This window comes from Limnovirga soli, from assembly GCF_013106755.1.
GTDB classification, from domain to species: Bacteria; Bacteroidota; Bacteroidia; order Chitinophagales; family Chitinophagaceae; genus Limnovirga; species Limnovirga soli.
Window position 1 is genome coordinate 57672 of sequence record NZ_WHPF01000006.1, and the last position, 57671, is coordinate 115342.

Sequence of the window (57671 nt, forward strand, 5' to 3'; positions counted from 1 at the left end):
ATTGCTGAACTATGTTATAGCCGTACAAGAGTGCGACGCAACGGCTGCTTCATAGGTATTCATTTGCCGGGCTAATAAAATCATTGACCTGCATATACCAACAAAGCCAAACCGGCAATAAATAATAAAAACATAGCTGCCAACAATCCATTAGTTGAACGGGGTGCATCTTTAAACTCTTTCCAGATAAAAACACCCCACAATGCGGCTATTAAAGTAGCACCTTGTCCCAGTGCATAGGAAATGGCCGGCCCGGCTTTACCAGCCGCAATTAAATTAAACTGATTGCCAATACCCCATATTAAACCGCCCAAAATACCCACCATATGGGTGCTCCACTTACCTTTAAAATAATCTGCATAAGTAACTGGCGGGCCCTGAAAAGGCTTTTTCATTAACAGGGTATTGAAAATTAAATTGCTACACACAATGCCGGTGGCAAAAATAAATACAGCAGTATAGGGTGTCATTTTCCCAATAGCAGGCTGTTCAAAATTGTCCAAATCCATAGAAGCAGCAATAAAACGGTAAAAGAACGACATGAGTAAACCCGCCAGCAATGCCACCACAATACCTTTTGACGATACTTTTTGTTGGGTGGCAGCGGCTTTTTTATAGGCAATAGCATTTAATACAATGGCAATAGTTACGAGTATTACACCGGCAAAAATAAAGGTTGCATCGCCTTTTTGGGTAGCCATATAGTTTACCAACACTCCCAAAACCAGGGCCAGCCCAATGGCTACTGGAAAAGCAACGGCCATACCTGCCATAGCAATTGCGGCAGAAAATAAAATATTGGCTGCATTAAAAATTATACCTCCAATAAATGCACTAATAATATTGGCTGTACTGGCCTGTGCCAGATCGTTGGTAAAATGGCGGCCCTGATCGCCATAACTGCCTAAGGTAAATGCTGCAAGTGTAGCACAGAGAAAAATACCCAGCACATAATCCCAGTAAAACAATTCGAAACGCCAGGTTTTGCTGGCCAGCTTTTGGGTATTTGCCCAGGAGCCCCAGCATAACATGGTGATGATACAACAAAAAACAGCTACCGGATAAGATTGAACTATAAACATAGTAAAGTCATTTTTGGATAGTTTACATTATTGTTTGGCGGCACGCATATTTTGTTGCATACCATCTATAGGCGCATTGGCATAAATAATTACGTCGTCGGTTTTAAAATAATCGGCACCTGTACGGTTCAGTATTTTAAATACCACCGTATGTTTGGCATTGGGCAAATCGTAATTCCAGCAAAGCTCGTGGCGGCGGGTAGTAAAGCTGGAGGGTAATGCCGGTTGTTCTACCAGTTTATCATCAATATACAAGGCAGTATTAAATGCAAAACTATTGGTACTGGCCCACTGGGCAGTTTCGCCCCTTAATACAAAACCGGTGCCTTCAAAAGAAAAGCTGATTTCGTTATTTGCCTGGTTAACCTGCGGTGTAATTTTTGCCACCGGGTATAATGAAGGAAAGCTTTTCTCAAACGCAACTGCTACAGGCTTTTGCAGCTTTATTAACACACTGGTTTCGGTTTGTTTACCACCATTGTTTTCTATATTTTGAATGGCATGTTTATAGCCGGTAGCATATACATTATTCAGGCTCATAGTGGTATATTTAAAATCAATATCCTCCGCCTCGTGCAAACCCATTTTCCAATAGTCCGGAATTTTATTATAACCCACTATGGCTCCCAAAATACCACCAGCGCTGGATGGATTACAATCTGCATCCTGACCGCAACGCGTAGCAATTTCAAGGGTTTTGGTAAAATTCCCATTACCATATAATAACCCGATAATTACATAGGCCGCATTTACTTTGGCATCAATATTAAAGGGTGCAAAAACACCATCGGGGCAGCCAATATCGTTGGCCCATTTTCTTTGTACTTCCAGCCAGGTAGCTTTCCAATCAGCAGGATATTTTTTATGCAGGGCAATTACATCCTGCATACATTTATAAAACTCGCTTTGTGCAGGTATGGTTTTTAATGCCTCAGTAACTATATAATTTATATCACTTGAAACAAATGCCAGTGAGTACATGGCTCCAACATATACACCGCCATACCAGCCATCACCATAATTCATAATATGGCCAATCTTGTCGCTGATGGCAGAAGCGGTATTAGGCATAGCCGGACTCATCAATCCGGCAAAATCGCTTTCAATCTGATAATCTATACAATCTGCATGGGGGTTATTTTTCCAAAAGCCGCTTTGTGGTGCTTTAATACCATTTAGCAAATTATACCGGGCGGCCTGGTTGGCATGCCATAATGCATAACCTGCATGTGCAAAGGCATTGGCAAATGAATCTACCGGTGCCAGTAACCCATATTTTTCAAAAACGTCAACAAAAGTCAGGTCCATATACAAATCATCATACAGGCCGGGATTATTAATCATGGCATCTTTTAAATAACCATTATACCATTTCAGCGGTTGATAATCCCCAATAAAAGTACCCTGAAACCTAAACTCATAAGGTCCGCCAAACGTAACCCCAATGGTTTGTCCAGCCCAGCCGCCCATAATTTTGTTTTTCAATTCCTCTTTAGACAAGCTAACAAAACCAGATTGTGCTTGTACGGCAGATGCAAACAATACAAACACTAAAAGCTTAATAACAGATTTCATATTGGTTTATTTAATGTACTAAGCTGCAGTAGTACTATGGTGCATTACTTGCGTCGCACTCTTGTACGCCAGGTAATACTATGCAGCTTTATGTTGGTTTATAAATTCTCTACTTCATTTAAATACGGTGCCGATGCCTGCGCACCTAAGCGGGTTACCGCAATAGCAGCAGCTTTAACGGCAAATCGCACAGCAGCAGTTATATCACTACCATTAGCCAGTGCAACTACCAGGGCGCCATTAAATACATCGCCGGCAGCAGTAGTATCTATGGCAGTTACGGGTATGGCATCAATAAAAACAAATTGACCATTGGTAAATAGTAAAGCCCCTTTTGCACCCATTGTAATAATTATATTGGCAACCCCTTTTGCGTGTAAAATATGTGCGGCAGTCTCAGCATCTGCAACGGTATTAACTAGTATGCCTGTTAATAAAGCAGCTTCATGTTCATTTGGGGTTATAATGCTGATGTTTTGCAGTAATACATCGCTTAAAGGCATGGCTGGTGCAGGGTTAAGCACTACAATTTTGTTGGCAGCACTGGCAATAGCAGCTACATATTCTACAGTGGCCATGGGAATTTCAAGCTGCAATAACACCATGTTGGCCCCGGTTACCAACGCTTGCTGCGCTTTAATATCATCCACCGTTAAAGCAGCATTGGCCCCTGAAGCTACTACAATGCTGTTTTCGCCTTTATCATCTACAGTAATCATGGCAACACCAGAAGGATGTGCAGCATCGGTAAGCACGCCTTGTGTATGTATGCCTTCTGCATTAAACAATGCAAGTGCCTGTTTACCAAAAATATCGTTGCCTGTTTTTGCAATAAAATCAACATCACCACCCAATCTGGCAGCGGCCACAGCCTGGTTGGCACCCTTACCACCGGCATTCATAAAAAAAGTGCCGCCAATAATGGTTTCACCTGGTTTGGGTATATGCGCCGATTTTATTACCATATCGGTATTGGAGCTGCCCACTACCAGTATTTTTTTACTGCTCATATGCTTTATTTAGTCAATCGTTATACTTTCTAAAAATATACTATTTTTTATATCCATGCACTTTTAAAGGGTAATGTAACTACACATATTTTTTTTGTATTTGTGTGGGCGTAAATTTTAGAAAGTTGGGTATTTATTTTATGCACTATGATAAAAAACGCATCTTTTCCCTTGTATATAAGCTGCATAGCATTACCTGTAGTACAAGAGTGCGACGCAACGGATGTTAAATGCTTAATAAAAAGCAGAGCCAATAATACCCTACCTGTTACAATAGCAGGTTATAGAAGTATTGCTTAATTTTAAAATATGGGGGTACAATTTTTTAGACTTTTAACTTGTCTGGTTTTTGGATGCATAGGATCAATCTGTGTTACTGCGCAGACAAATAAAAATCCCCTGCCTAAACTGGCCGCCGAAATAACTGCAGGTGATAGTACCGATAAACAAAAAGTTCGGTCTATTTTTAACTGGGTAACCAGCCATATTGATTATAATGTTGCCATTTTTAACCGTAGCAGCCGCAACCCGCAACGCGATTATAGTATGGAGGAAGACGATGATTCCACTGCCCCATTACAACCCTTAAATATTCGGGTGGCATTAACAGTACTGGAACGCGGAACAGCCGTTTGTGATGGTTATGCCAGGCTGTTTAAAGTGCTATGCGATTATACCAAAATACCCTGCGAAATTATTACTGGATATGGCAAAACTAATATAAACCGTACAGGAACACAATTTAGAAGTAATCATAAATGGAATGCTGTTTTTTTGGATAGTGCCTGGCACTTATTGGATGCCACCTGGGCCAGCGGTTATATTAATTACCGCAACGAATTTGAAAGAGCCATAAACTATAATTATTTTCTTACACAACCAGCTCAATTTGCCGAAGACCATTACCCCGAAGAACAAAAATGGATGTTGCTGGATTCTTTTGCGATAATGAAAGAGTTTAATGCTACCCCTTTTAAAACAGGCGCTTTTAATAGAAATTATATTGCCGGTTTTACCCCCGTGAACGGCATTATAGAAACCCATGTGGGAGATAGTATTGTAGTTAGCCTGCAAAATAACCGCACCAAAAAACTATTATGGGCTACAGATATTGCCAATATTGATTCATCTACCATTTTTATTTTGCAATGTTGCGGGGCTGGCAAACCGGTGAATACCATTCAGGGTAATACCGTGAGTTATACTTATCATGTTACAAACGCCCATATGCAATGGCTGAATATTATTTATAATGATGAATTGTTAATGCGCTATCGCATTAAAATAAATGAGGGCGCTGGTACAATACAAAAGCCAAATCAATCCCCATAAAAGACATTGTGCATTTTGATATAGAAAAAAAATTAATTTACGGGTATGAAAGAATATCCCAACCCCTGGAAAATAATTGACCAGCATATTGCCTATAACAATAACTGGATTACCGTAACCCATTTTAATGTATTAAATCCATCTGGCGGCAAAGGCATTTATGGAAAAGTGCATTTTAAAAATATTGCCATTGGTATTGTACCTATTGATGAAGATGGCAATACTTACCTGGTAGGGCAATACCGTTTTCCAATTGACCAGTATAGCTGGGAAATACCCGAAGGCGGCGGCCCATTGGAAGATGATCCACTCTACTCAGCACAAAGGGAATTACATGAAGAAACCGGCTTACAAGCCAGCAACTGGTATAAAATTCTTGACCTGCATGTGTCAAATTCAGTAAGTGATGAAGCCTGTATTGTTTATGTAGCTACCGGGCTTACACAATTGGCTGCCATGCCCGAAGAAACCGAGGATATTACCGTAAAAAAAATACCATTTGATGAGGTATATCAAATGGTACAAAGAGGTGACATAACTGATGCCATTACTGTATCAGCTATACTGCAAACCAAGATTTTATTGTGCGAGAAAAAAATAACACTAAAATCTTTTAGCCAAAGCCTTGTTGCCGAAATCCAATAACTGTGCATCATCAATATAACCAACAGAAATGGCTACGGGGTTACCATCACCATCTGCAACAATAAGTGTTGGATAACCTTCTATTGCAAATTTTCTGGCTAAATCGGGGCCAACAGATTTTTCGCCGTCAACTGTAATATTAATAAAGTTCTTATTAAAAAATGCCGCTACTTTGGGGTCGGAGAAAGTATTCTTTTTTAACATTTTGCAGGGTCCGCACCAGGTAGCATAAATATCCAGAAATATTAATTTTTTTTGTGCTTTGGCTTGTTGTAAAGCCTTGTTCCAATCCTGTTCAATAAATAGAATGCCCTTTTCAGCAACAGGTTTTATTTTGGGGTGTATATCCTTTTTGGCTGCAAATGCTGCCAATGTTATAACGGCCACAATGCTTACGGCCAGCATGGTTACAAACAGTTTATTCAATTTCATAGTAATCAATTTTTACTCAGGTACGAAATAACAATCTTTCCCTTACAATAATAACTGATTTATTAATGCTTTAACGTTTAGCATGTTAAATTTTACTGGCATGTACATTGGCGCAGGTTCAATATATTTGAGGATTAAGTTTTAATATTTATATATGAGCCATCCCATTAAAACCGCCATTGTAGGTTTTGGCGCTGCAGGTAAGTTTATGCATGCTCCTTTTATTGTTACCCAACCTCAGCATTATGAAGTAATTGCTGTGCTTGAACGCAATCTAAGCGAATCTGCCACGCTTTTCCCCAACGCCCTTATTGTGCGCTCCATAGAAGAATTACTGCAAATACAGGAGCTGGAACTGGTAATAATTACTACGCCTAACAATACCCATGTGCCTTATACCAAAGCGGCATTGATGGCAGGCAAACATGTGGTATTGGAAAAACCATTTACTATACATAGCAGCGAGGCATTGGAATTAATTGAACTCTCCAAACAAACCAATAAAACATTAAGCGTATTTCATAACAGGCGCTATGTAACTGATTTCCTTACCATCAAAGAAATGTTGGGTAAACAATTGCTAGGGCCGGTACATAGTTTCGAAGCCCATTATCACCGTTACAGGGCCGAAGCCAAGCCCAATGCCTGGCGGGAAGAAAACACCCCAGGCAGTGGTATTTTATACGATTTAGGTTCGCATCTTATCGATCAGGCATTATACCTTTTTGGTATGCCAAAACATATTATGGCAGATATTCGCCTGCAACGGCCACATGCCAAAACCGTTGACAATTTTGAGGTACAGCTGTACTATGATTTTTTAAAAGTAACCCTTAAAAGCGGCATGCTGGTACGCGAACCCGGCCCGCGTTATATGATCCATGGCACTATTGGTTCCTTTATAAAAAGCGGTGAGGATCCACAGGAAGCCTATCAGCGGGCAGGCAAACTGCCTACACAAGTAGAAAACTGGGGCTACGAAAACGAAGCCAATTACGGGCTGCTGCATACTGTGATCAACAATCAGCTGGTAAAAGAAATATACCCTACCCTGCGGGGCGATTATGGGTATTATTACAGCAATCTGTACAAGACACTTCGCGAAGGCATGCCTCTACGCGAAAGACCAGAACATGGCTATAATACCATCAGAATAATAGAACTGGCTATGCAAAGCAACGAGCAAAAAGCTACCATTCCCTGCACGGATTTACTGGATATTGCGTACCCGGATTAGTTTGTTTTTATTGTTGTGATCATCAGCAAATCATCAGGCAGCTGCACTTGCCACGCTCGGTTCAGGGTTCCTCTTTCATGGCAGCAAATTTTGGCTGAGGGATAAAAGGCTTATAGGTTGAATTGGCTTACAGAATATAATCAGCATAGACCATTTTCCATTGCTGCCCCATTGCCCTGAACGCACAAGTGTTCTACGCATTTAAAACACCTGATTTTTATGCAGGGCAAATCTTTTAGCCTAACAAAAAAGTTACGAAATAAAAAGGCAATAACCACAGTATAAAATGTAGCGAATAGAATAGCCGGGCAATATGTAAAACTAAAAAGCCCTGATAGCCCGAACATAATACCAACCTTGCTTACTGGAATAAGGATCCTGAGTACCCCTAATAAAATCCTGGCTCCAGGCAGTGCCATAACCCTGTCCATAGGTTTCACTTGAACTCCAATAGGCACTCCTTACAAAACCTCCAACAATTTTGCGGTGCAGAAACAAGCCATTTAATTCATCTTTTGAGGGTAAAAACCAATCAGTAAAACCACCCCTGGTTGATTCAAGGCATAAAAGCGCTGCATATTGATCGGTGTTTCCCTGTACGGCTTTAATGGTTCTTGTATTGGCAAAGCCGGTTCCAATGGCAGTAGCACTGGCACCCGTAATTATGTTACTTACATCATTGTACCCGGTAAGGCCTAAATCAATTGTATCGCTAATAAGCCCATGGATTTTTGACTTGTTGAGCATAAATATTACACCGCCACCAAAACGTTCGCCTATAAAATGGCTGGCTAAGAATGAATTTGTATTTTGAACAGATAAATCGTTTGAAGTTTTTAGTGGTTGGCTATCTTGTTTTGTACATGCAATACATAATAACATTACAATGGCGAGAGCTGAAGTAATCTTTTTCATGAGGTTTGTTTAAAGATGTTAATGTGCCATCTAAAATAGGTTATTCGCACACGGTATCACACATGATACTCATCATATAAATTATGGCCATTTGTAATTTTCAAAACCTTGCTGCTCATTGCCCCGAATGCACAAGAGTGCGACGCAAGTAAAGCTGCATTGCCTGCTAATGCCGGGCTAAAAAACACACTAAAACATATCGAGGATTTCCTGCAATTCGGTATCAGATTTTACCAGCACATCTCTTGCTTTACTGCCCAGGTTTTTGCCCACAATGCCTGCTGCTTCCAGCTGATCCATTAAACGACCTGCGCGGTTATAACCCAGTTTCATTTTACGTTGTATTAATGAGGTGCTGCCAATTTGATTGGCTACAATTAGCTTAGCGGCTTCTTCAAACAATGGGTCGCGGTCTTCGCCATCAAAATTTTTATGATCGGGTTCTTTATCGTCTTCAAATAATGGCAGATAATATTGTTCAGGCAGGCTGGCCTGATAACCGATAAACTCTACAATACGGTCTACTTCGGGGGTATCTACAAAAGCACATTGCAAACGGGTAATTTCACCATTATAACTTACCAGCATATCGCCCTTACCAATTAACTGTTCTGCGCCACCGGCATCAAGAATGGTACGGCTATCTATTTTAGACGACACTTTAAATGCTATTCGTGCCGGAAAATTGGCCTTAATAGTACCCGTAATAATATTTACAGATGGCCTTTGGGTGGCAATAATTAAGTGTATGCCTACCGCACGGGCCAACTGTGCAAGACGGGCAATGGGTAACTCAATTTCTTTGCCGGCGGTCATAATCAAATCGGCAAACTCATCAATTACCAATACAATAAAGGGTAAAAACTGGTGGCCCTTTTGTGGGTTTAAACGGCGTTTTACAAATTTTTCGTTGTATTCTTTAATATTACGGCAACCGGCTTCTTTTAACAGATCGTACCGGTTATCCATTTCTATACACAATGCGTTTAGGGAGTTAATTACCTTTTTGGTATCGGTAATAATCGGCTCATCCTCGCCCGGTAACTTGGCCAGAAAATGTTTTTCAATAACCCGGTATAAACTAAGTTCCACCTTTTTAGGGTCTACAAGTACCAGCTTTAATTGTGATGGGTGTTTCTTGTATAATAGCGATACCAGCAAAGCATTAATACCAACCGATTTACCTTGCCCCGTAGCACCTGCCATTAACAGGTGAGGCATGCTGGCCAGGTCTACAATAAAATTCTCATTATCAATTTTTTTACCAATGGCAATGGGCAACGAAAATGTATTGTTTTGAAACTTATCTGATGCCAGCAGTGTTTTCATGCTTACCACGGTTTTGCGCACATTGGGTACTTCTATACCAATGGTACCTTTACCCGGTATAGGTGCAATAATACGTATGCCCAATGCAGCAAGGCTTAGCGCAATATCGTCTTCCAAATTTTTAATCCGGCTAATACGTACCCCGGGAGCAGGCACAATTTCGTATAAGGTAACCGTTGGGCCAACAGTTGCGGCTATACGTTGTATGGCAATATCATAGTTTTTTAATGTTTCTATGATCTGGTTTTTATGCGTTTCCAATTCGGCAGGGTCATGTACTATTTTCTCGCTGCCATGGGTTTCCAGTAAATCAATGGAGGGGTATTTATAATCCCGCAAATCAAGAGTAGGTTCATAATCGCCCTGCGCTTTATAATCCTTAGCTGCTACAGGTGTTTCTGCCGGCGGAATAAATATCTCAGAGGGCACATCTTCATCCGGTTTACCGGCATTTATCTCCAACTCCATATTTACAGGCGCCACAGGTTTTCTGGTACGTGGTTGTTGTATAAATAAAGCTGCTTTTTCGGTTAATGGCTCATCAGGCATTGAAGGTGGAGGAACTGGTGCTTCATCGGCAGGAATATCCTTTTCAGTAAGCGAAAAATCATTCATGGGGTTTACCTGCAATGGCACAGTTTTAGGCATAATCACCATTACATTTTTTCCATCATTTTTTAGCTTATTCCCCGGGCTGTTAATATCATCATCTTCCTCTTCTTCGGGTTCTTCTCTATTATATAAAGCCATTGATGGCTCATCTTCCTCTTCCATATCTTCCATACCCAGCCCATCCCCCGTTGCCGGTACCTGCTTTGAAGATGATGGAGATTTAAAAACAGGTAGCACTGGCATTTTAAATACCGGGTTAAAACGCCAGATAACATAGGCCAAAACTGCCAATAATAATAATGCGGCAGTGCCCACGCTTCCAATCCATTTTACCAGCCAGGCTTCCATCAATTCACCAGCCGCACCGCCAAAAGAAAAAGCGGTATGTTGAAAGAAAAAAGAAAAACTTACACTCAGCACCAGCAAACCCGTAATTAAATACCGCAGGTTACGTACAATGCTAAATATTTTTTTATCAAACAATAGGTTTGCTCCAAGCACAAAAAAGAAAGTACAAAACAAATAGCTGGCCAGGCCAAAACCATTGCGTATAAATACATGCGCAATATAGGCACCCAATACACCCAGCAAATTGCTAACGGCATTGTTATTATCAATCTTAAAAATATCGGTAAACCTAAAAACTTTATCCTGGTCTTGTTGCCAGGTAAAACAATACGAAGTAAAGGCAATAAATAAAAATGCAGCTACCAGCAGGCTTATAGCGCCGGCAATTTTTGTTGTACGTTCGTCTTTAACAACCTCTTTTACGGTAACTTCCACCTCCTTGTCTGCTTTTAGCTCATCCGGACTGGGAGCTGGCGGTGCCTTTGTTTTTAATTTATTGGCCATAGAATAATGCACAAATATAACGGACTTGCTGCTCACAATGGTATAAAGCCCCGGCGCAAAAGCTTACTAAAGTTTTCCACTTTATACTGATAAAGTAAAAACTTTACTGATAAAACGCCTATTATCAGGGCGTGCCCCTTACGGGTCGGGCTATACGCTGCAAGTCCTCGCTGCGCTGCGGGCTTTCCGCTGCTATCCCTCACGCAGAAAACCCCCAGTTTAACTTGCTGTCAATATTGTACAAATAAAACAGCCCCTTTATCTTTGACAAATGATACCAATTGCCAATATTACTGTCGCAACAAATTCTGATATACCCCAAATTGTTTCTTTGGTAAATAGCGCATTCAGGGGTGATACCTCCAAAAAAGGTTGGACAACTGAGGCCGATTTATTGATAGGCCCACAACGTACAGACGAGGCCAGCGTTTTGGAAATGTTTTTAAAACCTGATGCTGTAATATTAAAACATACCGAGCCTGATGGCAGCATTAGTGGATGCGTATACCTGGAAAAACAAGAAAACCGAATTTACCTGGGTATGTTAACCGTTTCACCCGAAATACAGGCTAAAGGCATTGGTAAATTATTAATGGAAGCGGCAGAAACACATGCGCAGGCAATGGGTTGCAATGCAATTATAATGACGGTTATCTCGGTAAGAACAGAACTAATTGCCTGGTATGAGCGAAAGGGCTATTATGATACCGGCATAAAAAAGCCATTTCCGGTAAATGAATTATTTGGCAAACCAACACAAAAATTGGAGTTTATCCAGTTACAAAAAGACATTTAAGAATGAACCTGAAATACACCATTTATAACCAACCCAGCACCATTGATGGTACAGGTGCTTTTGCCGGAGAACGCATTACAGGTAAAAAAAAGATTGGCAACCTTGGTGGCGAAATCATTTCTTTACGTGAAGCACGACGCAGAGCCAGCTTATCAAAACGCGTAGCCATGGTAGAATTTGGAGATGGGAGGGCATTGGATGCCAGTATAAATGCCAATGAATTACGATATGTAAATCACTCATGCCGGCCTAATACATTTATGCGGGTTTGTTATAGCAGGGTAGAATTCTATGCCTTAAGAAATATAAAAAAGGGCGAAGAACTTACCTGCAACTATGGCCCTACGCACCACGATGGAAAATTAAAATGCAACTGTGGCATGCCAGGATGCATTGGCTATCTTTAACCCAAATTATTATGATAATTGACCAACTTTTTAATGCACACTCTTATTATAACCTGCACAAAGGCATAGCAGCAGCCTTACACTATTTACAAAATATCAATTTACCTAAAATTGCACCGGGCAAATATGCTATTGATGGTGAAAAACTATTTGCCATTGTGCAGGAGTACGACACATTGGATATGGCAAATGAAAAAATGGAATCGCATAAAAAATACATTGATGTTCAGTATATGATTGCCGGTGAAGAACTTGTAGGCCATGCCCTTCTCATCAATCAAATACCTGTTCAAGCTTATGATGAAGCTGCAGATTATATGCTATTTGGTGAAGCACCTGCATTTTTTAGTAAGTTGCAGGCAGGCATGTTTATGATCTTTTTCCCAACGGATTTACATATGCCCTGTATCAAAAATGAAATAGCTTTACCTGTAAAAAAAATTGTAATAAAAGTAGCTGTTGAATAAAATTCTAGCTCAAAAACAGATTACATATTTATTCAATTACTTAGTTCTAATCTTCCATTTAATTAATCCTTTCGGCAACAGGTGCCAAGGCTGGCAAATTATTTTGTGGTTTATCCAAATAAAAATATGCAGTAGCTGAATAATCATCACTGCGATAAAAATTTACCCAACCACTTGGAAAACCAGCATCCATTATTTCAGGATACTTTCCCTCAAAAAGCCTTACAAAACCAGTAGCATCATTTGCTACCGTAATTGGTTGTAGGCGGGCACCTTTTTTTAAAAATCCACGCACCATTTCAAGATCGGCACCGCCAATTTGTTGAATGGAGGCTTTAAAGTTCTTATAAAAAAACACCTGATCAGGAATATGAAAGCGATAAAAACAATATTGTTGTTTGGCTTCATCAGCTATAGTACACCCTTGATAACGGTTAATAAAAACCCCCTGCCCCCAACCGGTACCAATATAATCCTCTGTACCCGTACCGTTAATGGTGGGGTATTTTGTATCCTCATCAATAAACATTTTTACCTCTCCCTCTCCAAACCAGGATCCTCGGTAGCTGGTATCCGCATTTACACCAATATTGGCACCTAAATAACGTCCTTTACCTGTAATACCGGGTAAAACATCAAAACCGGCACCAATAGCTGATGATTTTTGCCGATGCCAATAAGCATGAAAATACAGCATATCTGCAGGCTGGGCGTTAGCACGTATAAAATCAATATCGTAGAACAATAACATTTCATCTACCGCACCTTCATTGGTAAGAACAACCCTGGCCTCATTTTTAAATGGCATGGGAATATAGCAATTAAAAGACCGGCCTTCGGGACTGCTGAATAAAGCCGATTCGAATATGGTGGTACGGCCCAGGCCAACACCAAAGAAATCACCAAAAGGCACGTCTACAGCGGGTTTGGTAGCATTATCCCAAAATATTTGCAGGTGTAGCGACCGTAATTGTTGTGGCTCACGGTTACGTACTGTAAACCACATTCTTTGAATAGTACCAGCACCTTTAATATTTAGCAATGTTTTGCTTTTGCCAGCCGGCAAGCTTTCGAAAGCATTGCCTTTGGCAGATTGGTTACTAATACCCCCCTGCCCTTTTAAACCATTAAGGTTTTCGAAACTACTCATGTGAGAGGTGGGGTTACCCTTTGGCATAATATATAATTCCTGCGCCTTGGCTGTGCAAATAAAAAACAGGAATATGGCTAACAACATTATTCTCATAAAGCAGGCATTAATGTAAAAAAATAACCAGCTATAAAACTGGTTATTGAATATAGTAATTAATTGCTATTGTATTTATCCTTCATCTGCAGTTGGGCCATACATGCCAGGAATAGGAATATCAAGTAAACGGAGATAAACTGATAATTGTGCCCTGTGGTGCACAATATGATTTAAAACAAAGGTGCGAAGAACAATTTTTTTAGGCAAGGTAAAATAGATGGTTTCGCCAGCTCGCATAGTCCAATTCTGATCAAGTACCTCATCTGTAGTACTGCCAAGAATAGTAACTGCATTGGCAAGGCTTTCTTCAAAAAAAGCAAGCAGCTGTTCACTGGTTTCTATATCGGGGGTTTTATATGAATTATTGGCAAAATCTAATTCGTCCTGATTAATGGTTACGTGTACCCAATTGATCATATCGGCTACATGAATGGCCAGTTTACCCAGCGAAAAAGATTTTTCGTGTGGTTTCCAGTTAAATTTATCTGTTGGAACCTTTTCCAGCATTCTTTTGGTGCCGGCAGCTTCCTGCTTTAGTTCTGCAAGTAAAGATTGGTGTAATGACATAAATATTTTTTATAAATATAATAGTTATAACCAATCCATGGTAACAAATTTGATGAGCGTTTTTATAAAAAATGCCCGCATTTAATTAAACAAGAGAATTGTTTTGCTGAATAATGTACCTGCAGTACAAGTGAGTGACACAAGGAACGATGCCACCTGCTTTACAGCTAAGTACCACCCATTTGAAAAGCAATAAATTGTTATTATCCTTGCCATAGGAAATAAAAAACCGACAGTATTTGAAGCCATTAAAAAGGCCCGGAAATTGTTCCGGGCCTTTTTTTAAATTCTGCCAGAGGCATTTATGTTTTGCAATAAGTCATCGTTAAAATCGGTTTGCTGCAAAAGATTTTCTAAAGTAAGATGCATGCGGTAACGCCAGTAATGTTTAGGGTTTGCAGGCACGTTTATTCTTTCATCATGCGGATTAGCCCTGCGGATTTTGGCATTGATACCCAATATATCCTGCAACTGGAATACACTCCACATGGCGGGAGAAAAGAGATGCTGCAATACGATTGCTTTGTTTACCCAGGCATCGCAGAAATAAGGTTCGTTGCCCCATTGCCCCATGATGTTGTTATAGAAACGCTGGGTAATGCCACGGTCTTCTTCCCACCAGCCTCTAACAGTACTCATATCGTGTGTGGAAGGAGTTACCACACTTAGATAAGGTGCATCTGCCGGATGGAAAAACTCCGTTTTGGGATCTTTGGGCATACGCTGAATTTCGAGGCTAAGTATACCCAGCTGTTGCATAACATCGGGCACACATGCGGGCACCATTCCAAGATCTTCGCCACAGATAAGCATATTGGTTGAACGCTTAAGTGCTGGTAATTTTTGTAAAGCCTCCTGTTTCCAAAAATCATCCTGACGCGAAAAGAAATAATTTAAATACAGTTCTTTTAACTGGTATTGAGTACCGGCATCCAGTTGTTTAAATGAAGTGGTGCTATCCATAGCAATTCTAAAATGGAATTGCTGACCGGCTGAACCATCCGCCTCGAACATTATTACGTTTGCGAGCAAGCCAAAAAGTTCTTTTTTTAACCATTGGTTATGTTCGTTGTTTTCGAGTCGGCTAAAATATTGTTCTACTTTTTGCTGGGTATCAAAATCTGCTTTAAAATGGTAATTATCAAAACCATCGTAAACAAGGAAACTACTTTTAACATGGTTTGCCTGATCTCCAAAAAGATCATTTATCAGTTGTTCGGTAACATAAGGACGGCAATACCGGTTATAGTTAAACCATATATTTCTCTCGTTAAACTCATTAATATGGATGGGAATAGAGGGCTCGAAATGCCCCATAATACCTTCTACTGCATGTAAGGGTATACTCCAGATGCGGAAAAAACCGAGGATATGATCTATTCTAAATGCATCAAAATAGTAGCTCATTTGCTCGAAACGCAGTTTCCACCAGGTAAAGCCATCTTCTTTCATCCTTGCCCAGTTATAGGTTGGGAAACCCCAGTTTTGGCCTGTTACCGCAAAGTCATCGGGAGGGGCGCCTGCCTGAAAATGCATATGGTATAAATCAGGATGTTGCCAGGCATCAGCACCATACCTGTAAATTCCAATTGGAATATCACCTTTTACTATGATACCATTATCATGTGCATATTGTGTAGCATCCTTTAATTGAAGATGCAGCAAATATTGTACAAAGAAGTGAATGGCAATTTCATCATGACTTTCTGCGTCGGGATGCATTAGTGCTTCCACTGCAGCATCATTGTATTTCCTTAATGAGGTCCAGCGGTTAAAATCAGCGGTTCCATTCTTATCCCTTAAATAGCAAAATGCTGCATATGGAACCAGCCAGTGTTTGTTTATTTGAAAATATTGGGCATAATCGTCGGATTCGAAAAGTTGCTTTTTTTGTAATGGGTATATTTGTTTTATATAGCCCCATTTAAGTGTATTTACCGCTTCGTAATTAACAGTATCTAATTTATTAAGTGTTTGTTGTTGTGCACCAATGGGCTCTAGTAAATGCTTATTTTTTGTATCGGTTGCCTTTTCAAGATTCAAAAACATGGGATGCAGTGCAAAAGCTGAAATAGCAGCGTAGGGATAACTATCTGTCCAGGTATTGGTGGCAGTAGTATCGTTTACTGGCAAAATCTGAATAAGTTTTAAACCAACTTTTTTAGCCCAGTCTACCAATAAATGTAAATCAGTGAATTCGCCCACACCACAACTATTTTCAGACCTAAGACTAAAAACGGGAATGGCCACACCGGCACCTTTCCAACCATTTATGGGTAAAACAGCAAATCCGTCATTTACGATGGTTGTTTTATTTTTATTAACAGCATCATATAAAACACGATTATTACCGGTTTCATATAGGATCATCTTTTGTTCATTCAAATCATAAACACCATATTTATATACTATAGGGAATTGTGTTTTTGAAATATCGAGCTGCACCGTAAAATAATCTTCATTTTCTGCACGATTTAATACTATTGCCTTGGCTTCTTCCCAATTACCCAATTCCTTTGTATTACCAATCATACAAAGCGTTTGCCCCTTTTGTAATAATGGTGATTTTACTTTAAAAACATGCGATACCTTTTTAGCAGCTACTTGTTTTACAGGCGTATAATTCTGCTTAAGTAATACGTTTTTAAAAGGTTCGGTATAAAATGTATTCTCTGCATATCCGGCATGATTCCAGCAATCTATAATAAGCACCTCTTCTGTTAAAAGACTGCTGGCATTAATGATTTTATCCTTTCCCCAGTCAATATTGATAGCGCCATCCTCATTTTTTAACCCATAGTTGTAGGTAATGCCTTCAGCAGGAATAATTTGAGGGTCCATTTCAATGGATAAAGCCCAAAATTCATCATTTAAAAAACTTAACGGCAAGGCTTTTCCGTAATCATTATCACCTAAAACGGGATGGTTACCGGTAATAAATAGGCTTTGTCCGTACCTGGTTTTAAACCTTAACATGAAGGTTATCTTTACAAGTGAGGATTTCATTGTATTGGTATTTAATGGCTTTGCAGATGTAGTAATGGCAGCCTTTTTTGGCGTAGCTGCAGCTTTTTTCCTTGCATCAGATGTTTTTTTTACAGCAGTCTTTTCAATATTTTTGTCTGTTGCAGGTACAACAGTTTCATCAGCTACTGCGGGTTTTCGTTTAGAAATACTTTTTGTTGTTGTTTTTTTTTCGGTAGCGCTAACCATTGGCAAAATTTGCTCTTCAGATGAATTTGCCAATGCTACAGCCTTATCTCCTGCTGATTTCTTTTTCCCGTTTCCTGTTTTCATGTTGTGCAATAGTTAGTTATATGGCAAAAAACGAATGCTTCGGGTTTGCTTGTCAAATAATTTATGTTTATAGAACTAACTGTGTCATACAATTACCCATCACCATAAATGCATGCCTGCTTAATAAAGCAGCAGAAAGATTTGATATACCTACTCTAAAAAGGGTTAGGTATAACTTTTTTCATATAGCAATCCAGCATTTTCAAGTACAAATATAGAGGACTAAAATAAGTAATGTGTAATTAATACACAAATCTTTTCTAAGAAACTGGTAGAAAATATTTTAGAATAGTTTCAACCATAAAACAGAATTTCGCTAACCTTAGCATTATTAATAAAGTATTTAATACATTTTTGAATGAAAGATAAAAAGCAGGCAGCCATTGGGTTTATTTTTATAACCTTATTAATAGATTCAATTGGATTTGGCATTATTATACCCGTTATACCCATGCTTATTCAGGAAATGGTGGGTGGAAACCTGAGTGTAGCAGCTGAATATGGGGGGTGGCTAACCTTCGCTTATTCTTTTATGCAGTTTGTATTTGCACCGGTTATAGGCAACCTAAGCGATCAATATGGCAGAAGACCGGTATTACTTTTCTCTTTATTTGGATTTGGCATAGATTATTTATTTCTTTCTGTTGCGCCTACCATTGCCTGGCTATTTGTTGGGCGGATTATTGCCGGCATTACCGGGGCAAGTTTTAGCACCGCTTCTGCATATATTGCTGATATTAGTACACCGGAAAAAAGAACCCAAAATTTTGGAATGATTGGCGCTGCATTTGGACTTGGTTTTATTATTGGCCCCGGTCTTGGCGGACAATTAGCACATTTGGGTGCAAGGGTGCCTTTTATTGCAGCGGCTGCTTTGGCATTGATAAACTGGCTTTATGGCTATTTTATTTTACCCGAATCGCTATCAAAAGAAAACAGAAGACCCTTTGACATTAAAAGAGCCAACCCGTTGGGTTCTATTTTGCAGTTAAAAAAGTATCCGGCTTTCTCTGGCTTAATTGTTTCGCTCATATTGGTTTATATTTCTGCCCATGCCGTACAAAGTACCTGGACATATTATAACATGGAAAAATTTAACTGGACACCCCAGTTGGTTGGCTATTCCCTAACATTTGTAGGTATAATGATTGCCTTAGTACAGGGCGGACTGATAAGGATTATTATACCCAAACTGGGCCAGCACAAAAGCGTATATATTGGGCTTATTTTATATAGTGTAGGCTTTTTACTATTTGGGTTTGCCACACAGGGTTGGATGATGTACATTTTTATGATTCCATATGCATTTGGTGGTATTGCCGGGCCTTCTATACAAGGCATTATTTCCAGTCATATTCCACCAAATGAGCAAGGGGAATTACAGGGTGCGCTTACCAGTTTAATGAGTGCCACTTCTATTATTGGCCCACCTATTATGACAACGCTATTCGCCTATTTTACCAGTACCAATGCACCTTTCATATTCCCTGGTGCACCATTTTTAACTGGTGCCATACTTACTTTTATAAGTGCATTTATGGCATGGCGTAGCTTCAAAAAAACGGGGTTCTAAAACATTACCCCGTAAAGGTTTTAGTCAATTTTTGTTTAACAGGCTGTAGATTTATATGGCATCGGCTCTTGCCACGCTCGGTTCAGGGTTCCCGCCTTGTGGCAGCAATGAAAAATGCTAATGGAAAAACCACCCTATTTATTGCCGAATATGGTGCCTGACGTACAAGAGTGCGACGCAAGTAAAGCCCAAACTGTATTTGCAGTCAGGCTAATAAAAATTAAAAGACATTTATTTACCCTGTTTTTCCAGTTGCTCTACCCTTTTGGCCAATGCTTCCAAATTACGAAATTGAATATATGCTTTGCGGTATTTGGAAATTTCAAAAGCGGGTGAGCCCATATATGTTTCGCCTGGTTTTGTTATACTTTTTGAAATTCCGGTTTGGGCCGTCATTGTAGTGCGGTCTGCAATTTGCAAATGGCCTACCATACCCACCTGCCCGCTAATCATACAATTTTTACCAATTTTGGTAGACCCGCCCACCACACCCTGGGCAGCAAAATAGGTATGCTCGCCAATTTCTACATTGTGGGCAATATGAATCAAGTTATCGAACTTAACCCCTTTACGTAAGATAGTTGAGCCCAATGTGGCCCGGTCAATAGCACAATTGGCACCTATTTCAACATCGTCTTCAATAATTACATTACCAATTTGAGGTACTTTTTTATGGTCGTTCTCCGGGTTAAACCTAAAACCATCACTACCAATTACGGTACCAGCATGAATAATACAGTTCTTGCCAATTTGCGTTTCAGAATAAATTTTAACCCCTGCAAACAGGGTTGTGTTATCACCAATAACCGCATTATCGCCAATATACACCTGCGGATAAATTTTTACATTATTACCAATTACCGCATTTTCGCCCACAAAACTAAATTCGCCGGCATAAATATTAGTACCCACTTTAGCCGATGGGGAAATAAATGATTGCGGAGAAATACCAGATTTGTTCAATTTAACCTGGTTATACATTTCGAGCAAAGTAGCAAAAGCAGCCGCAGCACTTTCTACCCTTATTAAGGTTGCCGATACCGGCCCGGTAAGTTCAAGTGTATTTTCTACTATTACAATTGAAGCCTGCGTTTGGTATAAATAAGCCGTATACTTGGGATTTGAAAGAAAGGAAATAGAGCCAGGTACACCTTCTTCAATTTTAGATAGTGTGGATATACTGGCATTGGCATCGCCTTCTATAGTACCGTTTAGTAAACCTGCAATTTGGCTGGCGGAGAATTTCATTGATATGAATTGATTTTATATAGAATATTGGAAAGTAAAGATTTGTTTTAAAACAAATAATATTTGCAATCAGAAACTTTATACAAACCAACAAATATTTTTATTTATTATAAAGTTCAGAAACAACGAATAAAGAGAGATAATTAAACAATTGACTTCAATTTTTCTATAACCGTATCTATCTCTGCTTTCGTATTGTGTTTACTAAATGAAAAACGAACGGTTACGGTATTTGTATTTCCATAAATGGCATGTATAACATGGCTGCCAATATCGGCGCCACTGGTACAAGCACTACCTCCACTGGCACAAATATTATTAATATCCAGATTAAATAAAAGCATTTCACTTTTATCGGTCATAGGAAAACTTGCGCTTAAAACGGCATACAGGCTTTTGCCCAACACATCACCATTAAAAGTTACACCGGGAATATTTTTCTCCAGTTGTTCTTTCATATAAAACTTTAGATCGCCAATATAATTGCTGTCGGATTCATAATGTTGTGTAGCCAGTTCAAGCGCTTTTGCAAATCCAATAATGCCATACAGATTTTCGGTACCTGCCCGCATATTTCTTTCCTGCGAACCTCCGTTAATAAAGGGCTTTATTTTTATTTGTTCATTTATATACAAAATACCTACGCCTTTAGGGCCATGAAATTTATGACCTGCCCCTGTTATAAAATGTACTGGTGTATTGCGTAAATCAAAAGGAAAATGGCCAACAGTTTGTACTGTGTCGCTATGAAAAACCGCATCATATTTTTTGCAAAGATTACCAACAGCATGAATATCGAGCATATTCCCAATTTCATTATTGGCATGCATAAGTGTTACCAGGCATTTTTCAGTACTACCTGCCAACAATTGCTCCAGATGCGCCATATCAATTTGGCCATTTGGTAAAAGGTTTACATAACTTAAAAGTGCTTCTCCCTGCTTACTGAGGTATTCTACCGTATGCAAGGTAGCGTGGTGTTCAATTTTTGAGGATATAATATGTTTACAACCCAAATCTCTAACTGCAGCAGTAATCGCCGTATTACTACTTTCTGTGCCGCCACTGGTAAAAAAAATCTCTGCAGGATGTGCATTTAGCAGTTTCGCAACTGTTTTACGGGCATTCTCAATTGCCAGTCTTGTTTCTCTGCCATAGCTGTATATAGAAGATGGGTTACCAAAATAAGTGGTTAAATAGGGCATCATCTCATTTAAAACCTCCGGATCTAATGATGTTGTTGCCGCATTATCTAAATAAATTCTATTGATCATAGATGCTTGTGTTATAACCTTATGTATGAAATAAGGCCGGATAAAGAAGATTGCATTACCACAAATCCCTATTCAAAAATTCGAACTAAAACAATTTGCAGTTGAATAAATGCTACTGCCATAATCGTGGCAGGCCGCAAAAGTAAAAAATCTCTTTGAAAGAGATTTTTTGAGTTTTAATTTCCTGTAAAATAGCATTACATACTTTCCCTAATATCGTGCATCAACCTACGTGCAATATTATCAGATGTTGTTTCGAAACTGCTTTCAGCATAAATACGGATAATAGGTTCTGTATTGCTGGTACGTAAATGCACCCAGTCTTTATCAAATTCAATCTTTAAACCATCTTCTGTATTAATAGGCTGGTTTTTATATTTCTTTTGAATGTGACTAAAAATCTTCTTTATATCAACCCCGTTATCCAATTCTATTTTGTTTTTGCTCATAAAATAATCGGGGTATTGTCTTCTTAACTGCGAAACACTTTTTTTACTATTAGCCAATTGTGTAAGAAATAAAGCAATACCTATTAATGCATCCCTGCCATAATGCAAATCGGGTACAATAATTCCGCCATTGCCTTCTCCTCCAATTACTGCATTTACAGCTTTCATTTTGGTTACTACATTTACCTCTCCAACAGCGCTGGGAAAATATTCCCCACCGTTTGCAACGGTAACATCCTTTAATGCACGGGTAGATGACATATTACTTACGGTATTGCCTTTGCGCTGCTGTAAAACAAAATCAGCAATTGCAACCAAAGTATATTCTTCACCAAATAAAGAACCATCTTCGGCAACAAAACATAGTCTGTCAACATCAGGATCTACAGCAATACCTAAAGAAGCCTTTTGTTTATTTACCTCATTACATAACTGGTTAAGGTGTTGTGGTAATGGTTCAGGGTTATGGGCAAATTTTCCATTTACTTCTTCATTCAGTACTGTAAAGTCTTTTACCCCAAGCGCTTTTAATAAAGCTGGCACTGCAGTGGCACCAGTACTGTTAATACCATCCACTACAATTTTAAACTTACCTTTTTTAATGGCTACAACATCTACCAACGGGTAATTAATAATAGCTTCAATATGTTTATCTAAGGCCGTATCGTCAGTACTATACGTGCCCAATTTATCTACGCCTGCAAAACTAAATTTCTCGCCCTCGGCAATTGCTAATACTTCGGCTCCATCTGCTGCACTAAAAAATTCACCTTTGCTATTTAGTAATTTTAAAGCATTCCATTCTTTTGGATTATGACTTGCTGTTAAAATTATCCCACCTGCAGCTTCGTGAAATATAACAGCCATTTCAACGGTAGGTGTGGTGCTAAGGCCAAGATCAATAACGTCCATGCCAAGGCTTATTAAGGTACTTACAACTAGCCTTTGAACCATCTCTCCGCTTATACGACCATCGCGGCCAATAACAACTTTGTTATTTTGGTGTTTTTCTTTTAATAAAACAGTGCCATAAGCGGCAGTAAACTTAACAACATCTAAGGGACTTAGTGTTTCACCGGGTTTACCACCAATTGTGCCTCTAATACCTGAAATACTTTTGATTAGCGCCATCTCTCAACAATTTTGGTAACAGCAAACTTAATTGAAAAAAATTACTTTTTACCAACTCAACCGTTTGATGTGATAAAAGAAATTTCTTTATAATGCTTAACAGTTTGATATATTTAACTTTACCCTAATTTTATTAATTATGGCAGCAAAAGAATGGTATAAAGACTGGTTCAGCTCTCCTTATTACGAGGTTTTATATTACAAAAGAAACGAGGCTGAGGCTGCCGCATTTATTGAAAGGCTGGTGAATCATTTACAGCCTGCCAGTGGCTCACTTATGCTGGATGTAGCTTGTGGAAAAGGTAGACACAGCCGCGAACTGGCTGAAATGGGGTTCGATGTTACCGGGATTGATATTGCGGTACCTGCCATTTCGGAGGCGCTGAAATATCAGGCAGAAAACCTGCATTTTTTTGTACACGACATGCGGCTGCCATTTTATATCAACTACTTTAAATACGCGTTTAATTTTTTTACCAGCTTTGGTTACTTTAATACCCAAAGGGAACATGATAATGCCTTAAGAACGATTGCCCAAAGCCTGGAAACCGGTGGCATATTTGTAATTGATTATCTAAATGCCAGTTATGTTACAACACATTTAATACCTACCGAAAATGCCGCTGTTGAAGATGCCTTTTTTACGATTAAACGCTGGCAAACAAAGGAACATTTTTTTAAGGAAATAAAAATTGCTGTTCCCGGCACTGAAACAATGCCTGTTTATACCGAAAAAGTGGCCAAGTTTTCTTTACTGCAACTTACTGAAATGCTTTCCAAACAGCATTTAAAAGTACAGGAGGTATTCGGCAATTACCAATTAGGACAATATGATGAACCAAATTCGCCCAGGCTAATTATTATTGCAAAAAAAATGAAGTAATTTTTTTGGGTTGAATATTTTTAAGGCGTTGCTATATTTTTCCCTTTTCAATTTTGCTTTTTAAGCGTCGTAATATACCCTTGTTTAACCCCTGCGACAGGCATATTTGATTCAAAACCTGCATCTGGTTTTAAAACCGGCATTTTATCTACTGAAGATGTATAGATTTCAAATCCGTTTTTATTTTCCACAAACGTAAAGGTTCCTGTATTTCCAACAATGGGCATATTATCCATATTGTTATTTTGGGCTGGTTTTGGCTGAACTATAGCTAGCGGAATTTTTTGTTGCATATTAATGGAAGGCAATTCTAATCCGGCAATTTTCTTATAATTTTTTTGCTTTTGAAGATAGTCAGCATAACTATTGGTTACCTGCGCCTGTAGTTGAGTAAAACCACAACAAATAATCAGTACAATACTTATTTTTTTCATGGTAGCGTTTTTGTAAATATACATTTTTAAAAATTTCTTTAAAAAAATGGGTATTAAAACCATGCCTTTATAGCTGCATAGTATTGATAAAGTACAAGAGTGCGACGCAAGTACAGCTGCTACCTGATTTTTGCCAGGCTACAAATACTATTTTTTATTGTTTAACAGTTGGTATCGTGCGGTTTCGTAAAACGCATCGGTTATGGCTTTATATTCTTTGCTTAACGAGTCGGTTAGCACAACTTTATTATTATCCACTACACTCATAATTTGAGCGGGGCTGCTATTGCCGGCGCCATAACTAAAATAATAATTGCCTTTTATTACACCAATACGTTTATTATTTGGATCTAATATAAAAACGGCATTATTGTTAACAGCTCCGGAAGTTATGCGGGCTGTATCAAGCAAATCGCGTCCCAAAGTACTGTTACGGTAAGGGATTTTACAAATGCCCGCCACTGTTGGCAATAGGTCTATTTGAGATGCATAAAATCCATATTCTTTGGGTTGTAAAATACCAGGCGCATAAAATAACAAGGGCACATGCTCGGCAGAAAGTTCGTTTGTCCAGGCGTTTGAGAACATATTGCCAACGTCGCCCTGTATACCATGATCGCCAATAAAAACAAAGAGTGTATTTTTAAAATAGGCTTCTTTACTGGCGGCTTCCATAAATTTTCTATAACCAAAATCGGTATATCGAAATGCATTGAATTCATCTACATCTTCAAATCCATATTTCTTTAAACTGTCTTTTGAGGCAGCTTGCTTTTTAAATTCATTCAGGTCTTCTTCGGGAATGGTATATGGCCTGTGATTATCTGAAGTTTGAATGATGGCAAAAAAAGGTTTTGTTTTTGCAGCCAGTATTTTATTGGCCCCAAGAAACAGGTTTTTATCGCTTACGCCCCATACATCTATTTTAGGTGCATCATAATCATCCTGTTCGTAAATATGTACATCTTTAATATTATTGGTTAGCAGGCCACGAATGTTGGCCCAGCTGGTACTGCCACCGATAAAATACATTTTGTCGTGCCCGGTAAAATCGTTGATGATGGAATGCTGATCTACTGCTAAAGGATTGCGGCTGGAAGTGTTTATAAAATCAACATCAGGTATGCCGGTAATAGTTGCCCAAATACCCCTGGCCGTACCATAGGAAGAGGTAAAACAACGGTTAAAGAAAATACCCTGTTTGCATAGTTCGTTAAAATAAGGCGTGGTATTTAATGGATTGCCATACATAGAACTTTTATAGGCACTAAATGATTCACAAATAACCACTACTACATTCAATGGTTTGGGTTGTGCTGTGTCAATTGGATGTACAAAGCGATTATAGTTGAGGCTATTACTATCCGGCTTATCAACCCCAAGATAATTGCTCATCCATGAATATGCATTTTTTGTAGCATCCAGATCGTATGACGATTTACGAAATTCTAAAGAACTAAAAAAAGATTGAAATGGGTTTAAGGCAACATTGGCGGCATAATCGTTTTCAAAGCTAAATGCATCGCTCCAACGCAACGGATATTGATTAAACCTGCCAAAAATTCCCAATGCCATTATTAGAAAAAATACAATGCTCCAGGTAATCCGGCTGACTTTGGTAGTAAGTTTTGGCCTTGATAACACAATATTATAGAGCATTCGTACCAGGCCAAGCATGGCACTTACCAATAAAATCATGGCTAAAATAATCCACCCAACATGGTAATTCTCCCAAACCAACCCAAGCGATGTTTTTGTATCCTGTAACAAGTTTAATAAACTAGCCCTTAGCCTTTGCGACAAATAGGCATAATTGGCAAAATCTACCACATAAAAAAAGGCAAAAGCAATAATTAAAATTGTCCAAATAATAAAGCTGGTGCGCCTGCCCCATTTTTTTTCAAAAGGGTGTAAAGCAGGAATTGTACCAATAATAAATAGTAGTAATGAAGCAATACATACATCCCTGATATCAAACCTTAATCCAAGTAAAAAAACATCTGCAAATGGGGTATTATTGTTTGTTGGTATGGTAAAGCTTAGTACCAAAGCCATACGCATTAAACTCATCAGAAATAAAAAAATAATGCCGGTTAATACAATCCATTGAATGTATCTTGGTACTTTTAACTTATTCATAAGCGGCAAATTTAATAATTAAATAACGTTAGTTACTGCTTACTTTAATTTTAGCCTATGTTTTTGTTAGATGGTAGCGCGGGCTTCTTTTCTCAGTTACTGGCAACACTTAAAAGCTGGGATACTTGGCTATTTTTAAAAATAAACAATAGCTGGACAACCCCCTTTTTAGATACCAATTACCCGTGGTGGAGGGAGGCCAGCACCTGGATGCCTCTGTATTTTTTCCTGATTTTTCTGGTATTGTACAATTTTGGATGGAAGGTTTGGCCCTGGATTCTTTTATTTATTGCCACTGTTGGGTTATCTGATCAAATTAGTAGCGGTATTATTAAAAACTGGGTGGCAAGACCCAGGCCCTGCGGCGATGATGTGCTGATGTACAAGGTAAGATTACTACTTAACCATTGCCCGGGTAGCGGCAGTTTTACTTCATCGCATGCTACCAACCATTTTGCGATGGCTTGCTTTTTATATGTTACATTAAAACCTTTTTTTGGTAAATGGGGAGGAGTATTTTTTGTGTGGGCAGCCACCATTAGTTATGGACAGGTATATGTGGGAGTTCACTATCCTTTAGATATTATCTGCGGCGCCTTGTTGGGCCTTGGCATCGGTAAATTAACTGCAACAATCTTTATGCGTAAGGTTGGCTGGCCGCCTTTATTACCATTTGCAGCGGCTTTGCAAAACGATGTAGATTAAATGGCCTTATCCGCCGGTAGCCCCGTCTCTAACGCGAACTTTTTTCTTGCCAGAATTTTTTTTCTCATATAACTGAACCTCCGGTGGTTTTTTTAATGAAGCAGAATCACTCTTTATGTATTTAGGTTTTTCTGCCACCATGGTGCTACTTTTATAATAGGCCGCTTCTTTTTTTATATCCATCATTTGGTTAAGAATCCATTCCTCTGTTTTTATCAGGGCGCCAGTGGCAGCGTTATAAAAACTCCAGGTACCATGTTTTGCCGACTCTGGTTCTGATTTTATAATACGTTTATATACCGTATCCGAATGTAAGTCTGGTACATCTATGGTATCATAGGCATTTGCAGGGTTAAATGCCCGCCAACTCTCAATTCTTTCAACACCCATACTGTTATAAAAAGTACTAAGTCCGTTTTTTAATCCCCATTTATAATTTTCATTACTTAATATATCGCCAATTAAAGTATAGGTACTCCAGGCACCTTCTTTTTTATCGTTTATGTAAATACCCGTTTCCAAATAACCTGGTTCGCCTCTTAATGGAGGCTGTTCAATAAGCCATTGCCCCTGTTTCAGGTTATTCATATCCACCCGGTTCAGCGTATCACCTTTAGCACCAAGCTTATACGATTTCCATTGTGCAAAAACCATATTTACACTTAGTAAACCCAGCACTAAAAACAACAAATATTTCTTTTGTAGCATAATCAATTTTTATTAGCCCAACCGCAGTGCAGGCATTAAGCATTCTTGCGTCGCACACTTGTACTGTGGTAATTCTTTGCAGCAAAACAGCCGGTATTCTATTAGTTAACCAACTAGCTAAACCTTTTTATTTCGCCTGATCAATAAACCATTGTATTGCTAATTTATAACCTGCCAACCCCAATCCACTAATGGTACCTTTACATTTTGCCGACACATGCGAAATTTTCCTAAAATCCTCCCTTGCATGTACATTGCTGATATGCACTTCAATAACAGGTGTGGTAATAGCCGCAATGGCATCGCCCAGTGCCACTGAAGTATGAGTATACCCACCAGGGTTAATAACAATACCGTCATAATCAAAACCACGCTGCTGTAAAGCATTTATCAACTCACCTTCTACATTGCTCTGGTAATAATCAAACGTAATATCCGGATACAAATTTTGTAACACCCCATAATACTGTTCAAATGTTTGAGAGCCATATACTGAAGGTTCCCGGGTACCCAGCAGATTTAAATTTGGACCATTGATAATTGCTATTTTCATGCGTATTGTTTAAAAAGCGTTGCGTGCCTGTTTAATTGTAAAAATACTAATAACACTGCATTAGATGCACTACATTGCGGTAGATGAAAAAATTATTAACTTTCACCCTTTAATCAAGGAATTACAAAACTTAAAATCGCTGGCATTTAGCTATATGGATAATTTATATTACACGTATTACCAAAGCCCTGTTGGCATGCTTAAAATTGGCGGCACAGATAGCTATATTGCAGAATTAACTTTTGTTGACAATCCCGATCAGGTAATACACGGCGAACCGGGGATTAGTGATGTAATACACCAGTGTACTGAAGAATTGATTGAATTTTTTAATGGCAAACGCAGACATTTTACCATTCCCGTTCATCAGGAAGGCACAGAATTTCAACAAAGGGTTTGGGCCGAATTGGTGCATATTGGCTTTGGTAAAACCATTAGCTATATGGATTTGGCCAAAAAACTGGGCGACCCTAAAGTAATTAGGGCTGCTGCCAGTACCAATGGCAAAAATAAAATTGCCATTATAGTGCCCTGCCACCGGGTTATAGGTACTGATAAATCTTTAACCGGTTATTCTGGTGGTTTGTGGAGGAAGAAATGGTTATTACAACACGAATTTAGAATTGCACACGGCGTACAAACGCTTTTCTAAAAAATACTTTTAACTACTTATGCCTGGTTGTTTGCCGCCCAAAGAATCGGAACGATAAACCGAGCGTGGCAAGTAAAGCTTCATTTTTATGCTGGCCCCTGTAACCAAAAACCTATTTTAAATCCGCACTACCAAAGCCTAATGGCAGCAATGCAGCCGATTGATCTATCAGGTAAACTTCACCCTCCATGCCGCTTAATAAAAGCCGAATGGGGAATTGTTGCCTTTCTTCATATTCATGTATGGTTTGCCGGCAAATACCGCAAGGCGCAGCCGGTTTATTGCTGATACTATTTAGGTTATTACAGGCTATGGCCATGGTATTAATACCTACACCCGGGTATTGAGAGGAGGCAGATGAAAGCAGCACCCGCTCGGCACAAATACCAACAGGATAACTTGCATTTTCCTGATTGCTGCCGGTTACAATTGCTTCGTTTTGCAAGTGGGCTGCTGCGCCTACATGAAATTTAGAATAGGGTGCATATGCGTGATCGGTGGCAGCCCTCGCTTTATGCAGCAATAAGGCATCGTCCTCCTTTAGCTCATCAATTGAGGCAAAAACATGGTAATTAAAAATAAGTTGTTGCTGGTGCATAGATTAGTTTTTAAAATAAACCCTATTAAGATAAAAAGGTCCCCGCTACAGTAGTTGCGGGGACCCCATTTATTTGGCAAATAAAGTTACACTATTTAATACTACTGAACAAGCGATCCCAACGCGGACCATTATTCCAGCTAAACCAGATTAGGGATGCTTTACCTACCACATGTGTTTCGGGAACAAAACCCCAGAAACGGCTATCCTGGCTACGGTGACGGTTATCGCCCATCATCCAGTAATAATTATAGATGGGTGTATAGGTGTTGGTTTCTTTTCCGTTAATAATAAATTTACCTCCGTTATCTTCCAGCGTATTGTGTTCATACACGGTAATTAAACGTCGGTATAATTCAATATTATCTGCAGTAAGTGTAATGGCAACATCTTTTTGGGGAATGGTAATTGGCCCAAAAAAGTCTCTTGACCAATTGGCCGAAAGGTTGCTGTATGGGAATGTGTTTTCCTGGGTATACAAGGCCGGCTTGCAGGTACCGCCAACCAGTTTTTCCACTTTTACTTTTTCTTCAGGTGTCATGTTTATAATTACACAACCACTATCGGGCATAATATCACCTAAACCGGCACTGGTATTTATATCCAATTGATCATTTAAAAATTCGGCGGTAACAGGTTTACCATTAATGGGAACATTATAATCTATTTGAGAACCCGGAGGCACAAATGCAGGTTGATTATTAATATACAATACACCGGCTTTTACCTGTAACACATCTCCATAGATGGCTACGCAGCGCTTAATATAATTATCAGTTTTATCCATTGGGTGCACCAGAATATGACCAACATAATCTGCCATCAGGGCATCTCGGTTGCCATTATATCTTTCGCGCAGCATATCATAATAAGGTACAGCCGAACCAAAACCCTCCAAATTAATTATGGTATCCCCTGCCGGGAAATTAAACACCACCACATCGTTGCGTTTTATATCTGTATATCCTGGTAATCTGGTATAAGGAACTTGTATCCACTTTAAATACGAAGGGGTTGTGGGCATAGCGGGCAAGGTATTATGTACAAATGGAAAGCTGATGGGTGTTTGAGGCAATCTTGGCCCGTAGCTCATTTTATTTACAAACAGAAAGTCGTTAATCAACAAGGTCTTTTCCATACTTTCTGTAGGTATGGTATATGCTTCAAAAATAAAAGTCCTGATAATGGTAGCAGCTACAATAGCAAATACAGCAGCATCTACCCACTCACGGGAAGGAGATTTTTGGTACAGGCGTACTACTTCAGTACCACCCCAGCGTACTTCTTTTGAATATCCCAAATAAGGCAGGTAAACAAATGGCAAAAACACTGCAGCAGTGTGGTTTGCAACATTAAAACGACCAAAATGCATTACAAAAATTATTACAATCCAAATAGTAATAAACTGTCCGGCAATAGGTATTAATTGTAACCAAAACCAAAATTTGGGAATATTACAAACCTCAACAATACACCATGTATTATAAAATGGAACAAAGGCTTTCCAGGGAGTTATTCCTGCTTTTTTAAACATGCCATAAATACCTAAATGCCAACCTATAGTGCCAAGAATAAATATAATCCAACCCATTTTATTAAATTTAATGTGCGCAAAAATAACATTCTCTTAAAGGTTTCAAAATCAAACTGCACAAAGTTTTCATAATTATCTACGGCAATTTAACCTAAAACTAAACTTATTAAGGTAAGTAGCAGGCTTTTCATAAATATTACAGCATGGCGTAAGATTTTTGAAGTTTGCCTGTATACTTAAATGATTTTTGCAATAGAATAACATTTACTCTTTCTTTAAACAGGTCTATAATAAAATTTTGCCCATTGCAAAATCATAGCTTAATTTAATGCAGGCAAAAAATATTTAGACCAAATACCTGAGTGTCGTAATTAAATGGAAAAGTTTACTATTCACAATATTGAAAGCCTTTGTAATATAAAAGCCCATACCTTACGTGTTTGGGAGAAGAGGTATAATATTATGCAGCCCGATAGAAAAAAAAGTAAACACCGGCTGTACAGTAATAACGATCTCAAATTTCTCCTCAGGCTATCTTTTCTGTACCATAAGGGCATAAAAATCTCAAAAATTGCTTCACTATCTCCTGAAGAATTTAAACAGCTTACTCAAAAAAGCAACGACACAACAGAGCAATATCTTTTATTTATTAACGATCTCATCGATGCCTCTATTGATTTTAACGAAAACTCATTTGAGGCCATATTTGAAAATGCAATAAAACTGGTGGGTTTAGAAAACACCATGCGCCATATCATTTACCCCTATTTCGAGAAGATAGGTTTATTATGGATGAATGATGCCGCCATTCCGGCACAGGAGCACTTTAGCAGCAACATAATACGCAACAAACTAATTTTTGCTATAGATACTATCAAAAAAACAGCTCAATCTAAGGGGCCAACTATTTTATTATTCTCACCAGAAGAAGAGTTTCATGAAATTCCTTTACTGTTTATCTGTTTTCTTTTGCTGCAAAACAACTGGAAGGTTACCTATTTTAGCACCAATGTAACCAGGCAAATGCTGGAATATTATTGTACCAACAAACCGGTAGATTTTATTTATATGCATCCCATAACCAACCTTACCCGATACAATATAAACCAATATACAAAACAACTTTTGCAGGCATTGCCTCATCAGCAACTACTCATAAGCGGTCCGCTGGTTAAGCATATTCATTATCAGCATAATAACCTTAAGCTTCTTCTTTCGGCTGAAGCACTTTCTTTATTCATAAAAACGGCATCGTTATAAAACAATGCCGTTTAGGTAATGTATTAAAATTTTGGCGTGCCCCTTTGGGTCGGGCTATACGCTGCAAGTCCTCGCTACACTGCGTTTCGCTGCGGGCTTTCCGCTACTATCCCTCACGCAGATACCTGATTCATTTCTTAGTATTACATCAGGTTTTCAATTACCATGGCGCTGGCGCCACCGCCACCATTACAAATTCCGGCAGCTCCATATTTTGCATTATTGGCTTTTAACACATTAATTAAAGTAACAATAATTCTTGCTCCACTGCAACCCAAAGGGTGCCCCAAACTTACTGCACCGCCATGTGCATTTACTTTTGAAGCATCCAATTGCATCCTTTTGGTATTTTCAATGCCAACAACAGCAAAGGCTTCGTTCAATTCCCAAAAGTCAATTTCATCCATTTTAAGCCCAGCCTTTGCCACCGCCTTTGGTACTGCCAGCGAGGGTGCTGTAGTAAACCATTCCGGCTCTTGTTCTGCATCGGCGTAAGATAAAATACGGGCTATAGGTTTTAATTGCAGGGCTTCAGCCTTTTCTTTACTCATTAATACCAATGCAGCCGCTCCATCATTCATGGTACTGGCATTTGCAGCCGTTACTGTACCGTCTTTTACAAAAGCAGGTTTTAAAGCTGGTATTTTATCAAATTTTACATTAAAAGGCTCCTCATCTTTTGCAAAAATTACCGGCACTCCGTTACGCTGAGGAATTTCAACAGGCACAATTTCATTAGCAAATTTACCTGCGTTAACAGCAGCCTGACTGCGTTTATAGCTTTCTATGGCAAACGCATCCTGGTTTTCACGGCTAATACCGCAGGTACTGGCACAAAGTTCTGCTGCATTACCCATGGCTTTGCCGTCATATACATCCGTTAAACCATCTTTGGCCAATCCATCAAGCATGCTGGTATTACCATATTTGTTACCCCAACGCATTTGTTCTACATAAAATGGTACGTTGCTCATACTTTCCATACCACCTGCAATTACAATATCGGCATCGCCCAGCAAAATGCTTTGAGTGGCCAATGCTATTGATTTCATGCCACTTGCACAAACCTTATTAACAGTGGTACAATTTACACTATTTGGTAAGCCGGCAAATTTTGCTGCCTGCCTGGCCGGTGCTTGCCCCAGGTTGGCCTGAATTACACAGCCCATCAATACATCATCTACTAATGTTGGGTTTATACCTGCTTTTTCCAAGGCACCTTTTATTGCAATGGCTCCCAAACGTGTGGCTGAGAAATCTTTTAAGCTCCCACCAAAACTTCCTATGGGGGTACGTACTGCAGCCATTATATATACTTCCTTCATATCATCAGCATTTAAATATTCAGTTAATCATTCAAAGATAACAGTTGTTAGCAGAATCAGAAGCTTGAATGTCTTAGAAATTGACACTATAATTTGGATACCCAATATGGCCGCAACCTTCAATTACACTTTATTACTGTAAAACAATTCCAACAGGCCCAAATTAACCTGCTGCCACAAGGCCGGAACCCTGAACCGAGCGTGGCAAGAGCGGATGCCATAAGATACCCTGCCTGTAACCAAAAAATATAAAGCACAACAATTACAAAATCCCTTCATCGGCAAAACTAAAATAGCCCTCTTCGCTAACAATAATATGGTCTAACACATTAATATCAAAATAACGGGCGGCCTCTTTTATTTTATGGGTAAGATCTTCATCGGCCCTGCTGGGTTTAAGATTGCCGCTGGGATGATTGTGGCAAAGAATAAGGTTTACCGCATCGTTTTCCAATGCTTTTTTAAGAATAATTCTTGGATCAGCCACGGTACCGGTAATACCGCCCTCGCTTATAATTTCGTAGTGATTAATTTTATTGGCCCTGTTTAAATAAATTACCGCAAAAACTTCGTGCTTTTTGTGTTGCAGTTTGGCTTTTAAAAAACGGGCAATATCAGCGCTTTGCAAAACCACCTGCTTTTTAGTAAATGAGGCTTCTTTTCTTATGCCTAATTCCAAAGCAGCTATAATGGTAACCGCTTTGGCCTCGCCAATACCTTTTACTTTAAGCTTTAGCATTTCTTTTACCGATAGCCGGGCCAGCTGATGTAAATCATTATTTACAGTGCCCAGTATTTCCTTGGCCACATCAACGGCTGTTTTTTCGGTGGTACCAATGTTAATAAGTATGGCTAAAAGCTCGGCATTGCTAAGGGCGTCTACCCCTTTTTGTATCAGCTTTTCCCTAGGCCTGTCGTCTTCTGCCCAGTGTTTAATAGTTGTGCTTTGCATGTTGACAATTTATGAACATACAAATTACAAATTCATTTGCTAAATTCTATCTTCGCGACTTATTTACAATAACTATGGACCCTTCAGTAAAAATATTTGCCGGAAACGGCTCGAACGCATTAGCAGAGAAAATTGCCCAGCGTTTTGGTGCAGCTTTAGGAAAAATCAACATACAGAAATTCAGTGATGGGGAATTTCAGCCCATTTTTCTGGAAAGTATACGTGGAGATTATGTTTTTTTGGTGCAAAGTACCTTTGCCCCTGCCGAAAACCTGATGGAATTATTGCTGATGATAGACGCGGCCAAACGTGCCAGCGCCTATAAAATCATTGCCGTAATTCCTTATTATGGCTTTGCAAGGCAGGATAGAAAAGATAAACCCAGGGTGGCTATTGGCGCTAAATTAATAGCTACTTTACTAGAGGCCGCAGGAGCTAACAGGGTGATAACCATGGATTTACATGCACCTCAAATTCAGGGTTTCTTTGATATTCCGGTAGACCATCTGGATAGTTCTGCTATTTTCATCCCTTACATTGAACAACTTAAGCTTGAAAACCTTACTTTTGCGGCCCCCGATGTAGGAAGTACCAACCGCGTTAGGGAAATTGCCAGCTATTTTAATGCCGATATGGTGATTTGTGATAAGCACCGTAAACGCGCCAATGAAATAGCCAGCATGGTGGTAATAGGCGATGTAAAAGACAAGGATATTGTACTGATAGATGACATTTGTGATACCGGAGGTACATTGGCCAAAGCCGCAGGTTTATTAATGGAAAAGGGTGCAAGAAGTGTAAGGGCGCTGTGTACACATCCAATTTTAAGTGGTAAAGCATACGAAAACATTGAAAACAGTGTGTTAGACGAGTTAATAGTATGCGATACAATTCCGCTTAAAAAGGAGAGTCCAAAAATAAAAGTTATTTCAGTTGCAGATTTACTGGCCATTGCCATTAGAAATGCATACGAAAACAAAAGTATCACCAGCCTCTTTATTCATTCGCAGTTAAGGGGTAAACGATAAAAGTTCTTTTTAATTAATAGTTAGGCTGTTGTTTAGCCAGGCAGGAGAATAAGTATGTAGCATCCGTTGCGTCGCACTCTTGTACGGTTAAATACTTTATGCAGCAGAAAATATATTGCTAAAGCACTTGGCTGATAGCTACACGCTTTTTTATAAACAAAACAAAAACAAATGAAGACAATTACAATCGAAGGACAACTGAGGACCGAAACCGGGAAAAAAGCCACCCGCCAACTTCGCCTTCAGGAAATGGTGCCAGGTGTAATTTACGGCGGCGAAAATGAAGTTAGCTTTTATGCTTCTGCAAAAGCTTTTAAATCATTGGTATACACTGGTGAATTCCAGATTGCTGAAGTAAGTGTAGATGGCAAAGTGTACAGAACCATTTTAAAAGACTTGCAATTTGACAAAGTAAGTGATGCGCTAAACCACGTTGATCTTATGGAGTTGGTAGAAGACAAAAAGGTTATTGCTACACTACCATTAAAGTTCACCGGCGCATCAGCAGGTGTGAAAGCTGGTGGTAAACTGGTTTTAAAAATGAAAGCTATTAAGGTAAAAACCTTGCCTAAATATCTTAAAGAAACTATTGAGGTAGATATAACTAATCTTGAATTGAATGGCAACATTCGCGTACAGGATGTTATTGCACCAAATATGGAAGTAATGAACTCTCCACGTATTTCTGTTGCGTCTGTTGTAATGACACGTCAGCTAAAACAGGAAGAAGCAGCAGCACCTGCAAAAGGCGCAGCAGCAGCCAAGAAAAAATAGTTTTTTATGTAATTATAAAGCCCTGTACGTTTGTACGGGGCTTTTTTTTGAGTTGTTATTTAACTATTTACAAAACTACCAACCTTGTTTTTGCTGCACAGCATACTGCAGTACAAGTGTGCGACGCAAGTAATGCTGCATTATACATAAATGCCGGGCTAAAAGCATTTATTAAAACAAATGGTTTAAAGTTGTTTAATATTTTTGAAGTATGTCGAAATTTTTAATTGTTGGTTTGGGAAATATTGGCTCCGAATATGCTCACACCAGGCATAATATTGGATTTGATGTGGTGCAGGAGTTTGCGCTAAAACATGGCGGTCTTTTTATGAACAGCAGAATGGCAGATGTAGCTGAAGTAAAATGGAAGGGCAAGATATTTATTTGTATAAAACCCACAACTTACATGAACCTTAGTGGCAAAGCATTCAGGTATTGGATGGATAAAGAAAAAGTGGCCATTGAAAATACACTAACCATTGTGGATGATTTGGCAATACCCTTATCAAAATTAAGAATGCGCTCATCGGGCAGTAGCGGCGGTCACAATGGATTATCTGATATTGAACTAATGCTGGGTACAGATAAATATCCAAAACTACGATTTGGTATAGGTAGTAATTTTCCAAAAGGTATGCAGGTAGAATATGTTTTGGGCAAATGGTTTCCAGAAGAAATTACAGTGGTAAAAAATAAAATAACCGCCAGCGTAGAAGCCATAGAAAATTTTGCCACCATAGGTATTGAACGTACCATGAACCTGATAAATAAAACAGAATTTACCTAACAGGCATAATCACTTTTTTATATTGTAAGTATTAAGTATTTTTATTTCGTAAAGGAAATTTATAAACTGACAAAGGCCTTTTTACCCCTTGAAAATTGTTGCATATGAAAATTTTTTGCGTTGGTAGGAATTATGCTGAACATGCAAAAGAATTAAATAACGAAGTGCCAGATGAGCCTGTTATTTTTCTTAAACCTAAGAGTGCCTTATTACAGCCAGGTACGCATTTTTATTACCCTGAATTTACAAACGAACTACACTACGAGGCCGAACTGGTATTAAGGGTTTCTAAAAACGGGAAATATGTGCCAGACTATGCTGCAGCCAATTATTTTAATGCCATCACCGTAGGTATTGATTTTACTGCCCGCGATATACAACAGGAATTAAAGAAAAAAGGACTTCCATGGGAAAAAGCAAAAGCCTGGGATAATTCTGCCCTGGTAGGTGAATGGATAGAAACTACACCCGCCATGCTAAAAAACCCGATTCATTTTTCTATGAAATTAAACGGCGAAACGGTGCAAACCGGAGATAGCAGACAAATGCTTTTTAATTTCGGAAAAATTATTGCCAATGTATCTCAATACTTCTCTTTGAATATTGGTGACCTTATTTTTACAGGAACCCCCGCCGGTGTTGGGGAATGTGTTGTTGGAGACGAAATGATTGGCTATTTTGAAAATAGAAAAGTGTTTTCATTGCTGGTGAAATAATCTCATCTTAACCTCTATTATTAGAATCTGAAGCTGATATTTGCTGTATGGTTACTGTTACTTTACTTAAACAGGCGTACAGCCTGATGACTACTGCCCGCCAAATGGCTGAGTTATACGACAATAACCGCCCAATTTGTAAATACGTTCATTCTACTTCCAAAGGCCATGAAGCTATACAAATAGCCACGGGTTTACAATTGCTTCCCTGCGATTATGTTAGCCCCTATTACAGAGATGATAGTATTCTGCTATCAATTGGCTTTTCCCCATATGAGTTGATGTTACAATTACTGGCAAAAGCGGAAGACCCATTTTCCGGTGGGCGCTCTTATTATTGCCACCCCAGCAGCAGGGCAACAGACAAACCGGGTATTATTCACCAAAGCAGTGCAACCGGTATGCAAGCCATTCCTACAACGGGATTGGCTCAGGGCATACAATATTTAGAAACCACTCATTCCAAAAAATTGCAAAAAGGCCCAAATGGAGAAAACCCTGTAGTAGTTTGCAGCCTTGGCGATAACAGCATGACAGAAGGCGAAGTAAGCGAAGCTTTACAATTTGCTGTTTTGAAACAATTACCCATCATTTACCTGGTACAGGATAACCAATGGGGCATCAGTGTTTCTGCCGAAGAAGCCCGCAGCATGAGTGCTTTTGAATTTGCTGATGGGTTTAAAGGACTTCACAAATTACAGGTTGATGGCAGTGATTTTGCTGCTGCTTATACCACCATGCACGAAGCCATTGATTTTGTTAGAACCAATCGAAAGCCTGTTTTGGTACATGCATCAGTGCCATTATTGGGCCACCATACCAGTGGTGTAAGAAAGGAGTTTTATCGCACCAAGGAAGATTTGGAAAAACATGGTTTGCAAGATCCTTTACCAAAACTAAAAACGCTTTTATTACAATATGGGTGCACCGAATCTGAGATAGCAGCTTACGATGAGGCGGCCATTACGCTGGCGCAAACCTCTTTTAATAAAGCAATTGCTTCCCCTGATCCGCTCCCATCAACTGTTATGCAGCATGTATTTGCACCTGCCACCATCACCGAAGAAAAAGGTATCAGACAACCCGAAGGCAAGGAAAAAATTATGATGGTGGATGCCGCATTATTTGCTATTGAAGAATTAATGCAGGACAACGATAGCTGTATATTGTACGGACAGGATGTTGGCCGCAGGTTGGGCGGCGTTTTTAGGGAAGCAGCCACATTAGCTGAAAAATTTGGCGACCACAGGGTTTTTAATACCGCCATACAGGAAGCCTATATTGCCGGCTCCACCGTAGGTTTATCGGCCCTGGGTTTAAAACCCATTGTAGAAGTTCAGTTTGCCGATTATGTTTACCCGGCATTAAACCAGCTGGTAACAGAAGTATCTAAATCCTGCTACTTATCTAATGGCAAATTCCCGGTTAGTATGGTGCTAAGGGTGCCAATTGGCGCTTATGGCGGTGGCGGCCCTTACCATAGCGGCAGTATAGAATCTACCTTGCTTACATTTAAGGGTATTAAAGTATGTTATCCCTCAAACGCTGCCGATATGAAGGGACTAATGAAAGCTGCTTTTTATGATCCTAACCCGGTTATTATGTTAGAGCACAAGGGTTTGTACTGGAGCAAAGTACCCGGTACAGAAGAAGCTAAAACCATTGAGCCCAACCGGGATTATATCATTCCTTTAGGGAAAGGCCGCATAGCACTAACTGCTGATGAACAACAAGTAAAAGGGGGCAATTCGGCCTGCATTATCACCTATGGCATGGGTGTGTATTGGGCAAAAGCAGCAGCAGCACAATTTGCAGGGCAAGTTGAAATTATTGATATAAGAACGCTATACCCCCTTGATGAGGATTTGATTTTTGCCACCGTGGAAAAGCACGGCAAATGCCTTGTTCTAACTGAGGAACAACAAACCCACTCTTTTGCCGAATCGCTGGCACATAGAATTAATTACCATTGTTTTCAAATGTTGGATGCACCTGTTGCAGTATTGGGCGCTTTGGACCTGCCGGTGGTGCCCATAAACCTGGCTTTAGAAGCAGCCATGTTACCAACAGCCGATAAAGTAGCCAAACAATTAGCACAACTGCTTTCCATGTAAAATGGATTTAAAATAATTATTAGACCGGCGCTTGTATTTCATAGCATCGCCGCTAGTGAGGTATTTGCTGTTTCGCCACGCAAATACCTCACTTGTGCGTTCTGAGTTTATGGCAGCAGGTTAAAATATCTTAGATAATTACATTCATTAAGGCGTAAAATGCAACGAAATTTCCTAATCACCATTTTTTAGGATAGCTCATTTCCCGTTTTGCAATAGATTACCTCTGCTTTATCCTTTGCGTAGGTAAATAAGTAAGCGGATGCTAATGGTCTGGCAACCAACAGTGGCGAAGTACTTAAAATGTATTTTACACAACCGATGATTTAACTTCTGTATGCCCCATTTGCGGCAATACCCCTGTTAGATGTTCCGGCTTTATGATAATTCAAAATACTGAACAAATATTCCCAATAATATATGCCAAAATAAATAGTGACCTAGCCTCAATGTCATAGATGCCAAAAAGCCTGATTTCTTATAAAAATATGCCTGTAAACAATTCATTAAAAATCCTGTCAATAAAGAGTAAATAATCAAAATCCACCCTTCGCCAGGTACCTGCTCCAAAGGCTCACGCAATGAAGTCAACATTATCCCCGTCCATAAAAACGAATTATAAAATTTTCCCTTTGCATACAAATTTCCTATTAGCAGTATTAAGGTTAGAGGAATAAGTCTATAAAACACTTCTATTTCAAAAGCACCTGATGCATACAAAAACAAGGAATAAGGAAATGGTTGAAGAAATGGTGGGAGTGCCGAATAGGGTTCCGGATGCTGTATAACTTTGAAAACCAAAATATCAAGTATCCCAAATAAAGCACCGATTAATACAGGAACCGCAAATCTTTGTTTATTTGAAATACTGGAGTCAAAAAAATTTGGAAGCTTTGCTTTTGTCTGTAAAAATAAAAAAGGGATGCCTAAAAAAAGAATAAGTAAATTTTGAAGATCCCATACCCGTAAGAATGAAAAATCACCCTTTATAGAATTACCATAAATTAATCCTATAATGGCAACTAAAATAAATATTGAGTATATAATTAGATTTTCTTTTACTTCTTTTTTAGAATTAAGTCTTATTTCCATAATTTTTATCCACGAAGTTTGTTAGGTTTTTTGGTGTCTAATTGTTTGCTCTTGCTTGACCGCCAACTCAAATATATACGAAACTAGCAAATAAATTCTTCGCCTATTCAATGGTATTAAGTCTACATAACCTACCCAACCATAAAAGCTGCATTACTTGTTGCCGTACAAGAGTGCGACGCAAGTAAAGCTGTATGTTGGAATATTGCCGGGCTACAAAATTCTATTGCCGTTAGCTTAGTTGGCATTTTTTACACACCTAAAGCCGGTATGTTCCATGCCTGTATCGGGACTGCTTTTCATGCGGCGGGCAACACGGTAACCACTGCAATACCCATCGTTACACAGAAAAGAGCCACCACGCACTACACGTTTGGGAGTGTAGGGTTCATCGGGGTCGTAGCTTTTTTCGGGGCCTTGTGGGTTTAGTACGCCGTTAACCACGGTTTTATAATAATCGTATTGGTACCAATCGGCACACCACTCCCACACATTGCCGGCCATATCGTATAAACCAAAGCCATTGGGCTTAAATGATTTTACCGGCGATGCCCCTTGAAAACCATCTCGGCCGGTATTTTTATAGGGGAACTGGCCTTGCCAGGAATTACATTTTACGGCACCTTTATCTACATTTTCGTTACCCCATTCGTAGATATCGTTTTCCATTCCGCCGCGGGAAGCAAATTCCCATTCAGCCTCCGTAGGCAGGCGTTTGCCGGCCCATTTGCAATAGGCCATGGCATCGTCCCAGGATATGTGCACCACAGGATAATTGTCTTTACCCTTTATACTGCTGCCGGGGCCTTGTGGGTGCTTCCAATCGGCACCGGGTTTCCACTCCCACCATTGAGAATAATCCTGCAAACTAACCGGTACCGGTGATTGTTTAAATATTAGTGATGCGGCTACCAGTTTATCGTCGGGCGGTTTTGGCGTTCCGGGCGGCACCTGTTTTTTTATTTCTTCCCAATTGGGTTTTATTTCGGCGGTGGTAACATAATTGGTGGCTTTTACAAAAGCTGCAAACTGGGCATTGGTAACTTCGGTTGCATCCATATAAAAGCCGTTTACAGTAACGCGGTGTTTGGGAAATTCATCTTCAGCAGCCTGTTGGTTGTCGCCCCCCATGCTAAATGTTCCACCGGGTATTAATACCATGCCGGTGGTGCCAATGCCGGTATCTGTATTTATTTTTTGGGTAGTGTCTGTTGTATTGCCAAAGCGAGAAGGCACGCCTGAATGGCAATCTACCCCTGTATCTTTTTTATTGCCTAATGAATCTGCAGTTGTATCAGTATGCTGGTTTGCATTGTTACAGGCGGCAAGTAAAAGGGTTATTGTAAAGGCAAAAAGCCAATGGTGCTTTGTCATAGATGATGCTTATAGAATCCAAAAATAATCAGTAATTGTGATGTGCATGCCAGCATAGGTATTAAAATATGCTAATTGGCCTAAATGCATACTATTAATAAAATTTTATATTGCAGTATAATGTAAACTGTATGACTATAACCTGGAACGACTTTGAAAAAATTGATATACGCACCGGCACCATTATAAACGTAACTGATTTTGCGAAGGCAAAAAAACCAGCTTACCAGCTTACCATAGATTTTGGGCCCTTGGGTATTAAAAAATCATCAGCACAAATTACCCACCATTATAGCCAGGCAGCTTTATTAAACAAACAGGTGGTGGCCATTGTAAATTTTCCGGTAAAACAAATAGCCAATTTTTTTAGCGAATGCCTGGTACTGGGCGTTTACGATACTGATAATAATGTTATTCTGCTGCAGCCAGACAGTACGGTAGCCAATGGACAGAAAATTGGATAATCGGCCCTTAAAAAATCTACTCCACTCCTTTTGTAAAGAATAAATAATGCATATCTCCGTTATGTACTGGTAGTGTTATGCAATAATGAAAAACCCCACAATAGCATAGTTATGAAATATGGCTATCTTTTTTTAGGCATTATGTTGTGTATTAGTTGCCAAAAAAACAATACACCCACGCCTGATCCTATACCATTGCCCGCGGGCATGTATTTCCCCGCTATTGGCAGCAGCAACTGGCAAACCATAAGTGCTGATTCTTTAGGTTGGCATACCGCGGCCTTGCCCGATTTATATAATTACCTGCAACAAAAACATAGCAAGGCATTTATTATACTTAAAAGCGGCAAAATTGTTACCGAACAATATTTTGGCAGCTTTACACAGGATAGTCTATGGTATTGGGCATCGGCCGGAAAAACATTAACGGGTTTGCTGGTGGGTATTGCCCAGCAGGAAGGCTATTTGAACATTAATGAAACTACTAGCAAACACCTTGGTACGGGATGGACCAGCTTACCACCAGCCAAAGAACAACTTATTACCATACGCAACCAGCTAAACATGACCACCGGCTTAGATGACGGCGTTAGTAATAGCGATTGTACGGACCCGGATTGTTTGCAATACAAAGCCGATGCAGGCAGTCGTTGGGCTTATCATAATGCACCTTATACCCTGCTGGGTAAGGTAGTGGCGCAGGCTACGGGCAGCAGTTTTAGTAATTATTTTCAGCAAAAAATAAGGGATAAAATTGGCATGAATGGTTTTTGGTTAACCGTTGATGGCTACAATAATGTGTATTATAGCAATGCCCGCTGTATGGCACGGTATGGCTTATTGCTTTTAAACAAAGGCACATGGAATAACTCCACCGCTGTATTGGCAGATACGGCTTATTTTAACCAGCAGGTAAACAGTTCTCAAACTATTAATCCATCTTACGGGTATTTAACCTGGTTAAATGGCAAGGCTAAACATATGTTGCCTCAAACCCAATTTCTATTTAATGGCGCTATTATACCCAATGCACCTGCCGATATGTATTGTGCTTTGGGTAAAAACGATCAAAAAGTGTATGTGGTTCCTTCGCAAGAATTGGTGGTAATAAGAATGGGAGAAAGCGCTGATGAATCGCTTTTTTCTGTTACCGGTTTTGATAATGAACTTTGGCTACAGTTAAAAAATATTATTGGCTATTAATGACTGGCCATTTCCGCATCTGCTGCATTAAAATTCCGGCGTACAAGAGTGCGACGCAAGTTCAGTTGCCATATTACTCATTTGCCTGGCCAATAAATGTATTTACTTTAAAGCCATTTTTTGTAACCCGGCTGTTGAATTTTTATTGGGCTTTACTTGCGTCGCACTCTTGTGCGGTACCGCTATAGGGAGCTTTTAAACCGCCTAAACAAAATTTATTACTTACTTATTAAACCTTGCAATTTGTGCAAAGTCAGAAATACGAAAAATAGCAATTTACTATAAAATAGCAGCAGGGTTTTAAAACGGGGTATCATTGCATAATAGCGTGGTACCCCTATTTTTTAAAGGCAAAATATACAGCGCCCATTATAAAGCCAAAGCTAATAAGGTATTTAAGTTGAAATGGTTCTTTCAAATACCATACGGCAAACACACTAAAAATAACCAGCGTTATTACTTCCTGCACAATTTTAAGTTGAAACCCATTCATGCCACTGGTATATCCAAGGCGATTGGCAGGTACCATCAGGCAGTATTCAAAAAAGGCTATGCCCCAACTAATAAGGATGGCTTTCCATATGGGTACAGTGGTATCTTTTAACTGTCCGTACCAGGCAAATGTCATAAAAACATTAGAAACGATTAGTAATGCAATTGTTTTCATACGCTGTAATTAAACATATAAAAATAAAAAGGTATTAGCAGATGGTGATGTTTAGTCCTCGTATTTTCTTCTTTTTTGAGGTACATACTCTGCCTGGGCCTTTACCGTTTCGGCCGAAGGGTTACTGGTAATTGATACGGCGGCAAAATAAAAAACAACCAATATTAGCAGGGAAAACAGGCTTTCTGTCCAGGTGATCCAATAGCCCCACCAGCTAAATACCGCAGCTTTTTCAGGTTGTGATGCCTCGTATATAACTGGTATTTTTTGTCCTTCAACATAGCTGCGGAATATATAATCAGCATTCGCCGAATGTGGGTTTCGGCCATCGCTAAACTGCACAGAAGGTACCAACGCTGCGCTACTACTATCTTTTACAAAATGAATAGTACCGATAGTTTGCTCACCATCAAAAAAATCGGGCTGTCGTGAAAACAGGATGTACAAACTATAACAGGTAACGTATAATACTATGGCTGACTTAAACAAGTGCGTAATTTAAATGGTATAAAAAAAGGATCAGTGCTTACACCCTGACCCTTATATTTCTTCTATGATTTGCATTTAAGAACTTAAGCTTCTAAAATCTACAGGTACCAGCTTACTAACGCCTGCCTCCTGCATGGTAACACCATAAATAACATCTACTGTACTCATGGTCATTTTATTATGGGTTACAATAATAAACTGCGAATTTTCGCTAAACTTCTTAATCATTTGGGTAAACTTACCTACGTTGGCATCATCCAATGGTGCATCTACCTCATCCAAAATACAGAATGGCGCAGGTTTAATTAAATAAATGGCAAATAGCAATGCAGTAGCAGTAAGTGTTTTTTCCCCACCACTTAACTGACTAATGCTCGATGGCCTTTTACCCTTAGGTTTGGCAATAATATCAATACCTGTTTCTGCTAAGTTATCCGGGTTTTCCAGCACCATATCTGCAGTATCTTCATCGGTAAACAGGGCTTTAAATACTTTTTGAAAGTTTTCCCTTACCTGATTAAAAGTATCCAAAAATTGCTGGTTGGCTGTAGCTTCAACTTCCTGAATGGTTTGTAAAAGACTTTCTTTGGCGTTTACCAGGTCGTTCTTTTGTTCCAGAATAAACTCATACCGCTTTTTCATTTCGGTATAGGCTTCAATGGCTGTTGGGTTTACCTCGCCAATATTCTCCAGCCTTTTGCGCATTCTTTCTGAGCTATTTTGCAATTCTTCCAAACTGGAATTGGTAGTTCTTGCCTGATCCAGAATTTCATCCAGCTCTATTTTAAACTCTACATGCAGGCGCTCTTTCATGCCAGCCAGCTGTAGTTTTAGTTCATTTAGTTTATCCTTTATTTCGCTAAGTAAATGTTCCGTCATTTCACGGCTTTTTACTTTTAAGCGCAGCTCACTTTCTTTTGCCTGTAAAAAGTTCCGCAGGTTATAATAAGCCTGATCTGCCTCATTTAACTTTTTTTCTTCTTCCTCTTTTTTATGCATCAGGTCAAACAATAGGTCAATACTTGCAGCCAATGCCTCTTCACTATCCGTAATATTTTCGGCAGCTTCGGCCAGTTGTTTGGTATTTATTTCTATTTGATTGTGCAGTTCATTAAGCTGATTTTCTTTAAAAATCAGTTCCTGCCTGATAGCCGTTATTTTGCTGGTTTGTCTTGTTAATTGCAGGTTAGTATCGTTAAAAGTTGCTGTGGACTGGCTATAGTCCTGTTCTGCCAGCTGGTAATCCTGTTCCAGCAATCGCATTTCCTGTGAGGTATTTTGCAGTTGTTCGTTTAAAAAAATAAGTGCTTCACGTGTTTCGGCAATTCCATCCTGCTCATCCTGCAGGCGTTCTTCAATATCCTGTAGGCGTTGGTGGGCATTTTGCTGTGCAGCCTGTAGGTTTTCAATCCTGTTTCTAACCGCAAATACCTGATTGGTTAACTGGTTAATTTCATTTTCGGTTTGCTTAATTACATTTTCTTTAAGCTGCTCGTTATAACCAATAACCTCATTGTGCTTTTGCTTTATCTCTGCCTTCAGGGCATTAACAACAGCATCCTGCAACACAATTTCATCATGCAATTTTTCCAGGTTTTTGGCACGGCCAATTTTTTTTCCCTCAAATAAACCAACACTACCACCGGTTAGGGTATATTTTCCCTTTACATATTTTCCACTGCTTTCTAATACCACCGCATCCTCACTTTGTGCAAAAGCGGCATCGTTTTCAGCAATGTACACATTACCCAACAGGTATTCTGCCAGTTTAGTATATTGTTCGTCTACCTCAATAATACTCATTACAGGAATGGTATTCGCAGGTTGGCGGGTGTTTACTTTGCTGTCGTTCAACTTATCCAACATAAAAAAGTTGGCTTTTCCTTTTTTATTATCATCCAACAGATGAACAGCCTGTAATCCCTCTTCCAAATTATTTACTACATAATAATTCAGATATGGTTCCAACACGTTTTCTACAGCCGTGCGGTATTCCTCTTTTACATAAATAATATCTGATAAAATTGGTGCAGTATGGTTCCAATTTGGGTTTTTATGTAAAAATTTTACACTTTCCGGATAGCCTTCCATCGAATCAATCAGGCTCTTTAGCAAATCGTATTCATTGCGGCGGGCATCCAGTTTACGGTTTTCATCAGCCAGTTGATTTCGCAATACTTCCAATTGAGACTGGGTTTCCAGTATTTGCTCCTTGGTGCGTTCATGCTGTTCCTGTAACTGTAATAAATCAGCCCGCTTATTATCCAGCGCTTCTTCTTTTTCCTGCAGTTCAATGGCCAATTGTTGTAACTGGCTATCCCTGTTCTGCTTTTCATCGGTTAATTGAGCTTGTGCCCTTTGCAGGTTTTGAATAGAGGTATCAGCTACTGCCACCTTTTTTTCTGCATCAAACTGGCCTCGTTGAATTTGCTGAAAAGTGCCCCGCAAACTATCCACACTGCTCCGTTTTTCATCAAATAAGCGGCGCTTTTCTTCTACTTCAAATTTGGCAGCTTCCAGTTCGGACTGAATTTTTAATAAACGCTCTTCTTCATCTTTTACCTGTAACTGACTGTATTGAATAGAATCTTCAATGGTTCTTAATTGCCCCTCTGCCTTATTTAAAAAATCGTGCAGACTAGTTTCCTTTTCTTTTAAATAATGCAGCTTTTGAGTAGCCAGGTTCTTTTCATTCTCCCGGGTACGTACATCCTGTACCAATGCATTAAACTCGTGTTGCATCGATTGCAGCGCTCTTTCCTTCTCAATAAAACCAACTTTTTCCTGTTCCAGTGCAGCTTCTTCTGTAGCAATTTCCGCTTCCAGTAAAACTCTTTTATCGGTTTCGGCTTCCTGTTTTTCGTTTAAATCTCGGTAAGTAGTATTAAAACCATCCAATGAAGCCTTGGCCAATTCAACTGAAATTTCTTTGTAATCCTTTTTTATTTCAAAGTATTTCTCGGCTTTTTTTGCCTGGTTTTCCAGCATTTTCAGCTGGTTATTTATCTCAAACAATAAGTCTTCAATACGATTAAGATCCTGTTCGGTGGCGTCTAATTTATTCTTGGCTTCTTTTTTTCTTGTTTTATAAATGGTAATGCCAGCTGCTTGTTCCAGCATACGGCGGCGACTGTTTTCCTTATCCTTGATAATATCGTCTACCATGCCCAACTCAATAATGGCATAACTATCGGTTGAAACTCCGGTATCAAGAAAAAGGTTATTGATATCTTTTAAACGGCATTGAACATCGTTAAGGCGATATTCACTTTCACCGTTTTTATAAAACCTACGCGTTACAGTAACTGTACTAAACTCTGTTGGCAGCAGGTTACGGGTATTTTCAAAAGTAAGACTCACTTCAGCCAAACCACTGGCACTTCTGGTTTTACTGCCATTAAATACCAATGCCTCAAGATTTTCACTTCTTAAAGCAGATATCTTTTGCTCGCCAATTACCCAGCGAATAGAATCAATAATATTACTCTTACCGCAACCGTTGGGGCCAATAATACCGGTAATACCTTCGTCAAAATTCACGATGGTTTTATCAGCAAAACTTTTAAAGCCCTTAATTTCTAATGATTTTAATCTCACGTTTCACCCATTTTGTCAAATGCGAACTTAGGCTAATTGCACTATAAAATAAAAGTTGAATAAGGGGTTGTGGAGAAGCTGTGCAGAATTTACTTAAAGCTTTAATACTTATCCACACTAAAAAAGAGAATAAAACCTTCTTTTACTTGTATATCAATTATTTATAAATTTTAATGCATATTTTTTGTTACAATCTATTGCGCCTCAATTTAGCTGTTGTTGTGTCACTCACTTGTACAATTTATCAATTAGCAGCAAAATAATTATTGGTATAGATAATGCCTTTTCTATTCGAAGTAGTTTAACCAGGTAATCTATTCCGCATTGGTATATTTCTGACGCTTTAATTTGCTTACAAATTAAGTTAAATTAATTTTATAATATTGATTTACAGTTATTTAAACAATATGATAGATGATTAATTAAATATAAATATTGCCTAATTAGTAATAAATACAGTCTGCCATAATTTGATTTTACAATTTTATTGATGATTGCTATATCAGAACAGCCCGAACATCCTAATTTAGTAGTTGTTTGTACCTTATACATATTGAATGCTACCAAAAGATTACTATACTATCCTGGGTGTTTTGCCTGATGCTACTGATGCCGAGATAAAACAGTCTTACCGCAAACTTGCCATGAAATACCACCCCGATAAAAACCCGGAAGACAGTGTTTCAGAGGCAACATTTAAGGAGATTGCGGAGGCTTACGAGATATTATCCGATAGGGTAAAAAGAGAAGATTATCATTATAAAAGATTGTACACCTATAACTATAGCTTTAAAAAGTCGCCCACAATAACACCGGCATCTATATTAAAAGCAGCCTTTACACTAAAAAATATGGTGAAAAGCTCTGACCCCTACCGTATTAACAGGGATGCTTTATCCTTTCAGCTTGAACAGGTGTTGAGTGAAAAGCACCTGGAGGTACTGGAAAAGGAAAAGGCAACAGCCATCAACCTTGAAATAATTAATGTGGTTTTAGTGTCTGCAAAACTGTTAACGATAGATCTTTTAATAAACTTATTACCCAAGCTTACCAAACTGGCTAATGAAAACCAGGTCGCGTTGGACAAAATTGACATTTTGGTTAACCAAAAAAAGAAGGAAGCCAAATGGGAAAAAGTAAAGCCCTTTATTGCGGTTGGTGTTACTATAATTTTATGCATAATTATGTATATAATTGGTAAACAATAATTTACAAAATTTATATACTAATTTAAAGAATATAAAATAACCTTTATTGAATTGCAGCAAATAAGGACAGACTTTCATTATCGGTACAAATAGCACAGCCCAATAGCATTACCAGCCGTACAAGAGTGCGACGCAAGAAAAGACCAATTTGGCTTCAACTGCCGGGCTAACAAAGTTCTTACAAAAGCTTATTTGCTTTTAGCCAATTTAAGCAACGATCGAACCACTGATCGTTGGTGGTGGGATTGTGTAATCCAAAACCATGTCCGCCATTTTGATAAATATGCATCTCGGCTTGAATATTATGGCTAATGAGCGACTGATAATATAAAATACTATTTTCTGGCTTTACAGCACCGTCGTCTGAAGCATGCACCAGAAATGCTGGCGGGGTTTTATCTGTTATTTGGTCTTCGTTGCTAAAATAGGTAGTCATAGCCGCAGTGGGTTTATTGCCAATGAGGTTATTACGCGAACCCATATGCCCTACCTCTTCTTTAAAACTAATAACGGGGTAAATAAGCAGGGAGAAATCTGGCCTTAAATTGGCACCAGCCAGCTCTTTACGAACCGGATCGTTAAAATGCACACTGGCAGATGCTGCCAAATGCCCACCTGCAGAAAAACCCATAATACCCACTTTGTTTACATTGATATTGTACTGGGCAGCATGGGAACGTATAAAATACAAACCTTGCTGGGCGTCCATTAAAGGCACATAAGCTTTATTGGTCATACAGGCATCATCAGGCAAACGGTAATACAGCACAAAGGCCGTGATGCCATTATCATTAAATATTTTTGCAAACTCCGCACCTTCGTGACCAGCAGCCAATACGCCATAACCGCCGCCGGGACAAATTAAAACCGCCGTACCATTTTGTTTTTCTTTGGCAGGTTGATAAACGGTAATAGTTGGAGTAGTTACATGCTGCACTATCAACAAACCACTTTTGTTCCAGCTGGTATCAATAAACTCTTTTTGAACTGCATTACAAGGTATTGCATTGGGTACGGCTCCATCATACAAAGAGAAAACCTGCTGGGCATGTATGGCTTGCATGAACATAAAATAGCTAATGGCTGTTATAAGTTTTTTCATAATGGATTATAAAATAGAAAATGCTTTAAATATTTTCTAAGTTAGCGGATTAATACTGTACCTGGCAAAAATTATTTATAATCAATAACTAATGCAATACGGTTAGCTATTTACATTGAAAAGGATTTTCAACATTAACACATGTACAGTACATTAACCATTGTTAGATACCCAAAACTGTTGGGAATTGCCGGCTTCATCTCTATGGCAATTTTTAGAGTGCCCTTGCTGTTTAATAAGCAATTAAGTTTTTGGAAACTGATGGGCTGCGGCAAAAACGGCACATTTGATATTTACCCCGATTGGCGGCAATGGGCCATTTTAACAGTACATAATGCGATCCCAGAAAAACAGGTAATACCGGTTTATGGTGGCTTTATACACCAATGGTTTCATTTTTTTGGCTGTGAAATTTTCACTATAACCCTGGAAGCGATGGAAGGCCATGGTAGCTGGGATGGTAAACCCGTTTTTGGTGATTTAGCCAAACAAACAGATTATAATGGATTGATTGCGGTATTAACGAGGGCAACTATCCGTTTAAACAAACTAAGTTCGTTTTGGAAAAATGTAAACAGTGTGGCGCAAAGAATGGCAGATGCCCCGGGTTTTATAACATCCGTAGGCATTGGAGAAGTGCCCTGGATAAAACAAGCCACTTTTAGTGTATGGGAAAGTAAGGAACACATGAAGCAATTTGCCTATAAAATGCAGGAACATGCTGCAGTAATTAAAGCTACCAGAAAGGAAAATTGGTATAGTGAAGATATGTTTGTACGGTTTAAACCCATTGCAGTTTCTGGAACATTGAATGGCATTAATCCATTAGCAGGAAAGGTAGGAAGCAATAAACAGTACCATGGTCAATATCAGGGCCTGTGAAACTTAAAACGAATTAATATTTTCGAACCCTCCATCATATTTCCTACCATTGTAAAACCAGATTTAAGCAAAACCTGTTGAGATGCCAGATTGGGTTGCTCAGTTACCGCATATAAAATATCCTGAAAATGATGTTCAAAGAAAAAGGGTTTACCAAAATGAACCAGTTCTGATGCATAACCCATACCCCAAAACTGTGGCAATAGTGCATATCCAATTTGTAATTTTTCTTTTTCCTGTTCAATAGGAATTAGCGCAAATGAACCGGCAAATGCATTGGTAGCCTTTTCTATTACGGCCCATCTGCCAAGATTAGGATGCGAAGCATAGAATGCAATATTCCATAACAATGATTTTTCCGCTTCTTCCCTATTTACAGCTGGTCTGATATATCTTACAACTTCTTCATTACCATTAAGATCAAAAAAATGTTGCAGGTCGTTTTTGGTAAATTGACGAATAATTAAGCGGGGTGTTTCAAATATGATCATAATGGCAATAAGGTTTTCTCCATAATATACATACCGCGGAAATGCTTCAACATTTGAGGAAAGTCTAGCTGATAATTGCCGGTGATTACAAAGCCCATTTTATGATAAAAGCGTATGGCGGCAGCACTGCTATCCATCACTTTTAAAACGATGCCTGCCTTTCCCATTTCAGTTGCCAATTGAACAATAAAAACAAGAATATTACTACCTATTCCATTACCTGAAGTATGGCCCATAAGGTAAATCCGCTCCAATTCAAGAGCATTATCAGTGTCGGCTGCAAATGAGGGATTGATATTTAATTTTACAAATCCAACAGGTATATCCAGGTGGCAAACCAGGTAAAATACTGCATTTGCATCGGCCAATTCACTTTGCAACCGGGCAATATTAAAGCAATTATTAATATACCATTCACCCCCATCATCCCATAAATGAAGGTAATGATCCTTATAGGCTTTGATTGCAATATTGCTTAGGAGTGGTGCATCTTCTTTAATAAGTAATTGTAGCGTAGTATGGCCGGCTAATTGTATCATGGAATTGGTATACAATGAAATTATACAGGCAAGTGCCATTCTAACAAGTCGTCCTCAACAACACCATACAATACAAAACCATTCTTTTGCAAAATACGTGCAGAAGCGGTATTATCCTTTTCCGTTCTTGCCATCAATAGTTGTATAACAGGCTGCTGTTTGCACCATTGAACCATTGCAGATACAGCTTCGGTCATAATACCCTTACCCTCATAGGCTGGCATGGTGCCATAGCCAATTTCTACCATTCCACTTGCTGTGGGCTCACCTTTAAACCCAAGTTCAGCAACTATTGTGTTGGAAGCTTTTTCCACTACCGGCCAAATAGTATAATAAACAAAATTGTCAGCTGTAGCCTGCTGCATTTTGGGAATTGTAAAACCCTCAATCATGTCTTTAAGATCAGCAGAAACCACACGGTTATTTTCCGTATACCCCATACTGCTTTCATAGATATTTTCTGCCAGCAAATAATCCAGCAGCGGATAGGTTTCTAATGGAAAAATATGCAGTCGCTTTGTTGCTAACATCTTGTATAAAAATGACTTTTTATTTATGAATTTCACTGGTAAAATGAAATTGAATATCCGGATTATTTTGAATTTCTGTATTTAAAAACCATTCACTTTGGGCCAGATAAACCGGGTTACCATCCTTATCTTCTGCTGAATTGGATTGTTTAAACCGCAGAAAATCTTCCAGCTTTTTATCATCGGTGCTGGTTAGCCAGCAAGCCTTGAAGAATGGTAATGTTCTAAACTCGCAGGCAGCGCTATATTCATGCAGTAGTCTATATTGTATTACCTCAAACTGCAATTCACCCACACAACCAATAATTTTTTTATTGCCACCAAATTGGGTAAACAGCTGCGCAACCCCTTCATCTGTTAACTGGCGGATACCTTTTTCCAGTTGTTTTGTTTTCATCGGGTCTTTATTCACCAGTTCTTTAAAAATTTCTGGTGAAAAAGAAGGAATACCCGTAAAATAGAAATCTTCGCCTTCTGTTAGTGTATCGCCTATTTTAAAATTACCGGTATCAAATAAACCTACAACATCTCCGGCATAGGCATCGTCAATTACATCTTTGCTTCGAGCCAAAAATGAATATGGGTTACTGAAACGTAAATCTCTGTCTAAACGTACATGGTGAAAATATTTATTCCGCTCAAACCTGCCACTGCACACCCTTAAAAAGGCAATACGGTCGCGGTGTTTGGGGTCTAAATTGGCATGTATTTTAAATATAAAACCACTGAACTTATCCTCACCAGCTTCTACATTTCTGGAGCTCGTTTCGCGGTCGCGGGGTACAGGGGCAATATCAATAAATGTATCCAGCAATTCTTTTACGCCAAAATTATTGATGGCACTGCCAAAAAATACAGGAGCTACTTTGCCTGCCAAATAATCAGCAGGGTTTAATTTTCCATAAACACCTTCAATCAATTCAACATCTTCCCGCAAAATATTGGCATCGCTTTCCCCTACTTTAGCATCAAGCCTTGCGTCAGCTAAGTCTTCAATAGCCACGCTACCTTCTTCATTAGCCTTGGTATTGGCCGTAAATAGTAAAAGACTTTTATCGTGCAGGTTGTATACCCCTTTAAAATCTTTACCACTGTTTATGGGCCAGGTTAAAGGGTGCAGACTTAATTTTAGTTCTTTTTCAATTTCTTCCAGTAAATCAAAGCGGTTTTTACCATCCCGGTCCATTTTATTGATAAACACAATTACCGGTGTATCCCGCATACGGCATACTTCCATTAAACGCCTTGTTTGATCTTCTACCCCATTTACACTGTCTATCACGAGTACAACACTATCCACGGCAGTTAATGTGCGGTAAGTATCTTCGGCAAAATCTTTGTGACCTGGTGTATCCAGCAGATTAATCAGGTTATCCTGGTACTCAAAAGTCATAACACTGGTGGCAACAGAAATTCCACGCTGCCGCTCAATTTCCATAAAATCACTGGTGGCATGCTTTTTTATCTTGTTGCTTTTTACCGCACCAGCCGTTTGTATAGCACCGCCAAATAACAGGAATTTCTCTGTTAATGTGGTTTTACCCGCATCGGGGTGACTAATAATAGCAAAGGTTTTGCGCCTGTTAATTTCTTTTTCGTATTTCATATTTATTCACCGAACGTTAAAAATACCTGCTGCGGAACAAAAAGGCAACAGTTATTTGGGCGGCAAAGGTAAGGTTTGCAAATTGTTTAGCCGCAGGTGTATGTCTTTATTCGCCATTACCTGTTTTGAAGTAAAAAACGGTATTGCCGGGGAATGAACCGAACCCCTGCAGTGTGCGACGCAAGTAAAGCCTCCTAAACAACTCATTGCCGGGCCCATAACCTTAACTATGAATGGCTACAAGGTCTTTTTGCAAAGTGATAATATGGGCTACAATTTTATCAGCATGATCACGGGAATTTTCAATAAACCATTTGTGTGTATCCATTCCGCCGCAAACCACGCCAGCCAAATAAATCCCGGGCATATTTGTTTGCATGGTAGTATCATCATAAGTGGGGTGCAGGTAAGCATCATCACTCAGTTGTACGCCAAGGTGCTTTAACAGGGTAAAATTGGGCGTATAACCAGTCATAGCAATTACAAAATCGTTTTCAATAGTAAGCGCACCATTGGGTGTTTGCAAACTTACAGTATGCGGCGTAATGGCAGTAATTGAAGACTCGTAATATACCTGTATGCTTCCCTCTTCTATGCGGTTAATAATATCAGGACGTACCCAGTATTTTACCCTTTCGCCAATTTGCTTGTCTTTAATAACCATGGTAACTGTAGCGCCTTTACGCCAAGTTTCCAGTGCAGCATCCACGGCAGAGTTTTGTGCACCTACCACCAATACTTTTTGAAAAGCATAATAATGCGGATCTTTATAATAATGATGCACCTTGTCTAAGGTTTCGCCGGGTATACCCATCAGGTTGGGTAAATCGTAAAACCCGGTGGCAATAACAATATTAGCCGCAGTAAATACTTGTTTGGTGGTGGTAATAATATATTCTTTAACTGCCGTTTGCTGCACCTGTGTTACTTCCTGAAATAAATGCACATGTAATTGGTACATGGCTGTAACCCGACGGTAATACTCTACCGCCTCTTGCCTGTTGGGTTTATTGTGCAGGGTCATAAAAGGTACCCCGCCAATTTCAAGCCGCTCAGCAGTTGAAAAAAATGTCATGTTTACAGGGTAATTATACAGGCTGTTTACCAGGCAGCCCTTTTCAACAATAGCATAGCTTAACCCGGCATTTTTTGCGGCAATTCCACAGGCTAAACCAATTGGGCCGGCACCAATTATAAGCATATCCAGTTTTTCCATGGGCGCAAATTACAACCGAAATGGGGATTCGCAGAAAACAGCTTGGCTTTTATGAGCCAAACTTTGGATTAGGCATTTTACATCCTTGCGTCGCACTCTTTTACTGCAACAAAATGGCAGCTATAAATACAATCAGTAATGGTATAACACTTAATTTTATTGTTTACAATAATTAAGTACAACATAATACCACCATATTTATCCTTACCATGAATCATTATTTTATTATCCCCGGCTTAGGCAATTCCGGCCCCGAACATTGGCAAACATATTTTGAAACAACCAGTGATAATTTTATCCGCATTCAACAAAAAGAGTGGGATGCCCCAGCCTGTTTAGATTGGGTAAATACCATTGAAGCCGCCTTGAAGGGATATGATTTATCCAAGGTAATTCTTATTGGCCATAGCCTGGGTTGCACCACCATTGCTCATTGGTATGCCCAATTTGGCAAAACCATTAAAGGCGCATTATTGGTTGCCCCCAGCGATATTGAAGCTACCATTTACAATTTCCCCGCAACAGGTTTTGCACCTATACCACTTGGCAAAATGGAATTTAAAACAATTG

52 protein-coding genes (1 of these 52 only partly in view) are annotated in these 57671 nt (G+C 39.1%); 21 read left to right on the forward strand and 31 right to left on the reverse strand.

The window, feature by feature from the left end:
* Positions 1-80: 80 nt before the first annotated feature.
* The 3 genes from GD597_RS09200 to rbsK all read right to left on the reverse strand — a co-directional run bounded on the left by GD597_RS09200 (position 81) and on the right by rbsK (position 3667).
* Positions 81-1082 carry a GRP family sugar transporter gene (locus GD597_RS09200; protein ID WP_171607556.1) on the reverse strand — a complete coding sequence of 334 codons (1002 nt, stop codon included), beginning with the start codon at positions 1080-1082 and terminating at the stop codon, positions 81-83.
* 27 nt (positions 1083-1109) lie between these two features.
* Positions 1110-2657, reverse strand: a complete 1548-nt coding sequence (locus GD597_RS09205; protein WP_171607557.1) for an ADP-ribosylglycohydrolase family protein — start codon at positions 2655-2657, stop codon at positions 1110-1112.
* Between the two features lie 98 nt (positions 2658-2755).
* Positions 2756-3667, reverse strand: coding sequence for a ribokinase (gene rbsK / locus GD597_RS09210; protein WP_171607558.1), 912 nt, complete (start codon positions 3665-3667; stop codon positions 2756-2758).
* 309 nt (positions 3668-3976) lie between these two features.
* Here rbsK and GD597_RS09215 point away from each other — a divergent pair, with 309 nt between their 5' ends.
* Together GD597_RS09215 and GD597_RS09220 are read left to right on the forward strand one after the other, a co-directional pair.
* Positions 3977-4999 carry a transglutaminase domain-containing protein gene (locus GD597_RS09215; RefSeq protein ID WP_171607559.1) on the forward strand — a complete coding sequence of 341 codons (1023 nt, stop codon included), beginning with the start codon at positions 3977-3979 and terminating at the stop codon, positions 4997-4999.
* Positions 5000-5044: 45 nt separating this feature from the next.
* Positions 5045-5644 carry an NUDIX domain-containing protein gene (locus GD597_RS09220; protein ID WP_171607560.1) on the forward strand — a complete coding sequence of 200 codons (600 nt, stop codon included), beginning with the start codon at positions 5045-5047 and terminating at the stop codon, positions 5642-5644.
* Here GD597_RS09220 and GD597_RS09225 read toward each other — a convergent pair.
* Entirely contained in the window at positions 5603-6076 is a 474-nt protein-coding gene (locus GD597_RS09225; RefSeq protein WP_171607561.1) for a thioredoxin family protein, read from the reverse strand. The genes GD597_RS09220 and GD597_RS09225 overlap by 42 nt on opposite strands.
* Before the next feature lie 154 nt (positions 6077-6230).
* On the opposite strand from GD597_RS09225, the gene GD597_RS09230 reads away from it, so the two are divergent.
* A complete protein-coding gene (locus GD597_RS09230; protein ID WP_171607562.1) occupies positions 6231-7313 on the forward strand; it encodes a Gfo/Idh/MocA family oxidoreductase in 1083 nt (360 codons plus the stop codon).
* 321 nt (positions 7314-7634) lie between these two features.
* On the opposite strand, the gene GD597_RS09235 is transcribed toward GD597_RS09230, so the two are convergent.
* Positions 7635-8228, reverse strand: coding sequence for a DUF1566 domain-containing protein (locus GD597_RS09235; RefSeq protein ID WP_171607563.1), 594 nt, complete (start codon positions 8226-8228; stop codon positions 7635-7637).
* 189 nt (positions 8229-8417) lie between these two features.
* Positions 8418-11021, reverse strand: coding sequence for an FtsK/SpoIIIE family DNA translocase (locus GD597_RS09240; RefSeq protein WP_171607564.1), 2604 nt, complete (start codon positions 11019-11021; stop codon positions 8418-8420).
* Between the two features lie 271 nt (positions 11022-11292).
* On the opposite strand from GD597_RS09240, the gene GD597_RS09245 reads away from it, so the two are divergent.
* Genes GD597_RS09245 through GD597_RS09255 form a run of 3 tightly spaced genes read left to right on the forward strand, consistent with a single transcriptional unit; the run spans position 11293 to position 12691 of the window.
* On the forward strand, positions 11293-11817 hold the full coding sequence (locus tag GD597_RS09245) for a GNAT family N-acetyltransferase (RefSeq protein ID WP_171607565.1): 525 nt from the start codon (positions 11293-11295) through the stop codon (positions 11815-11817).
* Positions 11818-11819: 2 nt separating this feature from the next.
* Positions 11820-12224, forward strand: a complete 405-nt coding sequence (locus GD597_RS09250) for an SET domain-containing protein (RefSeq protein WP_171607566.1) — start codon at positions 11820-11822, stop codon at positions 12222-12224.
* 11 nt (positions 12225-12235) lie between these two features.
* On the forward strand, positions 12236-12691 hold the full coding sequence (locus GD597_RS09255; RefSeq protein ID WP_171607567.1) for a YhcH/YjgK/YiaL family protein: 456 nt from the start codon (positions 12236-12238) through the stop codon (positions 12689-12691).
* A gap of 58 nt (positions 12692-12749) precedes the next feature.
* Here GD597_RS09255 and GD597_RS09260 read toward each other — a convergent pair whose 3' ends face one another.
* The 3 genes from GD597_RS09260 to GD597_RS09270 all read right to left on the reverse strand — a co-directional run bounded on the left by GD597_RS09260 (position 12750) and on the right by GD597_RS09270 (position 17804).
* Positions 12750-13937 (reverse strand): glycoside hydrolase family 172 protein, encoded by a 1188-nt coding sequence (locus GD597_RS09260; RefSeq protein WP_171607568.1) that lies wholly within the window; start codon positions 13935-13937, stop codon positions 12750-12752.
* Positions 13938-14012: 75 nt separating this feature from the next.
* Positions 14013-14507, reverse strand: coding sequence for a DinB family protein (locus tag GD597_RS09265; RefSeq protein ID WP_171607569.1), 495 nt, complete (start codon positions 14505-14507; stop codon positions 14013-14015).
* A 282-nt stretch (positions 14508-14789) separates the two neighbouring features.
* Positions 14790-17804, reverse strand: coding sequence for a 4-alpha-glucanotransferase (locus tag GD597_RS09270; RefSeq protein ID WP_235954248.1), 3015 nt, complete (start codon positions 17802-17804; stop codon positions 14790-14792).
* 358 nt (positions 17805-18162) lie between these two features.
* Here GD597_RS09270 and GD597_RS09275 point away from each other — a divergent pair, with 358 nt between their 5' ends.
* Positions 18163-19377 (forward strand): TCR/Tet family MFS transporter, encoded by a 1215-nt coding sequence (locus GD597_RS09275; RefSeq protein ID WP_171607570.1) that lies wholly within the window; start codon positions 18163-18165, stop codon positions 19375-19377.
* Between the two features lie 231 nt (positions 19378-19608).
* Here the strand turns inward: GD597_RS09275 and lpxD are convergent, their stop codons facing one another.
* The 3 genes from lpxD to glmM all read right to left on the reverse strand — a co-directional run bounded on the left by lpxD (position 19609) and on the right by glmM (position 23479).
* Positions 19609-20625 carry a UDP-3-O-(3-hydroxymyristoyl)glucosamine N-acyltransferase gene (lpxD, locus tag GD597_RS09280; RefSeq protein ID WP_171607571.1) on the reverse strand — a complete coding sequence of 339 codons (1017 nt, stop codon included), beginning with the start codon at positions 20623-20625 and terminating at the stop codon, positions 19609-19611.
* A 143-nt stretch (positions 20626-20768) separates the two neighbouring features.
* Positions 20769-21899: a cysteine desulfurase family protein gene (locus tag GD597_RS09285; protein ID WP_171607572.1), complete on the reverse strand. Its 1131-nt coding sequence runs from the start codon at positions 21897-21899 to the stop codon at positions 20769-20771.
* Between the two features lie 197 nt (positions 21900-22096).
* Positions 22097-23479 carry a phosphoglucosamine mutase gene (gene glmM / locus GD597_RS09290; RefSeq protein ID WP_171607573.1) on the reverse strand — a complete coding sequence of 461 codons (1383 nt, stop codon included), beginning with the start codon at positions 23477-23479 and terminating at the stop codon, positions 22097-22099.
* Between the two features lie 139 nt (positions 23480-23618).
* Between glmM and GD597_RS09295 the strand changes: the two genes are divergently transcribed.
* The gene (locus tag GD597_RS09295; RefSeq protein ID WP_171607574.1) at positions 23619-24362 is read left to right on the forward strand and encodes a class I SAM-dependent methyltransferase; all 744 of its coding nucleotides are present in this window, start codon (positions 23619-23621) and stop codon (positions 24360-24362) included.
* 47 nt (positions 24363-24409) lie between these two features.
* Here the strand turns inward: GD597_RS09295 and GD597_RS09300 are convergent, their stop codons facing one another.
* Both GD597_RS09300 and GD597_RS09305 read right to left on the reverse strand, forming a co-directional pair.
* The gene (locus GD597_RS09300; RefSeq protein WP_171607575.1) at positions 24410-24796 is read right to left on the reverse strand and encodes a hypothetical protein; all 387 of its coding nucleotides are present in this window, start codon (positions 24794-24796) and stop codon (positions 24410-24412) included.
* A 147-nt stretch (positions 24797-24943) separates the two neighbouring features.
* On the reverse strand, positions 24944-26935 hold the full coding sequence (locus tag GD597_RS09305) for an LTA synthase family protein (protein WP_171607576.1): 1992 nt from the start codon (positions 26933-26935) through the stop codon (positions 24944-24946).
* A gap of 57 nt (positions 26936-26992) precedes the next feature.
* Between GD597_RS09305 and GD597_RS09310 the strand changes: the two genes are divergently transcribed.
* Entirely contained in the window at positions 26993-27640 is a 648-nt protein-coding gene (locus tag GD597_RS09310; protein WP_171607577.1) for a phosphatase PAP2 family protein, read from the forward strand.
* Between the two features lie 6 nt (positions 27641-27646).
* Here GD597_RS09310 and GD597_RS09315 read toward each other — a convergent pair whose 3' ends face one another.
* Both GD597_RS09315 and aroQ read right to left on the reverse strand, forming a co-directional pair.
* The gene (locus tag GD597_RS09315) at positions 27647-28348 is read right to left on the reverse strand and encodes a hypothetical protein (protein WP_171607578.1); all 702 of its coding nucleotides are present in this window, start codon (positions 28346-28348) and stop codon (positions 27647-27649) included.
* 127 nt (positions 28349-28475) lie between these two features.
* Positions 28476-28901, reverse strand: coding sequence for a type II 3-dehydroquinate dehydratase (gene aroQ, locus GD597_RS09320; RefSeq protein ID WP_171607579.1), 426 nt, complete (start codon positions 28899-28901; stop codon positions 28476-28478).
* 64 nt (positions 28902-28965) lie between these two features.
* Between aroQ and GD597_RS09325 the strand changes: the two genes are divergently transcribed.
* Positions 28966-29553, forward strand: a complete 588-nt coding sequence (locus GD597_RS09325) for a methylated-DNA--[protein]-cysteine S-methyltransferase (RefSeq protein ID WP_235954250.1) — start codon at positions 28966-28968, stop codon at positions 29551-29553.
* A gap of 112 nt (positions 29554-29665) precedes the next feature.
* Here GD597_RS09325 and GD597_RS09330 read toward each other — a convergent pair whose 3' ends face one another.
* Together GD597_RS09330 and lepB are read right to left on the reverse strand one after the other, a co-directional pair.
* Positions 29666-30151, reverse strand: coding sequence for a cytidine deaminase (locus tag GD597_RS09330; protein WP_171607580.1), 486 nt, complete (start codon positions 30149-30151; stop codon positions 29666-29668).
* Positions 30152-30242: 91 nt separating this feature from the next.
* A complete protein-coding gene (gene lepB / locus GD597_RS09335; protein WP_171607581.1) occupies positions 30243-31742 on the reverse strand; it encodes a signal peptidase I in 1500 nt (499 codons plus the stop codon).
* 318 nt (positions 31743-32060) lie between these two features.
* On the opposite strand from lepB, the gene GD597_RS09340 reads away from it, so the two are divergent.
* Entirely contained in the window at positions 32061-32945 is an 885-nt protein-coding gene (locus GD597_RS09340) for a MerR family transcriptional regulator (RefSeq protein ID WP_171607582.1), read from the forward strand.
* Positions 32946-33088: 143 nt separating this feature from the next.
* Here GD597_RS09340 and GD597_RS09345 read toward each other — a convergent pair whose 3' ends face one another.
* Complete coding sequence (locus tag GD597_RS09345; RefSeq protein ID WP_171607583.1) at positions 33089-34270, reverse strand: acetyl-CoA C-acyltransferase; 1182 nt, start codon at positions 34268-34270, stop codon at positions 33089-33091.
* 262 nt (positions 34271-34532) lie between these two features.
* Complete coding sequence (gene radC, locus GD597_RS09350) at positions 34533-35222, reverse strand: RadC family protein (protein ID WP_171607584.1); 690 nt, start codon at positions 35220-35222, stop codon at positions 34533-34535.
* A gap of 11 nt (positions 35223-35233) precedes the next feature.
* On the opposite strand from radC, the gene GD597_RS09355 reads away from it, so the two are divergent.
* The 5 genes from GD597_RS09355 to GD597_RS09375 all read left to right on the forward strand — a co-directional run bounded on the left by GD597_RS09355 (position 35234) and on the right by GD597_RS09375 (position 40641).
* On the forward strand, positions 35234-36250 hold the full coding sequence (locus GD597_RS09355) for a ribose-phosphate pyrophosphokinase (protein ID WP_449405369.1): 1017 nt from the start codon (positions 35234-35236) through the stop codon (positions 36248-36250).
* Positions 36251-36421: 171 nt separating this feature from the next.
* A complete protein-coding gene (locus GD597_RS09360) occupies positions 36422-37024 on the forward strand; it encodes a 50S ribosomal protein L25 (protein WP_171607585.1) in 603 nt (200 codons plus the stop codon).
* Between the two features lie 211 nt (positions 37025-37235).
* Positions 37236-37811: an aminoacyl-tRNA hydrolase gene (gene pth / locus GD597_RS09365; protein ID WP_171607586.1), complete on the forward strand. Its 576-nt coding sequence runs from the start codon at positions 37236-37238 to the stop codon at positions 37809-37811.
* A gap of 104 nt (positions 37812-37915) precedes the next feature.
* A complete protein-coding gene (locus GD597_RS09370) occupies positions 37916-38527 on the forward strand; it encodes a fumarylacetoacetate hydrolase family protein (protein ID WP_171607587.1) in 612 nt (203 codons plus the stop codon).
* A gap of 47 nt (positions 38528-38574) precedes the next feature.
* The gene (locus tag GD597_RS09375; RefSeq protein WP_171607588.1) at positions 38575-40641 is read left to right on the forward strand and encodes an alpha-ketoacid dehydrogenase subunit alpha/beta; all 2067 of its coding nucleotides are present in this window, start codon (positions 38575-38577) and stop codon (positions 40639-40641) included.
* Positions 40642-41019: 378 nt separating this feature from the next.
* Here the strand turns inward: GD597_RS09375 and GD597_RS09380 are convergent, their stop codons facing one another.
* Positions 41020-41733 carry a hypothetical protein gene (locus GD597_RS09380; RefSeq protein ID WP_171607589.1) on the reverse strand — a complete coding sequence of 238 codons (714 nt, stop codon included), beginning with the start codon at positions 41731-41733 and terminating at the stop codon, positions 41020-41022.
* 237 nt (positions 41734-41970) lie between these two features.
* Positions 41971-43107, reverse strand: a complete 1137-nt coding sequence (locus GD597_RS09385; protein WP_171607590.1) for a formylglycine-generating enzyme family protein — start codon at positions 43105-43107, stop codon at positions 41971-41973.
* Between the two features lie 131 nt (positions 43108-43238).
* Between GD597_RS09385 and GD597_RS09390 the strand changes: the two genes are divergently transcribed.
* Both GD597_RS09390 and GD597_RS09395 read left to right on the forward strand, forming a co-directional pair.
* The gene (locus GD597_RS09390; RefSeq protein ID WP_171607591.1) at positions 43239-43571 is read left to right on the forward strand and encodes a tRNA-binding protein; all 333 of its coding nucleotides are present in this window, start codon (positions 43239-43241) and stop codon (positions 43569-43571) included.
* A 111-nt stretch (positions 43572-43682) separates the two neighbouring features.
* Positions 43683-44774 (forward strand): serine hydrolase domain-containing protein, encoded by a 1092-nt coding sequence (locus tag GD597_RS09395; protein ID WP_171607592.1) that lies wholly within the window; start codon positions 43683-43685, stop codon positions 44772-44774.
* A 337-nt stretch (positions 44775-45111) separates the two neighbouring features.
* Here GD597_RS09395 and GD597_RS09400 read toward each other — a convergent pair whose 3' ends face one another.
* The 3 genes from GD597_RS09400 to smc form a co-directional block, all read right to left on the reverse strand.
* The gene (locus tag GD597_RS09400; RefSeq protein WP_171607593.1) at positions 45112-45441 is read right to left on the reverse strand and encodes a DMT family protein; all 330 of its coding nucleotides are present in this window, start codon (positions 45439-45441) and stop codon (positions 45112-45114) included.
* Positions 45442-45492: 51 nt separating this feature from the next.
* On the reverse strand, positions 45493-45930 hold the full coding sequence (locus GD597_RS09405) for a DUF3592 domain-containing protein (protein ID WP_171607594.1): 438 nt from the start codon (positions 45928-45930) through the stop codon (positions 45493-45495).
* A 75-nt stretch (positions 45931-46005) separates the two neighbouring features.
* Positions 46006-49527, reverse strand: a complete 3522-nt coding sequence (gene smc, locus GD597_RS09410; protein ID WP_171607595.1) for a chromosome segregation protein SMC — start codon at positions 49525-49527, stop codon at positions 46006-46008.
* Between the two features lie 557 nt (positions 49528-50084).
* Between smc and GD597_RS22140 the strand changes: the two genes are divergently transcribed.
* A complete protein-coding gene (locus GD597_RS22140) occupies positions 50085-50735 on the forward strand; it encodes a DnaJ domain-containing protein (protein ID WP_171607596.1) in 651 nt (216 codons plus the stop codon).
* Positions 50736-50913: 178 nt separating this feature from the next.
* Here the strand turns inward: GD597_RS22140 and GD597_RS09420 are convergent, their stop codons facing one another.
* Positions 50914-51837 carry an alpha/beta hydrolase gene (locus tag GD597_RS09420; protein WP_171607597.1) on the reverse strand — a complete coding sequence of 308 codons (924 nt, stop codon included), beginning with the start codon at positions 51835-51837 and terminating at the stop codon, positions 50914-50916.
* Positions 51838-51978: 141 nt separating this feature from the next.
* On the opposite strand from GD597_RS09420, the gene GD597_RS09425 reads away from it, so the two are divergent.
* On the forward strand, positions 51979-52719 hold the full coding sequence (locus tag GD597_RS09425; RefSeq protein WP_171607598.1) for a DUF3291 domain-containing protein: 741 nt from the start codon (positions 51979-51981) through the stop codon (positions 52717-52719).
* On the opposite strand, the gene GD597_RS09430 is transcribed toward GD597_RS09425, so the two are convergent.
* From GD597_RS09430 to GD597_RS09450, 5 genes are all read right to left on the reverse strand, one after another.
* Complete coding sequence (locus tag GD597_RS09430) at positions 52707-53210, reverse strand: GNAT family N-acetyltransferase (RefSeq protein ID WP_171607599.1); 504 nt, start codon at positions 53208-53210, stop codon at positions 52707-52709. The genes GD597_RS09425 and GD597_RS09430 overlap by 13 nt on opposite strands.
* Entirely contained in the window at positions 53207-53749 is a 543-nt protein-coding gene (locus tag GD597_RS09435) for a GNAT family N-acetyltransferase (protein ID WP_171607600.1), read from the reverse strand. Before GD597_RS09435 ends, GD597_RS09430 begins: the two co-directional genes overlap by 4 nt.
* A 20-nt stretch (positions 53750-53769) precedes the next feature.
* Positions 53770-54279: a GNAT family N-acetyltransferase gene (locus GD597_RS09440; protein ID WP_171607601.1), complete on the reverse strand. Its 510-nt coding sequence runs from the start codon at positions 54277-54279 to the stop codon at positions 53770-53772.
* Between the two features lie 19 nt (positions 54280-54298).
* The gene (locus GD597_RS09445) at positions 54299-55885 is read right to left on the reverse strand and encodes a peptide chain release factor 3 (RefSeq protein WP_171607602.1); all 1587 of its coding nucleotides are present in this window, start codon (positions 55883-55885) and stop codon (positions 54299-54301) included.
* A gap of 223 nt (positions 55886-56108) precedes the next feature.
* The gene (locus GD597_RS09450; RefSeq protein ID WP_171607603.1) at positions 56109-57101 is read right to left on the reverse strand and encodes a YpdA family putative bacillithiol disulfide reductase; all 993 of its coding nucleotides are present in this window, start codon (positions 57099-57101) and stop codon (positions 56109-56111) included.
* 209 nt (positions 57102-57310) lie between these two features.
* Here GD597_RS09450 and GD597_RS09455 point away from each other — a divergent pair, with 209 nt between their 5' ends.
* Positions 57311-57671, forward strand: partial view of an RBBP9/YdeN family alpha/beta hydrolase gene (locus GD597_RS09455; RefSeq protein ID WP_171607604.1) — the 5' portion only. The gene runs 167 nt beyond the window's last position; 361 of the gene's 528 nt are visible here — the first part of the coding sequence; its start codon is at positions 57311-57313; its stop codon lies off the right edge, out of view.

Coding starts and splice junctions, on each gene's coding strand:
- GD597_RS09200 (WP_171607556.1), bottom strand. CDS start 1,082: ATGTTTATAGTTCAATCTTATCCGGTAGCTGTTTTTTGTTGTATCATC.
- GD597_RS09205 (WP_171607557.1), bottom strand. CDS start 2,657: ATGAAATCTGTTATTAAGCTTTTAGTGTTTGTATTGTTTGCATCTGCC.
- rbsK (WP_171607558.1), bottom strand. CDS start 3,667: ATGAGCAGTAAAAAAATACTGGTAGTGGGCAGCTCCAATACCGATATG.
- GD597_RS09215 (WP_171607559.1), top strand. CDS start 3,977: ATGGGGGTACAATTTTTTAGACTTTTAACTTGTCTGGTTTTTGGATGC.
- GD597_RS09220 (WP_171607560.1), top strand. CDS start 5,045: ATGAAAGAATATCCCAACCCCTGGAAAATAATTGACCAGCATATTGCC.
- GD597_RS09225 (WP_171607561.1), bottom strand. CDS start 6,076: ATGAAATTGAATAAACTGTTTGTAACCATGCTGGCCGTAAGCATTGTG.
- GD597_RS09230 (WP_171607562.1), top strand. CDS start 6,231: ATGAGCCATCCCATTAAAACCGCCATTGTAGGTTTTGGCGCTGCAGGT.
- GD597_RS09235 (WP_171607563.1), bottom strand. CDS start 8,228: ATGAAAAAGATTACTTCAGCTCTCGCCATTGTAATGTTATTATGTATT.
- GD597_RS09240 (WP_171607564.1), bottom strand. CDS start 11,021: ATGGCCAATAAATTAAAAACAAAGGCACCGCCAGCTCCCAGTCCGGAT.
- GD597_RS09245 (WP_171607565.1), top strand. CDS start 11,293: ATGATACCAATTGCCAATATTACTGTCGCAACAAATTCTGATATACCC.
- GD597_RS09250 (WP_171607566.1), top strand. CDS start 11,820: ATGAACCTGAAATACACCATTTATAACCAACCCAGCACCATTGATGGT.
- GD597_RS09255 (WP_171607567.1), top strand. CDS start 12,236: ATGATAATTGACCAACTTTTTAATGCACACTCTTATTATAACCTGCAC.
- GD597_RS09260 (WP_171607568.1), bottom strand. CDS start 13,937: ATGAGAATAATGTTGTTAGCCATATTCCTGTTTTTTATTTGCACAGCC.
- GD597_RS09265 (WP_171607569.1), bottom strand. CDS start 14,507: ATGTCATTACACCAATCTTTACTTGCAGAACTAAAGCAGGAAGCTGCC.
- GD597_RS09270 (WP_235954248.1), bottom strand. CDS start 17,804: ATGAAAACAGGAAACGGGAAAAAGAAATCAGCAGGAGATAAGGCTGTA.
- GD597_RS09275 (WP_171607570.1), top strand. CDS start 18,163: ATGAAAGATAAAAAGCAGGCAGCCATTGGGTTTATTTTTATAACCTTA.
- lpxD (WP_171607571.1), bottom strand. CDS start 20,625: ATGAAATTCTCCGCCAGCCAAATTGCAGGTTTACTAAACGGTACTATA.
- GD597_RS09285 (WP_171607572.1), bottom strand. CDS start 21,899: ATGATCAATAGAATTTATTTAGATAATGCGGCAACAACATCATTAGAT.
- glmM (WP_171607573.1), bottom strand. CDS start 23,479: ATGGCGCTAATCAAAAGTATTTCAGGTATTAGAGGCACAATTGGTGGT.
- GD597_RS09295 (WP_171607574.1), top strand. CDS start 23,619: ATGGCAGCAAAAGAATGGTATAAAGACTGGTTCAGCTCTCCTTATTAC.
- GD597_RS09300 (WP_171607575.1), bottom strand. CDS start 24,796: ATGAAAAAAATAAGTATTGTACTGATTATTTGTTGTGGTTTTACTCAA.
- GD597_RS09305 (WP_171607576.1), bottom strand. CDS start 26,935: ATGAATAAGTTAAAAGTACCAAGATACATTCAATGGATTGTATTAACC.
- GD597_RS09310 (WP_171607577.1), top strand. CDS start 26,993: ATGTTTTTGTTAGATGGTAGCGCGGGCTTCTTTTCTCAGTTACTGGCA.
- GD597_RS09315 (WP_171607578.1), bottom strand. CDS start 28,348: ATGCTACAAAAGAAATATTTGTTGTTTTTAGTGCTGGGTTTACTAAGT.
- aroQ (WP_171607579.1), bottom strand. CDS start 28,901: ATGAAAATAGCAATTATCAATGGTCCAAATTTAAATCTGCTGGGTACC.
- GD597_RS09325 (WP_235954250.1), top strand. CDS start 28,966: ATGCACTACATTGCGGTAGATGAAAAAATTATTAACTTTCACCCTTTA.
- GD597_RS09330 (WP_171607580.1), bottom strand. CDS start 30,151: ATGCACCAGCAACAACTTATTTTTAATTACCATGTTTTTGCCTCAATT.
- lepB (WP_171607581.1), bottom strand. CDS start 31,742: ATGGGTTGGATTATATTTATTCTTGGCACTATAGGTTGGCATTTAGGT.
- GD597_RS09340 (WP_171607582.1), top strand. CDS start 32,061: ATGGAAAAGTTTACTATTCACAATATTGAAAGCCTTTGTAATATAAAA.
- GD597_RS09345 (WP_171607583.1), bottom strand. CDS start 34,270: ATGAAGGAAGTATATATAATGGCTGCAGTACGTACCCCCATAGGAAGT.
- radC (WP_171607584.1), bottom strand. CDS start 35,222: ATGCAAAGCACAACTATTAAACACTGGGCAGAAGACGACAGGCCTAGG.
- GD597_RS09355 (WP_449405369.1), top strand. CDS start 35,234: ATGAACATACAAATTACAAATTCATTTGCTAAATTCTATCTTCGCGAC.
- GD597_RS09360 (WP_171607585.1), top strand. CDS start 36,422: ATGAAGACAATTACAATCGAAGGACAACTGAGGACCGAAACCGGGAAA.
- pth (WP_171607586.1), top strand. CDS start 37,236: ATGTCGAAATTTTTAATTGTTGGTTTGGGAAATATTGGCTCCGAATAT.
- GD597_RS09370 (WP_171607587.1), top strand. CDS start 37,916: ATGAAAATTTTTTGCGTTGGTAGGAATTATGCTGAACATGCAAAAGAA.
- GD597_RS09375 (WP_171607588.1), top strand. CDS start 38,575: ATGGTTACTGTTACTTTACTTAAACAGGCGTACAGCCTGATGACTACT.
- GD597_RS09380 (WP_171607589.1), bottom strand. CDS start 41,733: ATGGAAATAAGACTTAATTCTAAAAAAGAAGTAAAAGAAAATCTAATT.
- GD597_RS09385 (WP_171607590.1), bottom strand. CDS start 43,107: ATGACAAAGCACCATTGGCTTTTTGCCTTTACAATAACCCTTTTACTT.
- GD597_RS09390 (WP_171607591.1), top strand. CDS start 43,239: ATGACTATAACCTGGAACGACTTTGAAAAAATTGATATACGCACCGGC.
- GD597_RS09395 (WP_171607592.1), top strand. CDS start 43,683: ATGAAATATGGCTATCTTTTTTTAGGCATTATGTTGTGTATTAGTTGC.
- GD597_RS09400 (WP_171607593.1), bottom strand. CDS start 45,441: ATGAAAACAATTGCATTACTAATCGTTTCTAATGTTTTTATGACATTT.
- GD597_RS22140 (WP_171607596.1), top strand. CDS start 50,085: ATGCTACCAAAAGATTACTATACTATCCTGGGTGTTTTGCCTGATGCT.
- GD597_RS09420 (WP_171607597.1), bottom strand. CDS start 51,837: ATGAAAAAACTTATAACAGCCATTAGCTATTTTATGTTCATGCAAGCC.
- GD597_RS09425 (WP_171607598.1), top strand. CDS start 51,979: ATGTACAGTACATTAACCATTGTTAGATACCCAAAACTGTTGGGAATT.
- GD597_RS09430 (WP_171607599.1), bottom strand. CDS start 53,210: ATGATCATATTTGAAACACCCCGCTTAATTATTCGTCAATTTACCAAA.
- GD597_RS09435 (WP_171607600.1), bottom strand. CDS start 53,749: ATGATACAATTAGCCGGCCATACTACGCTACAATTACTTATTAAAGAA.
- GD597_RS09440 (WP_171607601.1), bottom strand. CDS start 54,279: ATGTTAGCAACAAAGCGACTGCATATTTTTCCATTAGAAACCTATCCG.
- GD597_RS09445 (WP_171607602.1), bottom strand. CDS start 55,885: ATGAAATACGAAAAAGAAATTAACAGGCGCAAAACCTTTGCTATTATT.
- GD597_RS09450 (WP_171607603.1), bottom strand. CDS start 57,101: ATGGAAAAACTGGATATGCTTATAATTGGTGCCGGCCCAATTGGTTTA.